General features: G+C 65.5%; 55 protein-coding genes (2 of these 55 running past the window's edge). 14 read left to right on the top strand and 41 right to left on the bottom strand.

Annotated elements, in window-relative coordinates; translation table 11 throughout:
- Together ACO1P8_RS21330 and ACO1P8_RS21325 are read left to right on the top strand one after the other, a co-directional pair.
- Positions 1-345 carry the final stretch of an NAD-dependent epimerase/dehydratase family protein gene (locus ACO1P8_RS21330; RefSeq protein ID WP_486297856.1) on the top strand. 546 nt of this gene lie to the left of the window's left edge, so the window shows 345 of its 891 coding nt (coding positions 547-891); its start codon lies beyond the left edge, outside the window; its stop codon occupies positions 343-345.
- A 187-nt stretch (positions 346-532) separates the two neighbouring features.
- Positions 533-1,426 (top strand): GntR family transcriptional regulator, encoded by an 894-nt coding sequence (locus ACO1P8_RS21325; protein WP_486297855.1) that lies wholly within the window; start codon positions 533-535, stop codon positions 1,424-1,426.
- Positions 1,427-1,452: 26 nt separating this feature from the next.
- On the opposite strand, the gene ltaE is transcribed toward ACO1P8_RS21325, so the two are convergent.
- The 10 genes from ltaE to ACO1P8_RS21275 all read right to left on the bottom strand — a co-directional run bounded on the left by ltaE (position 1,453) and on the right by ACO1P8_RS21275 (position 13,071).
- Positions 1,453-2,469 carry a low-specificity L-threonine aldolase gene (gene ltaE, locus ACO1P8_RS21320; RefSeq protein ID WP_486297854.1) on the bottom strand — a complete coding sequence of 339 codons (1,017 nt, stop codon included), beginning with the start codon at positions 2,467-2,469 and terminating at the stop codon, positions 1,453-1,455.
- Between the two features lie 13 nt (positions 2,470-2,482).
- On the bottom strand, positions 2,483-3,388 hold the full coding sequence (locus ACO1P8_RS21315; protein ID WP_486297853.1) for a DMT family transporter: 906 nt from the start codon (positions 3,386-3,388) through the stop codon (positions 2,483-2,485).
- A 105-nt stretch (positions 3,389-3,493) separates the two neighbouring features.
- Positions 3,494-5,473, bottom strand: a complete 1,980-nt coding sequence (acs, locus tag ACO1P8_RS21310; RefSeq protein ID WP_486297852.1) for an acetate--CoA ligase — start codon at positions 5,471-5,473, stop codon at positions 3,494-3,496.
- A 239-nt stretch (positions 5,474-5,712) separates the two neighbouring features.
- Positions 5,713-6,330, bottom strand: coding sequence for a TPM domain-containing protein (locus tag ACO1P8_RS21305; RefSeq protein WP_486297851.1), 618 nt, complete (start codon positions 6,328-6,330; stop codon positions 5,713-5,715).
- A 93-nt stretch (positions 6,331-6,423) separates the two neighbouring features.
- Positions 6,424-7,494, bottom strand: coding sequence for a TPM domain-containing protein (locus ACO1P8_RS21300; RefSeq protein ID WP_486297850.1), 1,071 nt, complete (start codon positions 7,492-7,494; stop codon positions 6,424-6,426).
- On the bottom strand, positions 7,494-8,105 hold the full coding sequence (locus ACO1P8_RS21295; protein WP_486297848.1) for a LemA family protein: 612 nt from the start codon (positions 8,103-8,105) through the stop codon (positions 7,494-7,496). The genes ACO1P8_RS21300 and ACO1P8_RS21295 overlap by 1 nt, the downstream gene beginning before the upstream one ends.
- 119 nt (positions 8,106-8,224) lie before the next feature.
- Complete coding sequence (locus ACO1P8_RS21290) at positions 8,225-9,235, bottom strand: 4-hydroxyproline epimerase (protein ID WP_486297847.1); 1,011 nt, start codon at positions 9,233-9,235, stop codon at positions 8,225-8,227.
- A 112-nt stretch (positions 9,236-9,347) separates the two neighbouring features.
- Complete coding sequence (locus ACO1P8_RS21285; RefSeq protein WP_486297872.1) at positions 9,348-10,625, bottom strand: MFS transporter; 1,278 nt, start codon at positions 10,623-10,625, stop codon at positions 9,348-9,350.
- 161 nt (positions 10,626-10,786) lie between these two features.
- On the bottom strand, positions 10,787-11,194 hold the full coding sequence (locus tag ACO1P8_RS21280) for a GlcG/HbpS family heme-binding protein (protein WP_486297846.1): 408 nt from the start codon (positions 11,192-11,194) through the stop codon (positions 10,787-10,789).
- Entirely contained in the window at positions 11,191-13,071 is a 1,881-nt protein-coding gene (locus ACO1P8_RS21275; protein ID WP_486297845.1) for a propionate--CoA ligase, read from the bottom strand. The genes ACO1P8_RS21280 and ACO1P8_RS21275 overlap by 4 nt, the downstream gene beginning before the upstream one ends.
- Before the next feature lie 321 nt (positions 13,072-13,392).
- Between ACO1P8_RS21275 and ACO1P8_RS21270 the strand changes: the two genes are divergently transcribed.
- Positions 13,393-14,079 (top strand): C40 family peptidase, encoded by a 687-nt coding sequence (locus tag ACO1P8_RS21270; protein WP_486297844.1) that lies wholly within the window; start codon positions 13,393-13,395, stop codon positions 14,077-14,079.
- A 104-nt stretch (positions 14,080-14,183) separates the two neighbouring features.
- On the opposite strand, the gene ACO1P8_RS21265 is transcribed toward ACO1P8_RS21270, so the two are convergent.
- The 3 genes from ACO1P8_RS21265 to ACO1P8_RS21255 form a co-directional block, all read right to left on the bottom strand.
- Positions 14,184-14,501, bottom strand: coding sequence for a DUF2325 domain-containing protein (locus ACO1P8_RS21265; protein WP_094841112.1), 318 nt, complete (start codon positions 14,499-14,501; stop codon positions 14,184-14,186).
- Between the two features lie 192 nt (positions 14,502-14,693).
- Complete coding sequence (locus tag ACO1P8_RS21260) at positions 14,694-15,638, bottom strand: CysB family HTH-type transcriptional regulator (RefSeq protein WP_486297843.1); 945 nt, start codon at positions 15,636-15,638, stop codon at positions 14,694-14,696.
- A 207-nt stretch (positions 15,639-15,845) separates the two neighbouring features.
- Entirely contained in the window at positions 15,846-16,427 is a 582-nt protein-coding gene (locus ACO1P8_RS21255) for a TetR/AcrR family transcriptional regulator (protein ID WP_486297842.1), read from the bottom strand.
- Between the two features lie 229 nt (positions 16,428-16,656).
- Here ACO1P8_RS21255 and ACO1P8_RS21250 point away from each other — a divergent pair, with 229 nt between their 5' ends.
- Positions 16,657-17,856 (top strand): YbfB/YjiJ family MFS transporter, encoded by a 1,200-nt coding sequence (locus ACO1P8_RS21250; protein ID WP_486297841.1) that lies wholly within the window; start codon positions 16,657-16,659, stop codon positions 17,854-17,856.
- Here ACO1P8_RS21250 and ACO1P8_RS21245 read toward each other — a convergent pair.
- Positions 17,843-19,336 (bottom strand): CoA-acylating methylmalonate-semialdehyde dehydrogenase, encoded by a 1,494-nt coding sequence (locus tag ACO1P8_RS21245; RefSeq protein WP_486297840.1) that lies wholly within the window; start codon positions 19,334-19,336, stop codon positions 17,843-17,845. The two genes, ACO1P8_RS21250 and ACO1P8_RS21245, sit on opposite strands and share 14 nt — an antisense overlap.
- A 229-nt stretch (positions 19,337-19,565) precedes the next feature.
- Positions 19,566-20,705, bottom strand: a complete 1,140-nt coding sequence (gene lptF / locus ACO1P8_RS21240; protein ID WP_486297839.1) for an LPS export ABC transporter permease LptF — start codon at positions 20,703-20,705, stop codon at positions 19,566-19,568.
- Between the two features lie 59 nt (positions 20,706-20,764).
- Here lptF and ACO1P8_RS21235 point away from each other — a divergent pair, with 59 nt between their 5' ends.
- From ACO1P8_RS21235 to ACO1P8_RS21210, 6 genes are all read left to right on the top strand, one after another.
- On the top strand, positions 20,765-22,270 hold the full coding sequence (locus ACO1P8_RS21235; RefSeq protein ID WP_486297871.1) for a leucyl aminopeptidase: 1,506 nt from the start codon (positions 20,765-20,767) through the stop codon (positions 22,268-22,270).
- A gap of 34 nt (positions 22,271-22,304) precedes the next feature.
- On the top strand, positions 22,305-22,760 hold the full coding sequence (locus ACO1P8_RS21230; RefSeq protein WP_486297838.1) for a DNA polymerase III subunit chi: 456 nt from the start codon (positions 22,305-22,307) through the stop codon (positions 22,758-22,760).
- A 69-nt stretch (positions 22,761-22,829) separates the two neighbouring features.
- Positions 22,830-23,096: a hypothetical protein gene (locus tag ACO1P8_RS21225; RefSeq protein ID WP_486297837.1), complete on the top strand. Its 267-nt coding sequence runs from the start codon at positions 22,830-22,832 to the stop codon at positions 23,094-23,096.
- 300 nt (positions 23,097-23,396) lie between these two features.
- Positions 23,397-24,110 carry a Bax inhibitor-1/YccA family protein gene (locus ACO1P8_RS21220; protein ID WP_486297836.1) on the top strand — a complete coding sequence of 238 codons (714 nt, stop codon included), beginning with the start codon at positions 23,397-23,399 and terminating at the stop codon, positions 24,108-24,110.
- Positions 24,111-24,221: 111 nt separating this feature from the next.
- Positions 24,222-25,199 (top strand): aldo/keto reductase, encoded by a 978-nt coding sequence (locus ACO1P8_RS21215; RefSeq protein WP_486297835.1) that lies wholly within the window; start codon positions 24,222-24,224, stop codon positions 25,197-25,199.
- Between the two features lie 7 nt (positions 25,200-25,206).
- Positions 25,207-26,535, top strand: a complete 1,329-nt coding sequence (locus tag ACO1P8_RS21210) for an NTP/NDP exchange transporter (protein ID WP_486297834.1) — start codon at positions 25,207-25,209, stop codon at positions 26,533-26,535.
- Here ACO1P8_RS21210 and recO read toward each other — a convergent pair.
- The 18 genes from recO to ACO1P8_RS21120 all read right to left on the bottom strand — a co-directional run bounded on the left by recO (position 26,496) and on the right by ACO1P8_RS21120 (position 42,335).
- Positions 26,496-27,110, bottom strand: a complete 615-nt coding sequence (gene recO, locus ACO1P8_RS21205) for a DNA repair protein RecO (RefSeq protein WP_486297833.1) — start codon at positions 27,108-27,110, stop codon at positions 26,496-26,498. The two genes, ACO1P8_RS21210 and recO, sit on opposite strands and share 40 nt — an antisense overlap.
- A complete protein-coding gene (gene era, locus ACO1P8_RS21200; protein WP_486297832.1) occupies positions 27,103-27,996 on the bottom strand; it encodes a GTPase Era in 894 nt (297 codons plus the stop codon). Before era ends, recO begins: the two co-directional genes overlap by 8 nt.
- Entirely contained in the window at positions 27,993-28,751 is a 759-nt protein-coding gene (rnc, locus tag ACO1P8_RS21195) for a ribonuclease III (protein ID WP_486297831.1), read from the bottom strand. Before rnc ends, era begins: the two co-directional genes overlap by 4 nt.
- A 1-nt stretch (position 28,752) precedes the next feature.
- Complete coding sequence (gene lepB / locus ACO1P8_RS21190) at positions 28,753-29,637, bottom strand: signal peptidase I (RefSeq protein ID WP_486297830.1); 885 nt, start codon at positions 29,635-29,637, stop codon at positions 28,753-28,755.
- A 23-nt stretch (positions 29,638-29,660) separates the two neighbouring features.
- Complete coding sequence (lepA, locus tag ACO1P8_RS21185) at positions 29,661-31,454, bottom strand: translation elongation factor 4 (protein WP_486297870.1); 1,794 nt, start codon at positions 31,452-31,454, stop codon at positions 29,661-29,663.
- 96 nt (positions 31,455-31,550) lie between these two features.
- A complete protein-coding gene (locus ACO1P8_RS21180) occupies positions 31,551-32,993 on the bottom strand; it encodes a DegQ family serine endoprotease (RefSeq protein WP_486297869.1) in 1,443 nt (480 codons plus the stop codon).
- A 168-nt stretch (positions 32,994-33,161) separates the two neighbouring features.
- Complete coding sequence (locus ACO1P8_RS21175) at positions 33,162-34,262, bottom strand: MucB/RseB C-terminal domain-containing protein (RefSeq protein ID WP_486297829.1); 1,101 nt, start codon at positions 34,260-34,262, stop codon at positions 33,162-33,164.
- Positions 34,262-34,780: a sigma-E factor negative regulatory protein gene (locus tag ACO1P8_RS21170; RefSeq protein ID WP_486297828.1), complete on the bottom strand. Its 519-nt coding sequence runs from the start codon at positions 34,778-34,780 to the stop codon at positions 34,262-34,264. The genes ACO1P8_RS21175 and ACO1P8_RS21170 overlap by 1 nt, the downstream gene beginning before the upstream one ends.
- A 12-nt stretch (positions 34,781-34,792) precedes the next feature.
- On the bottom strand, positions 34,793-35,392 hold the full coding sequence (rpoE, locus tag ACO1P8_RS21165) for an RNA polymerase sigma factor RpoE (protein WP_094844508.1): 600 nt from the start codon (positions 35,390-35,392) through the stop codon (positions 34,793-34,795).
- Positions 35,389-35,796, bottom strand: coding sequence for a hypothetical protein (locus ACO1P8_RS21160; RefSeq protein ID WP_486297827.1), 408 nt, complete (start codon positions 35,794-35,796; stop codon positions 35,389-35,391). The genes rpoE and ACO1P8_RS21160 overlap by 4 nt, the downstream gene beginning before the upstream one ends.
- Positions 35,797-35,878: 82 nt before the next feature.
- Positions 35,879-37,108, bottom strand: a complete 1,230-nt coding sequence (gene fabF / locus ACO1P8_RS21155) for a beta-ketoacyl-ACP synthase II (protein ID WP_486297826.1) — start codon at positions 37,106-37,108, stop codon at positions 35,879-35,881.
- Between the two features lie 178 nt (positions 37,109-37,286).
- Entirely contained in the window at positions 37,287-37,526 is a 240-nt protein-coding gene (acpP, locus tag ACO1P8_RS21150) for an acyl carrier protein (protein ID WP_003813816.1), read from the bottom strand.
- A gap of 127 nt (positions 37,527-37,653) precedes the next feature.
- Positions 37,654-38,385 (bottom strand): 3-oxoacyl-ACP reductase FabG, encoded by a 732-nt coding sequence (fabG, locus tag ACO1P8_RS21145; protein ID WP_486297825.1) that lies wholly within the window; start codon positions 38,383-38,385, stop codon positions 37,654-37,656.
- Positions 38,386-38,400: 15 nt separating this feature from the next.
- A complete protein-coding gene (gene fabD / locus ACO1P8_RS21140; protein WP_486297824.1) occupies positions 38,401-39,336 on the bottom strand; it encodes an ACP S-malonyltransferase in 936 nt (311 codons plus the stop codon).
- Between the two features lie 39 nt (positions 39,337-39,375).
- Positions 39,376-40,368, bottom strand: a complete 993-nt coding sequence (locus ACO1P8_RS21135; protein WP_486297823.1) for a beta-ketoacyl-ACP synthase III — start codon at positions 40,366-40,368, stop codon at positions 39,376-39,378.
- Positions 40,368-41,435 (bottom strand): phosphate acyltransferase PlsX, encoded by a 1,068-nt coding sequence (plsX, locus tag ACO1P8_RS21130; RefSeq protein WP_486297822.1) that lies wholly within the window; start codon positions 41,433-41,435, stop codon positions 40,368-40,370. The genes ACO1P8_RS21135 and plsX overlap by 1 nt, the downstream gene beginning before the upstream one ends.
- 62 nt (positions 41,436-41,497) lie before the next feature.
- On the bottom strand, positions 41,498-41,680 hold the full coding sequence (rpmF, locus tag ACO1P8_RS21125; RefSeq protein ID WP_066346671.1) for a 50S ribosomal protein L32: 183 nt from the start codon (positions 41,678-41,680) through the stop codon (positions 41,498-41,500).
- Positions 41,681-41,732: 52 nt separating this feature from the next.
- Positions 41,733-42,335, bottom strand: a complete 603-nt coding sequence (locus tag ACO1P8_RS21120) for a YceD family protein (protein ID WP_486297821.1) — start codon at positions 42,333-42,335, stop codon at positions 41,733-41,735.
- 182 nt (positions 42,336-42,517) lie between these two features.
- On the opposite strand from ACO1P8_RS21120, the gene ACO1P8_RS21115 reads away from it, so the two are divergent.
- The 3 genes from ACO1P8_RS21115 to ACO1P8_RS21105 all read left to right on the top strand — a co-directional run bounded on the left by ACO1P8_RS21115 (position 42,518) and on the right by ACO1P8_RS21105 (position 44,987).
- Positions 42,518-43,123 (top strand): Maf family nucleotide pyrophosphatase, encoded by a 606-nt coding sequence (locus ACO1P8_RS21115; protein WP_486297820.1) that lies wholly within the window; start codon positions 42,518-42,520, stop codon positions 43,121-43,123.
- A 56-nt stretch (positions 43,124-43,179) separates the two neighbouring features.
- Entirely contained in the window at positions 43,180-43,890 is a 711-nt protein-coding gene (locus tag ACO1P8_RS21110; protein ID WP_486297868.1) for an SAM-dependent methyltransferase, read from the top strand.
- Positions 43,891-44,222: 332 nt separating this feature from the next.
- Positions 44,223-44,987 (top strand): N-acetylmuramoyl-L-alanine amidase, encoded by a 765-nt coding sequence (locus ACO1P8_RS21105; protein WP_486297819.1) that lies wholly within the window; start codon positions 44,223-44,225, stop codon positions 44,985-44,987.
- Here the strand turns inward: ACO1P8_RS21105 and msrQ are convergent.
- The 4 genes from msrQ to ACO1P8_RS21085 all read right to left on the bottom strand — a co-directional run bounded on the left by msrQ (position 44,984) and on the right by ACO1P8_RS21085 (position 48,681).
- Positions 44,984-45,802 carry a protein-methionine-sulfoxide reductase heme-binding subunit MsrQ gene (gene msrQ / locus ACO1P8_RS21100; protein WP_486297818.1) on the bottom strand — a complete coding sequence of 273 codons (819 nt, stop codon included), beginning with the start codon at positions 45,800-45,802 and terminating at the stop codon, positions 44,984-44,986. The genes ACO1P8_RS21105 and msrQ overlap by 4 nt on opposite strands.
- 20 nt (positions 45,803-45,822) lie before the next feature.
- Positions 45,823-46,791, bottom strand: a complete 969-nt coding sequence (gene msrP, locus ACO1P8_RS21095; RefSeq protein ID WP_486297817.1) for a protein-methionine-sulfoxide reductase catalytic subunit MsrP — start codon at positions 46,789-46,791, stop codon at positions 45,823-45,825.
- 118 nt (positions 46,792-46,909) lie between these two features.
- Positions 46,910-47,563, bottom strand: coding sequence for an HAD-IA family hydrolase (locus tag ACO1P8_RS21090; RefSeq protein ID WP_094841084.1), 654 nt, complete (start codon positions 47,561-47,563; stop codon positions 46,910-46,912).
- 104 nt (positions 47,564-47,667) lie between these two features.
- Positions 47,668-48,681, bottom strand: a complete 1,014-nt coding sequence (locus ACO1P8_RS21085; RefSeq protein WP_486297816.1) for an RluA family pseudouridine synthase — start codon at positions 48,679-48,681, stop codon at positions 47,668-47,670.
- Between the two features lie 542 nt (positions 48,682-49,223).
- Here ACO1P8_RS21085 and ACO1P8_RS21080 point away from each other — a divergent pair.
- The gene (locus ACO1P8_RS21080; protein ID WP_486297815.1) at positions 49,224-52,400 is read left to right on the top strand and encodes an Rne/Rng family ribonuclease; all 3,177 of its coding nucleotides are present in this window, start codon (positions 49,224-49,226) and stop codon (positions 52,398-52,400) included.
- A 143-nt stretch (positions 52,401-52,543) separates the two neighbouring features.
- Here the strand turns inward: ACO1P8_RS21080 and ACO1P8_RS21075 are convergent, their stop codons facing one another.
- The 4 genes from ACO1P8_RS21075 to trpB all read right to left on the bottom strand — a co-directional run.
- The gene (locus ACO1P8_RS21075) at positions 52,544-53,095 is read right to left on the bottom strand and encodes an acyloxyacyl hydrolase (RefSeq protein WP_486297814.1); all 552 of its coding nucleotides are present in this window, start codon (positions 53,093-53,095) and stop codon (positions 52,544-52,546) included.
- A 311-nt stretch (positions 53,096-53,406) separates the two neighbouring features.
- A complete protein-coding gene (gene accD, locus ACO1P8_RS21070; protein ID WP_486297813.1) occupies positions 53,407-54,282 on the bottom strand; it encodes an acetyl-CoA carboxylase, carboxyltransferase subunit beta in 876 nt (291 codons plus the stop codon).
- A gap of 32 nt (positions 54,283-54,314) precedes the next feature.
- Positions 54,315-55,172 carry a tryptophan synthase subunit alpha gene (gene trpA, locus ACO1P8_RS21065; RefSeq protein WP_486297812.1) on the bottom strand — a complete coding sequence of 286 codons (858 nt, stop codon included), beginning with the start codon at positions 55,170-55,172 and terminating at the stop codon, positions 54,315-54,317.
- 21 nt (positions 55,173-55,193) lie between these two features.
- A protein-coding gene (trpB, locus tag ACO1P8_RS21060) for a tryptophan synthase subunit beta (protein WP_486297811.1) crosses the window boundary here: on the bottom strand, positions 55,194-56,382 show its 3' portion. The gene runs 14 nt beyond the window's last position; the window shows 1,189 of its 1,203 coding nt (coding positions 15-1,203); its start codon lies off the right edge, out of view — the gene reads right to left on this strand; it ends in the stop codon at positions 55,194-55,196.

Below are 56,382 nucleotides of genomic sequence, written 5' to 3'. Positions count from 1 at the left end.
GATCGCCTGCGCGCCGGCAAGGCGGTGGTCCCCCGGGATATCCCGCATTGGGCCAACCGCATGCACGCCGACGACGCCGCCGGCGCCATCGCGCACCTGCTGATGCTGCCGACGGCCCGGCCGCTCTACATCGGTAGCGACGATACGCCGCTGCCCATCGACGTCCTGTACGACTTTCTCGCCGACCGCCTGGGCTGCGCGCGCCCCGTGGCCGGACCCGCGCCTGCCGGGATAGGCAGCAAAAAGCTGCGCAACGACCGCCTGCGCGCCGACGGCTACGCATTGGCGTGGCCCGATTCCCGCGCGGGCTACGCGGCCCTCATGATGTTGCGAGAATCCCAATAAGCGCGCGCCGAAGTCGCCAATAAGCGCTATTGCGCGTATCCTGCCTGGACATAAGGCTTGTGCCCAGACTCCTGCTTCTGCAACCGTTTTCTCGTTTCCGCGATCGCGTGCGCCACGCCGCGATCCCATAAGAAAAATACCGCGGTAGGCCGTTCGCACGCTGTTGTGATCGATCAGAGGGAGCATCATGCAGGTCCGGAAAGACGCTTCGCAGCCCACCGGGCTGCAGGTCGACCTGGCGAGACGCATTGCCGGCGACATCATTTCTCGCATACACGAGACGGGCACGCACCTGTCGGAAGAATCGCTGGCCAAGCGGTACCAGGTCTCCCGGACGCCCGTCCGGGCCGCCCTGAAGCTGCTGGCCGCCGAAGATTTCATCGAATCGCGCCCGCACAGCGGCTATTACGTCAGGGAAATGGAAGACGGCGCCGGCCCGCCGCTGCTGCGGGCACCCGGCATGACGGCCAACGATCTGTACGCCAGGTTGATCGAAGACCGCGCCGCGCGGCTGATACCGGACAGCTTCACCGATCGTGACCTGCAGCAGCGCTACGGGGTCACCCGTAGCGTGCTTGCCAAAACATTGGTGCGCCTGAGCGCGGAGGCGCTGATTGAAAAGCGCCAGGGCCATGGTTGGCGTTTTACCCATTCGCTACTGGAATCCGACGCCCGCCAGGAAAGCTACCGCTTCCGCGCCGCCGTGGAATGCAGCGCCCTGCTGGAGCCGACATTCAAGGCCGACCAGTCGGCCTTGCGGCGGCTGCGCGCGGCCCACGAGGCGTTGCTGCGCGACAGCGCGGACGGAACGATATCCGTGGATACCTTTTTTGCCCTGAATTCCGACTTTCACGAAACCCTGGGCCGCTTCTGCGGCAATCGCTTCTTCCTGCAAGCCATCCAGCAGCAGAACCAGTTGCGGCGGCTGGAAAACCACAGCTCGTTCCTCAGCAAGGTGCCTCGCTTCCAGGTATCGCTGGAGGAACACCTGGCGATCATCCAGGCGCTGGAGGAAGAGGACCAGGAATGGGCGGCGGCCATCATGCGACGCCACCTGATGCAGGTCATGCGCCAGACCTGACCCGGACGCGGCGGCGGTGCCGGTCGCTAGGCGCGCGCGAAATAGTCTTTTACGGTGGCGACCGCGGTATCAACGTCGGCCCTGGACACGTCCAGGTGCGTCACCAGCCGCGTCGTGCCTCCATAAACGGCGTTCATCAGCACCCCGCGCGTCCCGGCATAGTCGGTCAAGGCCTGGCAATGGCTTGCGGGGACATCCACGAACACCATATTCGTGGACTGCCGCACCACGCTGATCTCCGGTAGTTGGCGCAGCCCGTTGGCGAGCCGTTCGGCGTTGGCGTGATCCTCGGCCAGTCGATCGACGTGATGCGCCATTGCGTATTGGCAGGCGGCCGCCAGGATGCCGGACTGCCGCATGCCTCCGCCCAGCACCTTGCGCCAGCGTGCCGCGGTAGCGATCAGGTCGCGGCTGCCGACCAGCACCGAGCCGACGGGCGCGCCCAATCCCTTGGAAAAGCAGATCGACACGGAATCGAAGGGCCGGCAGATATCTGCCAAGTCGCGGCCGGACGCGACGGCCGCGTTGAAAACGCGCGCGCCGTCCAGGTGCAGGGCCAGCTCATGCTGGCGGGCGAAGGCAGCGGCCTCCTCGATATAGGACTGCGGAATCACCTGTCCATGGAAGGTGTTCTCCAGCGCCAGCAGGCGGGTACGCGCGAAATGCGGATCCCCTTTGGGCTTGACCGCCGCGCGCAGCTTGTCCAGCGGCAGGCTGCCGTCGGCGGCATGCTCGATGGGCTGTGGCTGCACGCTGCCCAGGACGGCGGCGCCGCCGCCCTCGTACTTGTAGGTATGGGCCAACTGGCCGACCAGGTATTCGTCGCCACGGCCGCAATGCGCCATGAGCGCGGCCAGGTTGCTCTGCGTGCCAGAGGGAAAAAACAGGCCGGCTTCCTTGCCTGTCCGCGCCGCCGCATCGGACTGCAGGCGCAACACGGTGGGATCGTCGCCCATCACATCGTCGCCGACCGGCGCGTCGGCCATTACGCCGCGCATGGCTGGCGTGGGGCGCGTCACGGTATCGCTGCGCAAATCGATCATCTTGTCTTTCCTTTCATACCGGTAAGGGACGCGGCGGGGAACGGCCCGCCGCGCGCGCGACCACCACCAGGCCGCACAGAATCAGGGCCATGCCCAGGCCTTCGACAGGCGGCGGGCGTTCGCCGAAAATCGGCCAGGCCAGCAGGGCCGCGATCACGGGCGTGCCCAGGCTGGACATGCCGGCCACCGAGGCCGGCACGCGCCGCACGACGATCAGCCACAACAGCCATCCGGCCGCCGACGCGATGAGGATGATGTACGCCATGCCCAGCACGAGCTGCCCGTTCCACACCGCGTCGATCTGCGGCACGGCCAGCGCCACGGGCACCATGGCGATACCGCCGAAAAGCATCTGCCATCCCGTGAACACGACGATATCCGGTTTGTGGCGATTGAAGCCGCGCTTGGCCAGCACGGTCCCCAGGCCCCAGGACATGCCGCCGGCCACGCCCATCAGCACGCTGGCGTTGTCGCCGATGCGGTTCCAGGGGGCGATGACGCAGACCAGGCCGAGCGCCGCCAGGCCGATGCCCAGCCAGTGGCGGCGCGTCGGCCGTTCGCCCAGCAGGATCCAGCCGAACAGCACCACCCAGAAAGGCATGGTGTAGGCCATCAGCGAGATCTTGGCGACACCGCCGTGCACCAGCGCCATTTGCACCATGCCCTGGAATGCCGCCGTCTGGGTCAGCCCCACCGCGACCGTCAGCCGCCACGACGGCATCGACAGCGAACGCCGCATCGCCAGCGCGACCGCCAGCAGGACGGCGCCGCCGCACACATAGCGGATCACCACGAAATCGAAGGGGCCGATGTACGGGACCACCATTTTCATGGCGATCCAACTGCCCGCCCAGGCCAGGACGGTCACCACCATCAGCACCCATGCAACGCCATCGACGGCGCCCTGTCGCGCTTGCATTTTTCCTCGCTTGCGCCGGCCTGCGGACCGGCGAAAGCGGGCATTCTACTGCGCGCTCACGGCGGCGTCGTGGCGGCGGGACAGCGCCCGTTGCCTGGCGGATCGCTACAGCGACTTGGCCAGCTGCTCCAGTATCTGCGGGTTTTCCAGCGTGGATACGTCCTGGGTGATCTCTTCGCCCTTGGCTACCACGCGCAACAGGCGGCGCATGATCTTGCCGGAACGCGTCTTGGGCAGGTTGTCGCCGAACCGGATGTCCTTGGGCTTGGCGATGGGGCCGATTTCCTTGGCGACCCAGTCGCGCAGCTGCCGCGCGATCTCCGTGGCCTCGGCGCCTTCCGGCCGGGCTCGCTTGAGCACCACGAACGCCACCACGGCCTCGCCCGTGGTCTCGTCGGGACGGCCGACCACCGCCGCCTCCGCCACCAAAGGATGCGCGACCAGGGCGGACTCCACCTCCATGGTGCCCAGCCGGTGGCCGGACACATTGAGCACGTCGTCGATGCGCCCCATGATCCAGAAGTAGCCGTCGCCGTCGCGCTGCGCGCCGTCGCCCGCCAGGTAATACCCGCGCAGTTCGGACGGGAAATAGCTTTTCTTGAAACGCTCCGGGTCGCCCCAGATATTGCGGATCATCGCCGGCCAGGGCTTCTTGATGACCAGGAAGCCGCCGTTGCCGGGTTCGACATCGGCGCCGGTCTCGTCGACGATCGCCGCCGCGACACCCGGCAGGGGCAGCGTGCAGGAACCGGGCTTGGTCGGCGTGGCGCCCGGCAGGGGCGTGATCATATGGCCGCCCGTCTCGGTTTGCCACCAGGTATCCACGATGGGGCAACGTTCGTTGCCGACGTTCTTGTGATACCACATCCAGGCTTCGGGATTGATGGGCTCGCCCACCGTGCCCAGGATGCGCAGGCTGGCCAGGTCGTAGCGGCCGGGATGGGTGTCGGGATTGGCGTCCGCCGCCTTGATCAGCGACCGGATGGCGGTGGGCGCCGTATAGAAGGTGGTGACCTTGTGGCGGGCAATCATGTCCCAGAAACGGCCGGCGTTGGGATAGGTCGGCACGCCTTCGAACATGACCTGCGTCAGGCCCGCGGCCAGCGGTCCATAGGCGATATAGGAATGGCCGGTGATCCAGCCCACGTCGGCGGTGCACCAATAGACATCGTCGGGCCGCGCGTCGAACGTCCATTTCACCGTCAGCAGCGCCCACAGCAGGTAGCCCGCCGACGAATGCTGCACGCCCTTGGGCTTGCCGGTCGAACCGGACGTATACAGGATGAAGAGGGGGTGCTCGGCCTCTACCGGGACCGGCTCGCAGGTATCCGGCTGGTTGGCCTGGACTTCGTGCATCCACAGGTCGCGACCGGCGTTCCACGCCACCTGCCCGCCCGTGCGTCGATATACGACGACCTGGCGCACGGCCTCGCAGCCGCCCATGCCGAAGGCTTCCTCGACAGCGGGCTTGAGCGGGATCACCTTGCCGCCGCGGACCTGCTCGTCGGCCGTAATGACCAGCGTGGCGCCGACGTCGACGATGCGTTCCTGCAGGCTCTTGGCCGAAAAGCCGCCGAAGACCACCGAATGGATGACGCCCAGCCGCACGCAGGCCTGCATCGCCACCACGGCCTCCACGGACATCGGCATATAGATGATGGCGCGGTCGCCCTTCTTGTAGCCCAGCGATTTCAGGCCGTTGGCGAAACGGCAGACCCGCGCCAGCAGGTCGGCGTAGGTGACCTTGTCCACCTTGCCGTCGTCGCTTTCGAAAATGATGGCGACCTTGCCGGCGTTGCCGTTCTGGACCTGCCTGTCCAGGCAGTTGAACGATACGTTCAGCTCGCCATCGGCGAACCATCGGTAGAACGGCGCATTGCTATCGTCCAGGACCTGGGTGAAGGGCTTGGTCCAGGCAAGATTTTCGCGCCCCATGCGGGCCCAGAAATTCGAACTGTCCTGGTCGGCCTCCCGATACAGCTTTTCGTAGGCGCCCATGCTGGGAACGCTGGCTCCCTGCGATGCGCGCTGGGGCGGTGGGAATACCCGGTTTTCGACCAGCACGGATTGGATGGCGTTGGACATGGCGGTCTCCTGATGACGATATGCGTGGTTCTGTTGTTCTTTGCTGCCTGGCCGGCGCGCCTGGGCGGGCGGCGAAAGGCCCGCGCGGCACGCGCGTTGTGGGGCGTCCTGGCGAGCCCGCAACCCTGTCGGAACGGGCCCCGCCGACAAGAGAGAAGAATAGCAGCAGTGCCGGATATCCGCCGCCGTCAGGGCTGGGAAAAACCCTAGGCGCGTCGAACGATGCGCGCGGCGACGTGCTATGGCAGCACGATAAGCCGGTTCGGCAATTCGTCGCGCTGCGACGTGCTGGGAAGATGCTGCGCGAGCAGTGCCCCGCAGCGTTCGATGCAGCCCACGAAGCCCTGCACGGTTTCGCCCTTGCGCACCTGTTCGGTGAATGCGGCGATGATGGGCTCCCATGTCGCATCCGGCAGCCGGGCGCTAATGCCGCGGTCCACCAGGATCTCGACGTAGCGTTCGGCTTCCGACACGAAAATCAGCATCCCGGTTTCGCCTTGGGTATGGTGCAGGTTCTGCTCCAGGAACTGCCGGCGCGCCAGATTGGCCGCGCGCCAGCGGCGCACATGCCGCGGGATCAGGCGCGTCGTGATCGATGGAATCTGGAACAGCAAAGCCAGCACGATGAAAACCGCCCATTGCGTCACCAGCAGCTCGTGGGGTCCGAACACGACGACACCGTAGTTGAGCAGGCCCGGCACCACCAGCGCGATCACGCTGGCCCACAGCAGAGGGATGTAGGCATAGTCGTCGGCCCGCGCGGCCAGTACGGTGACGATCTCGGCGTCGGTATCGCGCTCGATCCGGGCGATGGTCTGCGCCACCTGCCGCAGTTCTGTTTCATTCAGCAGAGTCATATCGTCCCATCATTGCTGGCCGGCCGTTATCCGGCCAGGTTTCGCCTATCGCCTTGCGCCCGGCATCGCGGCCCCGGATGCCGGCGCGTACCGCTACCAATTGCCGGAGGCACCGCCGCCGCCGAAACCGCCGCCGCCGCCCGTAAACCCGCCGCCGCCGCCGAACCCGCCCCCGCCGCCGAATCCGCCGGACGACCCGTACCGGCCTCGGCTGCCGGCGATGCCGCCGAGTATGGCGCCAGGCAGCACGCCGCCCCTGCGGCCACCTATCCCACCGCCACGCATGCGCGAAATCACGACGATGACGATGAACAGCAGGATGATGAAGACAGGAATGGATGTGGGACCGTCCCGTTCGGCCGCCACCTGGCGTTGCGGAACCGCGTCCGGATCGCCGCTCAACACCTTCAGCATGGTCGTGGTGCCGTCGACGATGCCCTTGTTGAAGTCGCCCTGCCTGAAGGCGGGAATGATGACCTGGTTGATGATGGCTGACGAGATCGCATCCGTCAGTGTCCCTTCCAGGCCATAGCCGACCTCGATGCGCACCTTCCGATCGTCTCGGGCAACGATCAGCAGGGCGCCGTTGTCCTTGCCTTTCTGGCCGATGCCCCAGCGACGCCCCAACTGGTAGCCGAAATCCTCGATCGGTACACCGCGCAAGCTCGGCACGGTAACCACCACCACCTGCTGGCCCGTGGCCTTTTCATGCGCGGCCAGCATTTCGGCCAACCGCGAGCTGCTGGCCGGATCGAGCAAACCGGCGTCGTCGACGACACGGCCCACCAGGGCCGGCGTGGGAGCGCCCGCCGTGGCGGAAGCGGACGCCGCATCGCCGGCCGCGCCAGGCGCGGGGGCCGGCACACCGGGTGCGGCCGGACCGGCCCCGCCCGACGTGGGAGCGGGTGCATTCGACCCTGGCGCACTGGCCCCTGGCGTGTTGGCCTTCGACGTATCGGGCTCTGACGTACCGGCGGGAGGCGCGCCGGCCCCGGATACGGAGGGCGTCGGCGCACCCGCCGGCGCACCCGCCGAAAACGGCCCGGAAATCGTCGAGCGCGAAGGCTGGCCGCCCTCTTTTTGCGTGGGCACCTGCGCCGCCGCCGCCAGCGCATAGGCCGACAGCAGGACGGCCGCCACCCGCCGGATCGCCGTTCGCATCATCAGAACTTGACCTTGGGCGCCTGGTCCGCCTGCGGCGCGCTCGCCTTGAATGTCTCGCGCAGCGGCAGGTCGCGGTACAGCACCATATGCCACAGACGGCCCGGGAAAGTGCGGATTTCCGTGTTGTAGCGTTCGACGGCCTGGATGTAATCCCGCCGCGCAACGGAGATGCGGTTTTCCGTTCCTTCCAGCTGCGATTGCAGCGCCAGGAAGTTCTGGTTGGACTTCAGGTCCGGATAGCGTTCGGACACCACCATCAGTCGGCCGAGCGCACCGCTCAGTTGCTGCTGCGCCTGATCGAACTGCTGCAGCTTCTGCGGATCGTCAATGGTGCTGGCGTCCACCTTGATGGAGGTTGCCTTGGCGCGCGCTTCCACGACGGCCGTCAAGGTGTCCTGTTCCTGCTTCGCATAACCCTTGACCGTCTCCACCAGATTGGGGATCAGGTCGGCGCGGCGCTGGTATTGGTTTTCCACCTGCGCCCAGGCCGCCTTGTCCTGCTCGTCCAGCGTCGGGATGGTGTTCATGCCGCAGCCGGACAGCAGCGACACCAGCAGCGTCATCGCCAGAAGGCGCCAGTACGAAACTAAAAAATGTTGCCTGGTTTCCATCGGGACCTCGCCTGTAAAAAGTATGCCTGCGGAAATCCCCGCCGGATATCGTTATTCCGTCGCCGTGCGGGGCCACGCCGGATGTGTGCGTCGTCGGCCGCCGCGCATCCCGCCGGACCTTAAATCGTGTCCTTCAATTGGAACCCATGCTTCAGGGGATCGCGGTCGTCGATGAAGATGGTGTTGTACCCGGTCATGCGCGCCCAGCCTTCGATGGACGGCACGATGGCGTCCAGCTCCCCGACCCGCGTGCGGGCTTCCACGCGCCCGCGGAACAGCGTGCCGATGATGCTCTCGTGCACGAAATCGCTGCCGACATCCAGCTTGCCCTGCGCCGCCCACTGGGCCATGCGCGCCGAGGTCCCCGTACCGCATGGCGACCGGTCGATGGCCTTGTCGCCATAGAACACGGCGTTGCGGGCATGGGCTTCCGGATGCTGCGGCGTGCCCGTCCACAGGACGTGGGACAGGCCGTTGATGGCAGGGTTTTCCGGATGGACGAATTGATATTTGCTGCCGAAGGCCTGCCGCAGCCGGGGGCTCCAGCGCAGCAGGTCGGAAGGCTGCACGTGTTCCAGCCCAGCGAAGGCCTGCTGCGGCGAAACGATCGCGTAGAAGTTGCCGCCATAGGCCACGTCGGCCTTGACCAGGCCCAGGCCTTCCACCTCGGCTTCCAGGCCCGTCGCATACAGGAAAGACGGCACGTTGGTGATGCGCACGCTGTTCACATACGGCCCGTCCTGCTCGTAGCGGGCCTCCACCAGGCCGGCGGGCGTATCGATGCGCAGCACGCCCGGTTCGCGCGGCGTCACCAGTCCGCGTTCGAGGGCCATGGTCACCGTGCCGATGGTGCCGTGCCCGCACATCGGCAGGCATCCGGACGTCTCGATGAAGAGAAAGGCGATGTCGCAATCCGGCCGCGTCGGCGGATACAGGATGGTACCCGACATCATGTCGTGGCCGCGCGGCTCGAACATCAGGCCGGTGCGTATCCAGTCGTACTCGCGCAGGAAATGCGCGCGTTTCTCGACCATATTGGCACCCTGCAGCGCCGGGGCACCGCCCGCGACCATGCGCACGGGGTTGCCGCAAGTGTGGCCGTCCACGCAGAAAAAAGTATGGGAGGTCATGGAAGTCAGGATCAGGCAGTGGGAACGATAGGGCGCGAGGCGACGAAACACGAAGGCGCCAGGGCGACGGGGCCGGGCGCGGCCCGGCGTCGCCTACCGTCCGATGATAGCGTCAAACCGGCGACCCGGGCGACGCCGGCGCCGAGTCGGCACCGGGGAGATCGGAGGCGGCCTGGCGTTCCGCCATGCCGCGCGCCAGGTCCACCCGCTGCAACAACGCCAGGCCACCGACGAAAAACACGCCCGTCACCAGGATGGCCAGGCGATGATTACCGTGTGTCAGCCAGGTTACCAGGCCATAGGTCAAGGGACCGACGACGGCCGCCAGCTGCACGGAAAAGGTCCACAGCGCGAAGAACTCCGCCAGCCTTTTCTTGGGCGCCAGCGCGCCGACCATGGCACGCCCCGCGCTCTGGCTGGTACCCATGCACAGTCCCGCGAGCGTGGCGGCGACCCAGAACACTCTGACGGTCACGGCCGCATAGGCGATCAGTACCATGGCGATCCAGCCGCACAAGGTGATGGCCAGCGCGCGCTTGTGGCCGATGCTGTCCTGCAGATAGCCGAACAGGAAGGCGCCTGCCGCCGCCGCGATGTTGACCAGAAAGACCAGCATCATGATCTGCGCCATCTTGAAGCCCATGGCCTGTTCGGCATAGACCGAGGCCAGCGTGATGACCACGGCGATGCCGGCCTGGTAGCAGGCCACGCACATCAGCAGGCGGCGGAACTGCAAATGATGGCGCCCCGTATCGCGCCACGCGCGCAGCAGCTGGCCCAGCATGTCGGGTGTGGCCTGCGCGCCCGCGCGCGGCCGCGCACGTTCGCGCAGCCACAGAAAGGACGGCAGCGCCGACAGCGCGAATACCAGGCAGGTCAGCGTCACGACCCACGGCACGAATTGCGGCGCGCTTTCGCCGCGCGCCTGCGCCAGCGACACCACGACCAAGGACAGGCCCAGACTGAGCATGCCTCCGCAATAGCCGAAGCTCCAGCCCCACCCGGACACCCGGCCCAGTGCCTGCGGCCGCGCCAGTTCGGGCAGGAAAGAAGCCACCGCGGATTCGCCAATGCAGTAGAAATAGTTGGAGACGGCGATGCCGATCAGCGCCGGCCATACGTCGCCCGGCCCGGCCTGGGTCAGCGTCAGGGTGGCGAGAATGCACCCCACCGTACTGCCGAACAGCAGCTTGCGCTTGGCGCCGCCCGCGTCGGCCCGCGCGCCCAGCGTCGGCATGGTCAGCATGATGGCCAGATAGGAAACCGACAGCGCGCCCGTCCACGCCAGCGTTGCCCAATGGGCACCGCCCCCCACCACGCCGACGAAGTAGGCGCTGAACACCGTCGTCAGGATGACGGTCGTATACCCGGAATTGGCGAAGTCGTACATTGCCCAGGACCAGACCTCGCGCCGCGACACGCCCGGGTTCAGGCTGCCCTCGACCGTGGCGGGATTCCCTGGCGGCACGCCGGCGGCCGCCAGGCCGGCGGCATCCTCGGCCGCCGGCGTGCCGGCCCGGGATGGCTCCGGGGCCGACGACGGCGACCGCGTCACAGGCCCAGCGCCGCGATGCCCGCCTTGGCGGTCTCCGCGTCTTCCGGCGCCTTCACGCCGGACACGCCCACCGCGCCCACGGTATGTCCATCCACCACGATGGGCACGCCGCCTTCCAGCATGCCGTTGATCGCCGGGACGGAAAGGAAAGCGTAGCGGCCGTTGTTGATGCTTTCTTCATAGACCCGCGATTCGCGCCGGCCCATGGCCGCGGTCTGCGCCTTGGCGGGCGCGATATGTGCGCTGACCGGCGCGGCACCGTCCAGGCGCAGCATGCCCAGCAGGTGCCCGCCATCGTCCGTCACCGCGATCGTGACGGGCCATTGGTTCTTCAGGGCATGCGCTTCGGCGGCGGCGAGGATTTTCTTGACGTCGTCCGAGGTAAGGGCTGGCTTGGTGATCATATGAGGGATTCCTTGAGCTTTTGCAGGGCATTCGGATCTTCGATGGTCGGCAGATCGCCGGGATCCCGCCCTTCGCAAACCGCGACGATCGCGCGTCGCAGCACTTTGCCCGAACGGGTTTTCGGCAAGGCGCTGACGAAGCGGATACGCGCGGGCCGCGCGACCGCGCCCAACTGTTCTTCGACCACGCGCATCATATCGCCTTCCAGCGCCGCGACGGCGGAGCGGTCCGCGGGTTCTTCCTTCAGCACCACGAAGGCGTGGGCGACTTGTCCCTTCAGATCGTCCGCCACCCCGACCACCGCGCACTCGGCCACATTGGGATGGCTGCTTATCGATTCCTCGATTTCCCGCGTGCCCAAACGATGGCCCGCCACGTTGATGACATCGTCGGTACGTCCCAGGATGTACCAGTAGCCCTCGTCGTCCACCATGCCCCAATCGAACGTCGAATACACCTGGCGTCCCGGGATGGACTCGAAATACGTGCGCACGAAGCGCTCGTCATCGCCCCATATCGTCGTCATCGCGCCCGGCGGCAAAGGCGGGACGATCACGACCACGCCCTTCTGGCCCGGTCCCAGGTCCTCGCCGGTACTCTCGCTGACCACCCTCGCGTCGAAACCGTAGCAAGGAAACGAAGGGCTGCCGAATTTCGTCGGCACCCGTTCCACGCCAGGTTGCCCCGACAGGATCGGCCAGCCGCTTTCGGTCTGCCAATAGTTATCGATGATGGGCTTGCCCAGCCCTTCGCCGATCCAGCGCGCGGTCGGCTCGTCCAGCGGTTCGCCGGCCAGGTAGACCGCACGCAGCGAGGACAGGTCATGACGCCGCAGCAGCGCCGGGTCCTGGCGTTTGAGCACGCGTACCGCCGTCGGCGCGGAAAACAGGGTGTTGACCTTGAAGCGCTCGATCAGCTTCCACAGAATGGCGCCGTCGGGCCGTACCGGCGTGCCGTCGTAGAGCAGCGTGGCCTGCCCGCCGATGAGCGGCCCATAAATGATGTAGGAATGGCCCACCACCCAGCCGATATCGCTGGTGCAGAAGAACGTCTCGCCCGGCTTGCCGTCGAAGATGTATTCCATCGATGCGGCCAGGGCAACCGCGTAGCCGCCGGTGTCGCGCTGCACGCCCTTGGGCTTGCCCGTCGTCCCGGAGGTATAGAGGATATAGCTGGGCGCGTCCGACTCCATCCAGGCCACCGGGACGCGCGCGCCTTCGTGGCGGGCGCGCAGCTCGGCGTAGTCGTGGTCGCGCGGGCCACGAGGCACGGGCGCCAGGCCGCGGTCGACCAGGATCACCGCGTCCGGCTGCGCCTGGCTCATGCCCAGCGCCTTGTCCAACAGCGGCTTGTAGGGCACCACCTTGCCGGCGCGCGAGCCGGCATCGGCCGACACGATGACCTTGGGCCGCGCATCGTCGATGCGCTGGGCCAGGTTGTGCGAGGCAAAGCCGCCGAAGACGACGGAATGAATGGCGCCCAGCCGGGCGCAGGCCAGGATCGCGAAGACCGCCTCGGGAACCATGGGCATATAAATAAGAACCCGGTCGCCTGGCCCGACGCCCTGCTCCCGCAACATGGCCGCCACCGCGTTGACCTCATCGAAGAGCTGCGCGCGCGTATATATTTTTTCCTGATCGACTTCGGTGGATACCCAGATCAGCGCTTGTCTATCCGCCTGTTGGGGGAGCCAGCGATCCACCGCGTTGAAACACAGATTGGTGCGGCCGCCGACAAACCAACGGGCAAAAGGCGGCCGGCTGAAGTCGAGAACGGTCTCCGGCGGCACATCCCAATGAATACGCCCGGCCTCACGGTGCCAAAATGTTTCAGGGTGATGGACCGAGGAGTAGTGGAAAACCCGGGTTTTTTGCATGGCGGTCTCCTGTTATCTTCCGTCTGTTGCAGATTCTGACGTTCCTTACGAGTTGTCCGAGTCTGCGCGGCGGGACACAGCGAAGCGGTCACCTGGTTCGCACGCGCGCCCGTCGCGGCAGTTCTGCTCTTTCGGCATTTTTATCCGCCGATTCTATCCATCTTATGCAGTGCGCCAGCTTCGGCGCTGGGTGAGAGAAGGCGTATACGCGGTTCCCCGGGAGCCTATACGCAGGTCTGATAGAATCGCCCCGCAGAATTTTCCTACACGGCGGTCGTCCGTCGTCTTCCAGGCGTGCTCATCCGCGCCTTCAAGCGAACAATGCAACGATACGACTACCGGACGCTATCTTTTTATCGATTCCTAACCCATCAGGCCCGCGTCCTGCGCCTTGCCGCCATCATGGCCGGCATGGCTGTTCTGGCGGGCTGCGCCAACACCGCGACCAGCCGCGATACCGCCTATAGCGGCTTCGAGCAGGATGCCTACGACGCCACCTGGACCACCGCCGACAGCGACGACCCCATCGGCATGCTGCTGGCGCAGAAGATGCGCCGCTCCGGCCGTACCGCGGCCAGCTACCCCGGCGCCGGCGGCACGACCGACAATACCTTACTGGCGGGCGAAGCACTGAACTATCTGGGTATTCGCTATCGTACCGGTGGCGAATCGCCCAGTACGGGTTTCGATTGCAGCGGCCTGGTCAACTACGTCGCCGAACAATCCCTCGGATTGAAGCTGCCGCGCACCGCCGCGGAAATGTACCGGGTAGGCGTGCCGGTGGCGCGCAACGACCTGCAAGTGGGCGATCTGGTGTTCTTCAACACCATGGGCCGCCGCTATTCGCATGTGGGCATCTATGTGGGCGATGACCGCTTCGTGCATTCGCCCAGCCGCGGCGGCGTCGTGCGCATCGAACGCCTGGACATGGCTTACTGGAACAAGCGCTACAACGGCGCCCGGCGCATCGATACCACGCTGGTGGCCTCGGCGCGCGCGCAGAACTGATCCCTGCCCGACCCATCGCGGGTGACGGGATAATCCCGGCCCAAGAAAGAAGGCCGGTCGCTATTGCAGCGACCGGCCTTTTTCCATCCTGCCTGACCCGGGCCCTACCCGGCAGCCCGGGCACACAGCCCACACTGCGTCAGCGCCTGCTGCATGCTGCATACCGAGCGCCGGCAGGCGACGACACGGATACCCGAACGCTGGGCCGACTGCCGAAACGTCTTCATGACGTTATGACCGAGAAAATCGGTCAGCAGAATCACCAGTTGCGTGCCCGAAGGCAGCTGCAGCCCGCGTTTCTGATGGGAGGGATCGCGTCCGCTGATGTGATGCGTGATCGCGATATTGTGCCCTTTCAGCAGATCCGGGATATTGCCCAACCGGTCCGCGCCCACCACCACTGCGCTAAGTGCCGTCGACATGACAGACCTCGTTGCGTCGTTGATCGTGGACCAATGATAATGATTCTTGTTTGTACAGGCAAGTAAATGAGATGGATTCTCATTTAATTTCACTATGAGGGGGCATGGGCATATAGCCCCCCTGGGCGGAAGGCGCTTCGCGCCCCGCGTGCGGTGGGCGTCATCGATGCCGGCGCCGAACCGGCGTTTTTCTTATTCCTGCACGCCCTGAAGCGCGTCCAGAACCGCCTGGCGGGTCAGTGCCGGGGTAAGCATCTCGATAAAGGTGTAGACGTAATCACGCAGGAATACGCCGGCCTTGATCCCTATCCGGGTCGTATGCGTGCCGAACAAATGCCCCACGGGCAATCCCACCAGGTTGCTGTCGCGCCGCGGATCGTAAGCCACACCCGCGATGATGCCGATGCCCAGACCCACGTCGACATAGGTCTTGATCACATCCGCGTCGATGGCTTCCAGCACAATATCCGGATGCACGCCCTGCGCCGCGAAGACCTCGTCGATGGTCGTACGGCCGGTGAAGGCACGATCGTAGGTGACCAGCGGATAGGCTGCCAGCTGCGCCAGCGTCAGGCGCTTCGCCTCGCTGGAAGTGAGCTCGGCCAGTGGATGATCGGGCCGCACCACCACGGTGTGTTCCCAGGTATAGCAAGGCAGCGTAGCCAAGCCCGGCGTCAGCGCCAGGGATTCGGTGGCGATGGCCAGGTCGGCCTGTTCATGCAGCACCATCTCGGCCAATTGCCCCGGACTACCCTCCGCCAGCGACAGGTGCACCTTGGGAAACTGCCGGCGGAATGCCGGGATGACGCGCGGCAGGAGATACCGCGCCTGGGTATGCGTGCAGGCGATGACCAATCCCCCCTCGTCCCGGCGCGCAAACTCGTCGCTGACCTTCTTCAGGTTGTCGACTTCCCGCATGATGCGGTCGATCACCTGGGAAACGGCCAACCCCGGCTTGGTCAATCCCTTGATGCGCTTGCCGTGTCGCTCGAAGATCTTGACGCCCAGTTCATCCTCGAACTCGATGATGGCCTTGGAGACGCCAGGCTGGGACGTGTACAGCATGCGCGCCGCTTCCGTCAGATTGAAATCCCGGCGGATGGTTTCGCGGACGAAACGGAACTGTTGCAGGTTCATGAAGCGGATTCCTAGGAGGGAATCCAATTATAAGTAATAAGGGGATATTTCTAAATTACTTTGCGGTCTATGCTTCTGCCCATCGGTGGAAAGGAAGTTTTTCCTTGTCCTCTCACGCCATTTGATGTTTCCTGATGGTCTATGGCTCATGGCCGTTCACGGCCCTGTCGCCGCCACTGGACGCAGCGATACCGCGCAGGCTCTGCTTCATTCCGGTTTCAACAATTGGCCGATCAGCAGATCCGCCATCCTGCGCAAGCGCTTGTCGTCCTGGTAGACGCGCTCGATCACCACCAGACCCCGCGTCATGGTCACGATCATGCGCGCGGCGTCCCGCGCGTCCATGGTCAGCCGCCCTTGCGCGTCCGCGCGGGTCAACCTGTCGTATAACGCCGCTTCGATTTCATCGAGCAGGCCCCGGATGACGGCGCGCATGGGCTCGTCGAGTTCTTCCGTACCGACCGCCGTCTTGGTGCTCAGGCAGCCGCGCGACGGCGTGCCGGTCGTCATCATGCTTATCGCGAACGCGAAGAATCGCCGCAAGGCTTCCCGGGGATCGGCATGGTCCAGGGCTTTGCGCATCTGCTCGACATAGCTTTCCCTGTACACGTCGAACACGCGCAGAAACAAGGTCTCCTTGTCGCCATAAGCGTTGTACAGGGATCCGCGCTGCACGCCCGTCGCGGCGGCCAGCTCCTGCATCGTCGTATTGGAATAGCCCTGCTTCCAGAACAGGGCCAAGGCCTTCTCCAGGGCCTCGCGCTCATCAAATTGGCGGACTCCAGCCATCTTGTACTCCGGTCGGTTGCGTCGCGGTCCAGGTAATGGCCGCCGCGCCCTTTACAAATATTGGAGCACATTCTTGACATAAGCGTCAATGTTGACTAGATTGCCAAACTTGACACTAATGTCAAACAATCAAACGACCAGGCGCGGCAAACCGTGCCCTTCACTTCGGCTGATCAAAATGTCGCCCCTTTCTTCCGCATCTCGCTTATCGCCCCGAGCCATCGACCGGATGCTCGTCTGGCGATACATATTCGCCGGGCTGTGTGCCAGCCTGGACAGCATCGGGCTCGCCCGCTTCGCCTTCACGCCGCTGATACCGGAACTGATACACGCGCAGTGGTTCGCGCCCTCCGTGGTGGTCTACCTGGGTTCCGCCAACCTGGCCGGCTATGTGGTGGGCGCGTTGATGGGCCGGCCCCTGGCCGCGCGCCTGGCCAACGAACACGTATTGCGGCTGATGATGCTGTTGATTTCCGCCGCCTTCTTCGCCTGTGCGCTGCCCTTGTCGTTCTGGTGGTATTTCGGCTGGCGCTTCGCGTCGGGCATTGCCGGCGGCGTCGTCATGGTGCTTGTCGCGGGGACGATATTTCCCCATGTCCCTCCGGCCCGCAAGGGTGCCGCGGGAGGCGCCATCTTCCTGGGATTGGGGCTGGGCATCGCGGGATCCGGCACCGTCATTCCGCTGTTGCTGGAGTTGGGCCTGGCGCAAACCTGGATCGGCCTGGGCGTGATTTCCGCCCTTTTGACGGCGGTCAGCTGGTTCGCCTGGCCGTCCAGCAAGCTTGCTTCCGCCCCGTCACCATCGGCGCCACATTCCACGCGGCCCGCGCGCTTCGGGCGGGATGTGGGATGGCTCTATCTTCAATACGGGTTGATGGCCGGCGCCGCTGTGCCGACGATGATCTTCCTGGTCGATTTCATTGCCCGCGGTCTTGGACGCGGCACGCACCTGGGGTCGGTGTTCTGGGCGATCTATGGCGTGGGCGCGATCGCGGGCCCGCCGCTGTATGGCTATCTGGCCGACCGCCTGGGAGCGAAGTCGACGGTCAGCATCGTCTCGGTCGTGATGGCAGCCGTATTCCTGGGGCTTTACGCCAGCAGCAATCTGCTGGTGCTGGGTCTTCTGACCGTCATCACCGGGACTTTCGCGCCAGGCATGGTTCCCCTTGCCCTGGCCCGGGTGCATGAAGTGGTCGAGCACAGTGCGACGCGACAGAACATCGCCTGGTCCCGGGCCAGCGTCACATCGGCCATCAGCCTGGCCATCGCCGCCTATGGCTTTTCCGCGCAGTTCAACGCAACGGGGGGCAACCACCGCCTGCTGTTGCTGGACGCGGCCGCCATGCTGGTCATCGTGCTGCTGATCGGGCTGGTCGCCGGCGGCGGCCAGCCCTCGGGCACGGCTGACGCGCGCGTCAACGCATCGTGATGGTCGTATTGACCGTGCGTCCATGGGCAGCCCAGCGCGCGGTGACGGTCTTGGTCTGAGTCCAGAACTGCACCGCCTGCTTACCGTTCGGCCCCAGGTCACCCAGCTTGGAGCCGCGCGATCCCGTGAAGCTGAACCAGGCCACCGGCACGGGGATGGGGATATTGATGCCCACCTGCCCGACGTCGATGTTGTTCTGGAAATAGCGCGCCGCGCCGCCATCCTGCGTGAACAGGGCCACGCCGTTGCCGTTGGGATTGGCGTTGATGAATTCGACGGCCTCTTCCAGCGTCTCGACGCCCACCACGCACAGGACGGGTCCGAAGATTTCTTCGGTATAAACCTTCATGCCGCCGCGCACGCCGCCGAATACGGTGGGGCCGACGAAATTGCCCTGTTCGAACCCGGCAACCCGAATGCCGCGGCCATCCAGCAAAAGTTCGGCACCCTCGTCCACGCCGTGCTGGATCAGGCTTTCCACGCGCGCCTTGGCGGCCTGCGATACCAGCGGCCCCAGGTCGGCGTTGCGGTCCGTGCCGGCATTGACCTTGAGCTGCCTGGCGCGGGCGACGAATTCCGGCAGCCAATCGCGCGAGGCTCCCACGAAGACCGCCACCGAGGCCGCCATGCAGCGCTGGCCCGCGGCCCCGAAGGCCGCGCCCAGCAGCTGATTCAAGGCGACTTCCGGGTCGGCGTCCGGCAGGATCACGCAGTGATTCTTGGCGCCCATCATGGCCTGGCATCGCTTGCCCGCATCGGAAGCGCGGCGATAGATTTCCGTGCCCACGCGGGTCGAGCCGATGAAGGAAACCGCCTTGATATCGGGGTGCTCGCACAGCGCGATGGCGGTATCGGCGCCGCCATGGACGACATTCAGCACGCCGGGCGGCAGGCCCGCCTCGAGCGCCAGCTCGGCCAGGAACAGGGACGATGAAGGATCCTGCTCGGAGGGCTTCAGCACGAAGGTATTGCCGCAGGCCACCGCGATGGGGAACATGAAGCAAGGCAGCATGACCGGGAAATTGAAGGCCGTGATGCCCGCGCATACGCCCAGCGGCTGGATCAGCGTATAGACATCGATGCCGGATGCCGCGTTTTCCGCGTACTCGCCCAGTTGCAGGCTGGCGATGGCGCAGGCATGTTCGACGACCTCCAGCCCCCGTCCGACCTCTCCCTCGGCATCCGGCAGGGTCTTGCCGTGTTCCCGGGTGATCAGTTCGGCGAGCTTGCCGGTGTTTTCGCGCATCAACTGCTGCAGCTTCAGCATGACGCGCATGCGCGTGCCCTGGCCGCTGTTGCGCCAGGTCTTGAAAGCTTCCTTGGCATTCGCAACCGCCCGGTCCAGTTCTTCCGGGGTGGCATAAGGCACTTGCGCCACGACTTCCTGCGTCGCGGGATTGATAACGTCACGCCATTGGCCGGCGCGGGATTGGATGCGTTCGCCGCCGATCAGCAACGGTATGCGCGGGATTTCCTTCATGGTCTCCTCCTGGTTCCTTGTGGGAATCGTCGTCCGGTAGCCCGTCATGGTTGCGGCGGGCCCTGGCCTTATGCGGCCAGTGTAGAGGAAACCCCCGCCATGAAAAACACCCTGGACACGGGCGGAAGCCAACGTTCAGGGTGTAACGCAAGAGGGAATTAGGGATGGCACGGGACCAGGCTGCCGCGCGCGGGCGAGATGGCGCCAGGCAAGCGCCCGGCGCGCCCGCCTAGTCTGTCGCGGCTCCGGCCGATGGCGGGTTGCGGTCGCCCTTGTCCTTCGGTGCCTTGACCCGCAACCGGCGCATGAACAGATACATCGCGAAGGCCATGAGCGCGGCGTGTACCGGCCACCAGCCCAGACCGAAGGGTATGCGGCCATCGGCGATCCAGGCGCGGAACAGATTGATCAGATTCATGTAAAGCAAGGCTACGAGCCCCGCGATCAGCAGGTCGCCGGAGCGCCCCAGCCGCGGATTCACGGCCCCCAGCGGTATCGCCATGATGGCCAGGACCAGCGCCGCCACGGGCATGGAAATACGCCACATCACCTGCGACCAGGCATTGAGGGTATTGTCCTCGATCAGTTGAAAGGTACTGCGCGCCTTGCTGGAGCGTTCGGCCGCGGCGCGGGCCTCGGCGGCGGGATCGGCGGTGGACTTGCTTTCCAGCCGCACGCCATACTGGCCGAAATTGACCATGCGGAATTCCGCCGAGCCCGGCTTGAGGTCATACCGGTGTCCTGCGCTCAGGACCAGGAAACGATCGCCGTTGGGCATCGTTTCCGTGCGCGCGCTGGCCGCGGTCAATACGCTGAGCCACTCCGGATCGATCGCGCGCACGAAGACGTGACCCAGTTCGTCGCCCTTTTTGGTGGGTTCTTCGGCAAAGAAAACCCGTGCGCCATCCTGGGATTCGCCGAACTGCCCCGCCGTTACCTTGGACAGGTCCGAGCGCTGCTCGAACCGCTGGCGGTACTCGCCGATCTGCCGATAAGCCCAGGGCGACGCCACCAGTGTCAGAACCGCCACCATGACGCCCACCGGCACCGCCACGCGCATGACAGGGCGCAGCCAATCGGCCAGCGACAGGCCGCTGGCGAACCAGACGACCATTTCCGATTCGCGGTAGTTGCGCGTGACCGTGGTCAGCACGGCGATGAACAGCGCCACGGAAAGAATGGTGGGCAGCGCGGTGATGGTGGAAAACGCCGCCAAGCCGAACACGACGTCCGGACCGATGGTGCCGCCCGCGGCTTCGCCCAGCAGGCGCACCAGCAACACACTGAGCCAGACCACCACGAGCGTAGAGAAGACAACGCCAGCGTGGCTGGTGATCTCGCTGACGACCGATCGTTTGAATAGAGACATGGGAGAATATGCGAGATAATCGCCAATTATCGACGCATACGGGAACGCCTTCAATGTCATTGGAATTTAGCACACACAGCACCGCCTCCCTGCACCAGGTTAAGACCGCCGCGCTCGCAGTGGGTGTCTTCGCCGAAGGCGTCCTGACTGCCGCGGCCGACCTGATCGATCGCGCCAGCAACGGTGCGCTGCGTACGGTAGTGAAATCCGAATTCCGCGCCCGCCAGGGCACCACGCTACTGCTGCGCTCGCTGCCCGGCGTGTCGGCGCAGCGCGTCGTGCTGGTGGGCCTGGGCAAGCAGGAGGAATACTCCGCCCGGGCGCATGCCGCCGCGGAACAGGCGTTCGCCGCCTATTGCGTCAGTGCCCAGTTGACCGAAGGCGCCTCCACGCTGGTCTCGGTCCCGATCGAGGACACCCCGATACGCGCCCGTGCGCGCCAGGCGGCCGTCGCCGCGGGCAGCGCCACTTATCACTACGACGAAAGCTTCGGCAAGCCCGACCGCGAGGCCCGCCCCAAGCTGCGCAAGATCGTCCACTGCATCGAACGCGGCGATGCCACCCACGTACAGGCCGGCCTGCGCGAAGGCGGCGCCATCGCCAACGGCATGGAACTCGCGCGCACGCTGGGCAATCTGCCGGGCAACCTGTGCACGCCGACCTACCTGGGCGAAACCGCCCGCAAGCTGGAACGCGCGTACAAATCGGTAAAGGTCCAGGTCATGGACCGCAAGCAGATCGAAGCCCTGGGCATGGGAGCCTTCCTCTCCGTGGCGCGGGGATCGGACGAACCGCCGCGCTTCATCGTCCTGCGGCATGCGGGCAAGCCCGCCCGCAAGACGACCAAGGACGGAGCCGGCCCCATCGTGCTGGTGGGCAAGGGCATCACCTTCGATTCGGGCGGCATTTCCATCAAGCCCGCCGCCACCATGGATGAAATGAAGTTCGACATGTGCGGCGCCGCCAGCGTGCTGGGTGCCTTCCGCGCGTTGGCCGAACTGCAACTGCCCCTGGACGTCGTGGGCCTGATCCCGACCTGCGAAAACATGCCCAGCGGCAAGGCCAACAAGCCCGGCGACGTGGTCACCAGCATGTCGGGCCAGACCATCGAAATCCTCAATACCGACGCCGAAGGCCGCCTGATCCTGTGCGATGCGCTGACCTACGCGGAACGCTTCAAGCCGTCGGCGGTCATCGACATCGCCACGCTGACCGGGGCCTGCGTGGTGGCGCTGGGCAACGTCAACAGCGGCCTGTTCTCCAAGAACGACGCCCTGGCGGACGCCCTGCTGCGCGCCGGACGGGAATCCCTGGACACGGCCTGGCGCATGCCCCTGGACGATGCCTACCAGGAACAACTGAAGTCCAATTTCGCCGACATGGCCAATATCGGCGGCCCGCCGGCCGGCGCCGTGACGGCGGCCTGCTTCCTGTCCCGCTTTGCCAAGGCGTATCCGTGGGCCCATCTGGATATCGCCGGCACGGCCTGGCGCGGCGGCAAGGAAAAGGGCTCGACGGCGCGCCCGGTCCCGCTGCTGATGCAATACCTGCTGAACCAGCTCTGAAGCCCGGACGCGCATCACGGGAACCGCAACGGCCATGGCTCGCATCGACTTCGCCTTCGGCGCGCCGGACAGGCTGCGCACGGCCTGCCAGGTGGCGCGCAAGCAATACCTGGCGGGCCAGCCGCTGGTGGTGTACTGCGCCGACCCCCTGCGGCTGAATGCCTTCGACCGCATGCTGTGGGCATTCGACGACATTGCCTTCGTGCCGCACGTCCTGGTGACAGACCCTCTGGCGGCTGAAACGCCGGTCGTCCTGACGGCGGCCGATCCGGCCGCGGCGGTCCTGCCCGCCACGGCCGACCGCCCCGCGCCCTGGTTGCTCAACCTGGACGATCATTGCCCGCCCCATTACGACGCATTCCCGCGCATACTGGAGATCGTGTCCGCGGACGGCGAAGACCGCCCGGCCGCACGCCAGCGTTGGCGCGACTACCAGGCGCGTGGCGAATCGCCGCACAGCCACGCCATCGGCGGCAAGGCCACGAACTGACCGCTCCGGCGGCGCATATCGCCCGGGCTCGCGGTACGCCGCGTGCGGAGACGGCCCTCTGGAGGAATCATGGACTATCGCGATACCGATCCCGCCATCCCGACGTTGACGCAAAAGGTCGACAGCATCAACGACCCGCCCATCCTGACCGACGTCGTCGCCCGGCCGGGAATGGCGCCGCCGCCGGATCCGGTCCTGCGCGCGGCGCTGCAGGCGGAACTGGAACATACGGTCCAGCGGGCGCTGGACGAGGCCATGGACCATGTCCGGCAATCGCTGGAGGCAGAGTTGCCCGAGCTGGTGGACCGGGTGATCCGGCGGCTTCGGCCCGGCTGAAATTATCCGGGTACGGAACGGACGCCACCGGGAGCGGTCCAATGGAATAAGCTTGTACCGTACGCGCGGCGCCAAAGGGGATGGGATGGGAGGTGGCGTGCCGGGCGCCCGGGCCGGGTCCTCCGGCCCCCCTCGTACGCGCCTTGCCGGGCCGGCCCGGTCCGCCGGCACACTATCGGTCTTCGGCGGTCTGAGTTAATCTTTGGTCACTAGCCTTTATAATTCAGGGAACTGTCAGACTTTGGTTGCGTCAAAGCATCGTAGCCATCGCTGAATGGCCCCCTACCAGGAGCTCGTCACATGAACGATTATCGTCCTTCCCCCTTCAACCGCGCGGGCGCCTACGCCGGCGCACCGGGCGAGGTGGTTCGCAACCGCGTCCTGCGCAATACCTACTGGCTGCTGGCGCTGTCCATGATCCCCACGGTATTGGGGGCGGCGGTGGGTCTGTATACCGGGCTGAACCGTGTCATGGGCGCCAGCCCGGGCATGTCGGCCATTGTCTTCCTGCTGGGCGCTTTCGGGCTGATGTTCGCCATCGAGAAGAACAAGAACTCCGGCCTGGGCGTGGCGTTGCTGCTCGCCTTCACATTCTTCATGGGCGTCATGCTGTCGCGCCTGCTGGGCTTCGTTCTGGGCCTGAACAACGGCTCGCAGCTGATCATGACGGCCTTCGGCGGTACCGCCGTGGTGTTCGGCGCCATGGCGACGATGGCGACGACCATCAAGCGCGACCTCTCCAACTTGCAGAAATGGCTGTTCACCGGCGCAATCATCATCCTCGTCGCCGCGCTGGCCAACATCTTCCTGCAGTTGCCCGCGCTGATGCTGACCATCTCGGTCCTGGCCATCGTGATCTTCTCCGCCTTCATGCTGGTGGATCTGCAGCGAGTGGTCAACGGGGGAGAAACCAACTATGTGTCCGCCACGCTGGCCATCTACCTGGATGTCTACAACGTCTTCTCGAACCTGCTGATGCTGCTCAGCGTGTTCAGCGGCGGCAACCGAAACTGATCGCCTACTGGCGGCACAACGCAAACTGCGGTACAGCGGGGGGACATCCCCCCGCCGATGGTCGAAGGGCTCGCAATTCGTGAGCCCCTTTTCTTTTCGGAGTACACGACAATGCCAAGCCGCCGACGCTTCCTGCTTGACGCCCCGATCGCCGCGCTGGCCTCGAACTGGCTGGCACATGCCGCAAACGCCAGCGATGCCGCCAATGCGCCTGGGGCCGCGGGCGCGGCCGGCGCCTCGAAAGCGGCAAGCACGCCGGTCATGCTCCGCCGCGCCATCCCGTCCACCGGGGAACGGCTGCCTGTCATCGGCCTGGGTACGGCGGATACCTTCGACGTATCCCCGAAAGACAAAGAAGGGCTGGTCCCGTTGCAGGGCGTGGTGCAGCGCCTCCTGGCATCGGCGCGCCGGAACGCCGTCATCGATACCGCGCCCAGCTACGGCGACGCCGAAGCCGTCACGGGCGAGCTGCTGACCCGGCTGGGCGCGCGCGGCGATGTATTCCTGGCAACCAAGATAGGCGCCAGCGGCCGTGACGCCGGCATGCGCCAGGTACGGAACTCCGAAGCCGCCCTACGCACCCGCAAACTGGATCTGATCCAGGTGCACAACCTGGTGGATACCGCCACGCAACTGGCGCTGCTCCGCGAGCTCAAGCAACAGGGCGTGACGCGCTACCTGGGCATTACGCACTACACCGAATCGGCGCAGGAAGAACTGACACGCCTGGTGGAACGCGAAAAGCCGGATTTCGTGCAGATCAATCTGTCGGTCACAGCGCGCGGCGCGGAAAGGCGGCTGCTGCCGGCCTGCCAGGCACATGGGGTGGCGGTACTGATCAACCGCCCCTTCCAGGACGGCGCCCTGTTCCGCCAGGTGCGGGGCAAAGCGCTGCCGGAATGGGCCGCCGACATCGATTGCACATCCTGGGCACAGATTTTCCTCAAATTCATCGTCGGCCATCCCGCGGTGACCGCCGTGATTCCGGCGACATCCAAGCCGGCGAATATGCAGGACAACCTGTTGGCCGGCATGGGCAGGCAGCCCGACGCAGCCACGCGCGAACGCATCGCCGCCCTGTTCGCCTGACGGCGTCATGGGTGACGCCCCCGCCGTGCCTCACGCATCGCCGGCCGGCCGCCTGCAACGGGCGCTGAACATCCGTCCGGGCGAAGGCATGGCCGCGACGTGCGGCTTCGCGTTTTTCTTCTGCCTGTTCACCGGTTATTTCATGCTGCGCCCCATCCGCGAAACGCTGGGGGTCGCCGCCGGGGTCGACAAGCTGCAATGGCTGTTCACCGCGACCTTCGTCGTCATGCTGGTAGCCGTACCCTGCTTCGGTTGGCTGGCCCGCCGCGTGCCGCGCGCGGACTTCGTTACCTGGACCTACGCCTTTTTCGCGCTTACGCTGGTCGGTTTCGCGGGCTGGCTGTACCGGCAACCCGGCAATCTGTGGCCGGCACGGGCGTTCTACGTCTGGCTATCGGTGTTCAATCTCTTCGTCGTGTCGGTGGCCTGGAGCCTGATGGCGGATGTGTTTCGCACGGCCCAGGCCAAGCGCCTGTTCGCCTTCATCGCCGCCGGCGCCAGCACCGGCGGCCTGGCCGGTCCCGCCCTGGGGGCCGCGCTGGCCGGCGTACTCGGTGCCCCAGGATTGATCCTGCTATCGGCCGGCCTGCTGTCGCTGACGCTGCCCATGAAATCCTGGCTGATGCGCTGGCGGGGCACGGCGGGCGCCGGGGCGGATGAAGCCGGCACAGGCTTGGAAACGAGCCCGGGCGATGCGGCTTCGCCAGGCCGCCCGATCGGGGGCGGCATACTGGCCGGCGCGACGCGCACGTTCACTTCGCCGCTGCTACTGGGGCTGGCCGCTTTCGTCATCCTGCTCGCCACGGCCAGCACCTTTCTGTACATGGAACAAGCCAGGCTGGTCGCCGATGCCTTTACCTCGTCGGCGGAACGCATCCGTGTGTTCAGCGCGCTGGATTTCGCGGTGCAGGCCCTTGCCATGCTGACCCAGCTCTTCCTGACCGGACGCCTGGCCCAGCGCCTGGGTGTCGCCTTCCTGCTGACCGCGGTGCCGCTGGTCGTGTGCGTGGGTTTCGCGGTGTTGGCAGTCGCACCGGTGTTCGCCGTACTGGCCGTCGTCATGGTGCTGCGCCGCGTCGGCGAGTACGCATTGGTGCGCCCGGGACGCGAGATGGTCTTCACGACGGTCGACGCCGAAGCCAAGTACAAGGCCAAGAACTTCATCGATACCGTGGTCTACCGTGCCGGCGATGCCGCCAGCGCATGGGTGAAGACGGGCGTGGACGCACTGGGCCATGGCGCTACGCTGGTCGCCGTGGTGGGCGCCGCCTGCGCGGCGATATGGGCCGTTTGCGGCTATCTGCTGGGCAAGCGCGTGGACAGCCGGCGGGTCTGAAGATCGAGCAGCACGCGCCGCGTCGACAACGGCCGGCCCGCCAGGATTTCCGCCAGCCGTTCCCGCAGGTCGTGCCGCAGCCGCGGCTCGATGGCCGGGTCGTCGAAGTCCGGCATGGCTTCGTCCACGCCATAGCCGGTTTCCCGGAGCAGGGTCCATTCGAAACGCCGCAAGGCGCCCGCGGCACGGGTACCGCCAGCCAATTGCGTCAGCGCGGTATCGTAGGCGTCGAACAGCACGGGGTGCGCGTCCTCGCGCGGCAACAAGCGCAGCAGCAGTTCGTTCATGTACCACGCCGACATCAGGGACGGCCCCGCCAGCGGCCGGATGCCGGCCACCTCCGCGCGCGTCAAGGTCTTGACTTCCCCCCCGCCGGACCACGAAAGCGCCAGCGGCTGGAAGGCGGACAAGACCGGACGCAGGCTGGAGTACGGGCGCTTGGCGCCCTTGGCGACCAGCGCCACACAGCCGTGATCGCGGGAGAATGTCTGCACGATCAGCGAGGTTTCACGCCACGGGGTGGCATGGAGCATGTAGCCGGAAGTATCCTGGACGCGTGTGCCGCGTTTACTCATATCCCAGGTCGCGCAGCGCCTCTTCGCGGTCGGACCAACCCTTGCGCACCTTGATATAGATTTCCAGGTGCACGGGCTTGTCCAGCATTTTGGCGATTTCCAGGCGCGCCTCCGTGGCGATGCGCTTCATATGTTGGCCGCCAGCCCCCAGCAGGATGGGCTTGTGGCTTTCGCGTTCGACGACGATGCATGCCGCCACGCGGGCGCCCTTCTCCGTTTCTTCCCATTGCTCGATGACGACGGTACAGCCGTAGGGCAATTCGTCGCCGACCAGGCGGAAAATCTTTTCGCGCACCAGTTCTGCGGCGATGAAACGCATGGGCCGGTCCGTCAGCGTGTCCGGCTCGAACATGTGCTCCCCTTCGGGCAGACGCTTGGCGATTTCATTGAGCAGATCGTCCAGCTGCCGATTTCGCGCGGCGCTGACCGGCACCACCGCTCCGTAGGGATGCAGCGCGCTAACCTTCGCCACGAAGGGATACAGGCTATTCCGGTCCTTCAGCGCGTCGACCTTGTTCACCGCGAGAATGGTACGGTCGCCGGCGGGCAGCATGGGCAGCAGTTTGGCGTCCCCTTCCGACCATTTCCCGGCCTCCACGACGTGCACGACGACGTCGACATCGGCCAGCGCCTGGGTCACCACGCGGTTCATCATGCGATTCATGGTCCCGCCGTGCCGTGTCTGGAAGCCCGGGGTATCGACGAAAACGAACTGGTCGTGGTCGCGCGTGAGCACACCGTGTATGCGATGCCGCGTGGTCTGCGCCTTGCGCGACACGATCGATATCTTGCTGCCGATCAGCGCGTTGTTCAGCGTGGACTTGCCCACATTGGGGCGGCCCACGATGGCGACGAAGCCGCATCGGGTAGGTTGTTCCTGGGTCATTTGATTTCTTGGGCGACGGCGACCGGCAGCGACAGCTGCGCGGTTTTGCGTGCACGCGGCGCCCGGCGTCCGGCCTTGGGCGGGCTGGCCGCGAGCGCGGCATCCAGCGCCAGCTTGGCGGCGGATTGCTCCGCGGCTCGCCGGCTGGCTCCGGGTGCCGTTACCTTGATGTCCAGGGGCGCGATGGCGCACTCGACTTCAAACTGCTGGCTGTGCGCCGCGCCATGCGTGGCGATCACCGTATAAACAGGCAGGGCCATTTTGCGGCCTTGCAGGAATTCCTGCAGCAAGGTCTTGGCGTCCTTGCCCAGGGTCTTTGGGTCCACGGTGGCCAGCACGGGTTGGTATTGCTTGGCGATGACGCGACGCGCGGCGTCGAAGCCGCCATCCAGGAAAACGGCGCCGAAGATGGCCTCCAGTGTGTCGGCCAGGATGGAAGGCCGGCGAAAGCCGCCACTTTTGAGTTCGCCCTCGCCCAGGCGCAGGTCCTGCGAAAGATCGAGCTTTTGCGCGATGTCGGCCAGCGACGCCTGCTTGACAAGGTTGGCGCGCAGGCGTGAAAGATCGCCTTCATCGATTTTTTGGAAGCGTTCGAACAACATCGACGCGACGACGAAATTCAGGACGGCATCGCCCAGGAATTCCAGTCGTTCGTTATGGCGCGCGCCATGACTGCGATGAGTCAGCGCCTGTTCCAACAGGGCCGCATCGCCGAAACGGTGGTCCAGACGGGTTTGAAGCGCGTCAAGCGACATGTCAATTGAATCGTCCGATCCGGCTTAGATCGGAGAAATTCATCCAGATGAAGAAGGCCTTGCCCACGATATTACCGTCCGGAACGAATCCCCAGTAGCGGCTGTCCGCGCTGTTGTCGCGGTTATCCCCCATGGCGAAGTACTCGCCGGCCGGGACCTTGCAGCGCACGCCATTGCGGCTGTACTGGCAGTTGTCCAGGTGCGGGAATTGCCAAATGGGGCCGTACTCCTGGTATTTATCATCATCAAGCAGGATATCATGCGTAACGTCGCCTAACTTTTCCTTATATCGATTGATATAGGCGACGCGGTCGGGTTCGAAATAATTGCCGTCGCGGATGTGTTTCACTTCCTGGCCGTTTACATATAGTTTCTTGTCCAGGTAGGCGATTTCGTCACCCGGCAGGCCGACGACCCGCTTGATGTAGTCCACATCGGGGTCGACGGGGTAGCGGAAGACGATGACGTCGCCACGCTGCAGGGCGCCGGTATCCAGGATTTTCTTGTCGATGATCGGCAACCGTATGCCGCGGCTGAACTTGTTGACCAGGATCAGGTCGCCCGACTCCAAGGTCGGCAACATGGAGCCCGACGGGATGCGGAAGGGTTCCACCACGAAGGATCGCAGCACGAACACGAAAAGGATGACGGGGAAGAAGCTGACGGCGTATTCGACCCACCATGGCACGCGCGAGGCCGCTTCCGCCGCTTCGCGCCGCAGCCGCTCGGCCTCTCCTGCATCGCCGATCACAGCAGGATCGAAGCGGGCCGCCGCCTCTTCTCCCTTGCGCCGCCGCGCCTTGCGCAAAACGGTGATGTCCAACAACCAGATGATGCCGGTGACCACCAGCAGGACGAACAGAATCAGCGCAAAGTTCCAGCTCATATGTGATGCCTTCTCGCTCTTATTTATTTGTCTTCAACCTGCAGGATGGCCAGGAAGGCCTCCTGGGGTATTTCAACGCTGCCGACCTGCTTCATCCGCTTCTTGCCGGCCTTCTGCTTTTCCAGCAGCTTCTTCTTGCGCGTAATGTCCCCGCCATAGCACTTGGCGAGCACGTTCTTACGCAGCGCCTTGACGTTTTCCCGGGCGATCACTTCGGCGCCGATGGCGGCCTGGATAGCGACGTCGAACATCTGGCGCGGGATCAGACCCCGCATGCGCGAGACCACATCACGCGCGCGATAGCGCGCGTTGCTGCGGTGGACGATCATGGAGAGCGCGTCGACCTTGTCGCCATTGATCAGGAGGTCCACCCGGACCACGTCGGCCGAGCGGTACTCCAGGAACTCGTAGTCCATCGACGCATAGCCGCGCGATACGGACTTCAGCTTGTCGAAGAAATCCAGCACGATCTCGGCCAGGGGGATCTCGTACACCAGGTGAACCTGGCGGCCGTGATAGCTCATGTTGACCTGCGTGCCGCGCTTGTTGTTGCACAGCGTCATCACGGGGCCGACATACTCTTGCGGCATGAACAAGGTGACCTTGACGACGGGCTCGCGGATCTCGGCGATCTTGCCGACCTCGGGCAGGCGCGAGGGACTTTCGATGGTGATGACCTCGCCATCGCGCAGCTCGACTTCATACACCACCGACGGCGCGGTGGTGATGATGTCCATGTCGAATTCGCGTTCGAGCCGCTCCTGCACGATTTCCATGTGCAATAGCCCGAGGAACCCGCAGCGAAAGCCGAAGCCCAGCGCCTGCGAGACTTCCGGTTCGAACATGAGCGCGGCGTCGTTCAGCTTGAGCTTTTCCAGGGAATCGCGCAACTGGTCGTATTCGCTGCTTTCCACGGGGTACAGGCCGGCGAACACCTGCGGCTTGACCTCCTTGAACCCCGGCAGCGGCCCCGCCGCGGGCTGGCCGGCCAGCGTCACGGTATCGCCCACCTTGGCATGCGCCAATTCCTTGATGCCGGCGATGACGAAACCCACTTCGCCGGCGCTAAGCGCCTGGCGCGACACGGATTTGGGCGTGAACACGCCGACCTGTTCGCACAAGTGCGTGGCACCGGCGGCCATCAGCAGAATCTTGTCCTTCGGGCGCAGCACGCCGTTGACGATGCGCACCAGCATGACCACGCCGACGTAGTTATCGAACCACGAGTCGATAATCAGCGCCTGCAGGGGCTCCGTCGGGCTGCCCTTGGGCGGCGGGACGTCGCGCACGATGGCTTCCAGGATATCGTCGATGCCCATACCCGTCTTGGCGCTGGCGGGGATGGCGCGCGACGCGTCGATGCCGATCACGTCCTCGATTTCCTGGCGGGCGCCGTCCGGGTCCGCTTGCGGCAGATCCATCTTGTTCAGTACCGGCAGCACTTCCACGCCCAGTTCGATGGCGGTGTAGCAGTTCGCCACCGTCTGCGCCTCTACCCCTTGCGAGGCGTCGACGACCAGCAGCGCGCCTTCGCATGCCGAGAGCGACCGGCTGACCTCGTAGGAAAAGTCCACGTGGCCCGGGGTGTCGATGAGGTTCAGGTTATAGACCTGGCCGTCGGCGGCCTTGTATTCCAGCGCCGCCGTTTGCGCCTTGATGCTGATGCCGCGCTCGCGCTCGATGTCCATGGAATCGAGAACCTGTGCCGACATCTCGCGATCCGCCAATCCGCCGCAGCGATGGATCAGGCGGTCGGCCAGGGTCGACTTGCCATGATCGATGTGGGCGATGATCGAAAAGTTACGGATATGACGCATAGGGGTGGGGAAAAGAAAGGAACAGGTGCGCCAATAAGGAGGGGGCGCCATGCGCCCCCTCTTTGCGGCAACCAGCGATTTTAGCCGGTCTTGGGCCTACTTGCCGGGCTGGATCACCACCCACTGCGTCTGGTCGGCCCGGCGGATCAGCAGCGGCACCGGCTTGGCCTTATCGACCTTACCCGCCACCTGCACGAACTGCTCGGGCGAGGTGATATCGGTATCACCCACCGCCAGGACGATATCGCCCTCCTGGATACCCGCCTGGTCGGCCTGCCCGGCGGCACCCCGCACCATCACGCCGCCCTTGATCTTCATCTTGCCCTGGGTGGCCGTCGGCACCGGCACCACCGTCAGGCCCAGGGCGCTCGAGGCGGCCGGCTCCTTGTCCGGCTCGGCCTTCTTGGCCACCGGCGTCTTGGTTTGTGGGATTTCCGCCACTTTCACGCTGAGCGTAACGTTCTTACCCTTGCGCCAGACCTGCAGGGGCGCCACCGTGCCGGGTTTGGTTTCGCCGACCATCCGGGGCAGATCCGACCAGCGCGCGATCGGCTTGTTGTTGAAGCGCAGGATGACGTCACCCGGCTGCACGCCGGCGGCATCGGCCGGGCTGTCGCCTTCGACGCTGCTGACCAGTGCGCCTTCCGCGCGGGCCAGCCCCAGGGCAATGGCAACGTCATTGGTGACTTCGCCGATCTGCACACCGATGCGGCCGCGTGTGACCTTGCCCGTCGCGCGCAGTTCGTCGACCACGCGCATGACCTCGTCGATCGGGATGGCCAGGGAAATACCCATAAAACCGCCGCTGCGCGAGATGATCTGCGAATTGATGCCGATGACCTCACCCTGCAGATTCAACAGCGGACCGCCCGAGTTGCCCGGATTCACCGCGACATCGGTCTGGATGAAGGGCAGATACTCGCCAGTGTCGCGGTTGATCGCGCTGACGATACCGGCGGTCACCGTGGAGTCCAGGCCGAAGGGCGAGCCGATGGCCAGTACCCATTGGCCCTTCTTGATCTTGCTGTCGTCGCCGATCGGCAGGAACGGCATGCCCTTGGCATCGATCTTCAGCAACGCCACATCGGTTCGTTCGTCAGTGCCGATCACCTTGGCCTTGAACTCGCGGCCATCGGTCAAGGTGACGAAAATGTCGGTGGCGTCGCTGACCACATGGTTGTTCGTCAGGACGTAGCCGTCCGCAGAAATGAAGAATCCCGAGCCGACACCGCGCGGCACGGTGCGCTCCTGCGGCTGCTGTTGCGGCTGCTTGGGCTGCTGCTGGCGGTCGCGCGGACGCTGGCCCGGCATTTCAGGCATGCCCGGAGGCTGGAAATCGGGGCCGAAGAAGAAACGGAACAGATCGTACGGATCCTGCGGACCGCTACGCACCGGTATGGTGGCGGTAGTGCGGATGTTCACGACCGCGGGATCGGCCTTTTCGACGATGGACGTGAAATCGGGCAGCATCATCGCCGGCCCGGTCGTGGCCGTCTGGGCGGCGCTGGCGGGCGCGCTCAAGCCGGCGCCGCCGAGCATGGCCGCGGCCAGCAGTACCGCCAGGCACCGCCGGGCGGACTCACGGCCGACAAAACGCGCGACGTCCTGCGACAGTCCAGCAGGAAAAAACCGCCGGACGGGTACTTTCGACACGGTGGACAGAATCATTCAATGTGCTCCGGGCGAGCCCCTGGGGGCATCTGCTGTTTACTTGGGCGCCACTGGGGGCGGCACGTATTCGGTAGCCTTGGCGAGCTTCTCGAGCGTGGGCGCAGGAACCTCGCCGAGGACCGTGACCCAGAAATCCGCGATCCGCATGCCGTAGACGTTGATCGGCCCGCGCCGATACAGGCCGTGCGGCTGGTGACGATTGCGCTTCTTATCATAAGGCTCGATGAAGACCGAGATCGCGGCCAATCCATCGGACAATACCAGTTGGCTGACCGCATCGCCATGGGCCATGACGCGCGCCACCTGTGAAACGGGCATGAATCCGGCCGGGTAGGGAATACGCCAGCCTTGCGCGACCAGATCCACCGGGTTCATATTGCCCTGCTGGATCTTCCAGTCCTTGGTGTTCCAGCGCGATTGCAATTGACCAGGATCGACCGTGGCGCCCAGCCGCAGGGCGGTGAAAGCGACCTGCTCCACCACGGTAGAGGCGTTGGATAGCGTCTGGGCCTTCAGCAACAGGTCGTTTTCCGTATCCGCGCACAGGCGGTAGCCGTACCGGTCCTTGTCCAGGGGTTCGATGGTGATGATGCGGCATTCGCGGCCCGCTACCCGATGTGGCACGGGCTGCATGAGCACGCGATAGTACTTGGTCAGCGCGGTCGGCGACCCCAGCAGCAGGCCGGGAAACTGCTCGGCGCGCTTGTGCTGCACGAGCACCGTTTTGTGCTCGGGCACCAGGCATTGGATTTCGTCGTTATGCCGCAGGTACTCGCGCGGCTGCCCATCCAGCACTTCGATGCGTTCGCGTTCTCCGCTGCCATCCACCACGTGCACGACCCGGGACGACTGGATGGTTTCACCCTGCTGATAGGTGAAGATACCGGAATAATCGAGCTTGGACGCCGCATCCTGGATACGCGCAAGCAAGGCCTGGGCTTCCGGCTCCGGCATGGCGACACTGGGCGATACCGGGGCGGCCTGGGCATGCGCCAGACCGGCACTGATCGCGAACAGGGCCGCCGCCACCGCCGCGGATACCGAGGCCAGTCCGCGTCCAACCCGCGTCGACACCTCGGCCGCGCGCAAGGTCGGCCGCGACAGGAACGATGGGACACCCACCGCCGCAACGGTCATCAGCGCCCCGCTCCGACATCGAAAGAGACTTGCCGGATGGCCGTGGGGCCCGCGAGCTGCCGGTGCGCTTCCAGATAGTCGCTCAGGCTGGGATCGTCGGCGGACACCGTGCTGGCATCGGCCAGCACCCGGGTTTCGGCCGTGGGCGCGTCGCTGCTTCCGGACAGGTACGGTTGCGCAACCCAGGCGACGGACGCCACCGCGGCAGCCATCGCAAAGCCGGAAAGGCCGAAGCGCCAGGCGGGCCGCATCGTGCGGCGCCGGCGGGGCGCGACGATGGGAAGTTCATTGGCCAGGGCGGCCGACAAACGGGCCTGGAACGCCGGCGAGGGGACAATGGACAGTTCGGGGTTGCGGAGCACGTCGCCTATCAAGTGATACGTATCCCAGGTTTCCCGGCCTTCGGCCACTTCCAGGCCGTCCAGCCATTCCTCGGCGCCTTCGCCGTCCATCCATGCCGACACCGAATCTTCCCAGCTGGTGTCCTCGGCGCCGACGGAAACAGATGATCTTTGCATGACTCCAGCTCCTTACCAACGACGATCGGCATCGTTCCCAAGCAGGGGCCGCAACCGCGCGGCCACCGCTTCCCGGGCTCGGAATATGCGCGACCGGACTGTACCGATCGGACAACCCATGCTCTGGGCGATGTCTTCGTAACTCATACCTTCAATTTCCCGCAGGACGATAGCCGTACGCAATTCTTCGGGCAAGCCCTGTATGGCCGCGTTCACGGTTTCCGCGATTTCGCGGCTGGCGACCATTGCTTCCGGGGTGCTGATATCGCTTAGGTTGTCGGTTTCGTTAAAAGTTTCACCGTCCTCATTTTCGAGGGCGTTGGGCGTGCTGGGCCGTCGTCCATTGGACGCAAGCCAGTTGCGCGCCGTATTGATGGCGATCCGGTACAACCAGGTGTAAAAAGCGCTGTCCCCCCGGAACTGGGGCAAGGCGCGGTAGGCCTTGATGAAGGCTTCCTGCGCCACGTCCTCGATTTCCGACTGGTCGCGAATCATGCGGGAAAGCAGGCGCATGATCTTGCGCTGGTACTTCAGGACCAGCAGATCGAAGGCTTTCTTGTCGCCGCGCTGGACCCGGGCGACCAGTTCGGCGTCGATGTCCCGTTCGCTCATGGCGTCCTCGCCGCACGGCGGGCGGGCGCGCGGCACAGGCGCCGGCTTGCCAGCAAGCAGGTACGGCGCCAGGCGGAGGCGTGCAGCCCATCTTGCCACACGGTAAAGGTGACGCAACCGCCAGGCAGGGCGGCGCTGTTACAAACCGGTCGAGGCAGGCGCGCCCGCAGGGTCAGCCAGCGCGGCCCGCGCCAGGCAGCGACCCATTCGGCGGGATACCAGCCGTCACGCATGCGCAGATGAAAGGCCCCGTCGCGATCCATGCGGATTGCCCGGACTGCCGGACGGCAGCGCCTGATCGCCAGGACGCCGGCAATGGCGGCGGCACCGGCGGCCAGCAAGGCCGGCACAGGGAGCGCCCGCCCATACAGGGCCAGCGACGGCGCGGCCAGCGCGGCCGCCATTACGGCGCCGTCCAACCATGCGGCCAGCCGAGGCCGCAGGATAGGTACGCGCAACGTCCAATCCGGGTGCACGCAGGCTCCCTCAAACCCGACGCACGGCCATCGACCCGTTGGTGCCGCCGAACCCGAAGGAGTTGGACAGCGCCACGTTGATCATCATCTCCCGCGCCTCGTTCGCGCAGTAGTCCAGGTCGCACTCGGGATCCTGGTTGAACAGGTTGATGGTCGGCGGGGAGATCTGGTGATAGACCGCCAGCGTGGTAAAGACCGCTTCGATGCCGCCTGCCGCGCCGAGCAGGTGGCCGGTCATCGACTTGGTGGAATTGATGACCAGCTTGCGCGCATGGTCGCCGAAGGCCAGCTTCAACGCATCCGATTCATTCTTGTCGCCCAGGGGCGTGGACGTACCGTGCGCATTGACGTACTGCACGTCCTCCGGATTCAGGCCGCCGTTGCGCAGCGCATTGATGACGCCGCGGCGCGGACCGTCCTGGTTCGGCGCGGTGATGTGATGCGCGTCGGAACTCATGCCGTAGCCGACGAATTCACCGTAGATGCGCGCGCCTCGTTTTTTGGCGTGCTCGTATTCTTCGAGCACCACCACGCCGGCGCCCTCGCCCAGCACGAAACCGTCACGATCGCGGTCCCAGGGACGCGAGGCGGTCGTGGGGTCGTCATTGCGCGTGGACAGGGCCCGCATCGCGGCAAAGCCGCCAATGCCCAGGGGCGATACGGTGGATTCCGCACCGCCGGCGATCATCACGTCAGCGTCGCCGTATTCGATAAGGCGAGCCGAATCGCCGATGCTGTGCAGGCCGGTGGTGCATGCCGAGACCACCGCATAGCTCGGCCCCTTGAATCCATACATGATGGACAGCTGACCGGAGATCAGGTTGATCAGCGCGCCGGGTACGAAAAAGGGCGAAATACGACGCGGACCGCGCGCCAGCAGATCGGTCTGCGTTTCCTCGATGCGCGGCAATCCGCCGATGCCCGAACCGATGATGACACCGATGCGCTCCGCATTGGCATCGGTGATCTCCAGGCCGCTGTCGCGCCAGGCCTGGACGCCCGCCGCAAGGCCGTAGTGGATGAACGTATCCATCTGACGGGCTTCTTTGGCGGGGATATAGTGCGTGACATCGAAATCGCGAACTTCGCCCGCGATATGGGTGGTCAGCGCCGAAGGATCGAAACGGGTAATACGGCCGATGCCGGAACGTCCGTTGACGATATTGTCCCAGGCGCTGGACACGTCATTGCCCACGGGGGACACGATGCCGAGTCCGGTGATGACGACGCGTCGTTTCACGGATGACTCCTAAACAGACAAAAGAAAGGCGGCCTGGAATACGCCGCTTGCGCGGAAAACAGCATTACGGGGCAGCCGACTGGCGCCCCGCGCAGCATCCGCGCGGCATAACCCAAAAACCGCCCTGGTTCCCCGCACGGCGATACCGCCATGGCGCAAGGAAAGACAGGCTGATTGCTTATTGCTTGCCGTGCGAATTGATGTAGTCGATCGCTTGTTGCACGGTCGTGATTTTCTCGGCCTCTTCGTCGGGGATCTCGGTCTCGAATTCATCTTCGAGAGCCATCACCAGCTCAACCATGTCGAGCGAATCGGCACCGAGGTCGTCAAGGAAGGAAGATTCGTTCTTGATCTCGGCTTCATTGACGCCAAGTTGTTCAGCGACGATCTTCTTGACGCGCTGTTCGATGCTTTCCATGCAGATCTCCAATTGGGAAAAATCCCGCGAATTATAGCCAAGCGCAGCGTAATGCCAACGCCGGGCTGTGACAAAAATGGATTCCCGAAAAATACGCCGTTCGGCGGGCTATTCGGGACCCGCTAATTTACATATACATGCCGCCGTTGACGTGCAGCGTGGTCCCGGTAATGTAACCGGCCTGGGGGCCGGCCAGGAATGCGACCGCATGGGCGATGTCGGCGGGCGAACCCAGCCGTCCCACGGGTATTTGCTGCAGCAGCGCGGCGGTCTGGGTTTCCCCCAGTACGCGCGTCATGTCGGTATCGATGAAGCCGGGCGCCACGCAATTGACCGTAATATTGCGGCTGCCGAGCTCCCGGGCAAGCGCACGGGACATGCCCGCCACCCCCGCCTTGGCCGCCGCATAGTTGGCCTGTCCCGCGTTGCCGCTGGAACCGACCACGGAAGTGACATTGATGATGCGGCCCCAGCGCGCCTTCATCATGCCGCGCATGACGGCGCGCGACAGGCGAAAGACGGCAGCCAGGTTGGTATCGATTACCGCGTTCCAGTCATCGTCCTTCATGCGCATGGCCAGCGTATCGCGCGTGATGCCCGCATTGTTCACCAGGATGTGCGGACCTCCTTCCTTGGCAAGCGCTTCCACCAGCGCCTCGCAGGCCTGGGAGTCCGTCACGTCCAGCACGACGCCCCGGCCGTTGAACGGCGCCAGGGCCTCGCTTATCGTTTCGGCGCCGGCGGCCGACGTAGCGGTACCGACGACGGTCGCACCACGGGTGGCGAGCTCATGGGCGATCGCCTTGCCGATGCCCCGGGTGGCGCCGGTAACCAGCGCGATCTTTCCTTGCAGTTCCATGGTACGACTTCCTTGTCAGTTCGACCCGAGCGTGGCCAGCACGCTATCCAGCGAGGCGGGATCGGTAATCGCCAGGCCGGTCAGCTCGCCGTCGATACGCTTGACCAGGCCACTCAGCACCTTGCCAGGACCGCATTCGATGACATGGGTGATGCCCTGCTCCTTCATGGCGCGCAGGGTTTCCACCCAACGGACGGGATGCCAGGCCTGCCGCACCAGTGCATCCCGTATCGCAGCGGGATCGGTGGGCATCGCCACGTCAACGTTGTTTACCACGGGGATTGCGGGGGCGGACACGGCGACTTCGTCCAGCGCCCTGGAAAGCACGGCCGCGGCCGGCTCCAACAGGCTGGAATGGAACGGTGCCGACACCGGCAGCAGCAGCGCGCGCTTGGCACCCGCCGCCTTGGCCGCTTCGCATGCGCGTTCCACCGCTGCCTTGTGCCCGGCAATCACGACCTGGGCGGGCGCATTGAAATTGACGGCCTCGACCACCTCGCCCTGAGCGGCCTGGGCGCAGGCAGCCTTCACCGCGTCGTCGTCCAGGCCAAGCACGGCAGCCATGGCTCCGGCACCCACGGGCACCGCGGCCTGCATGGCGTCGGCACGGATGCGCACCAGGCGCACCGCGTCTTCGAGGGCCAGCGCCTTCGCGGCCGTCAGCGCGGCGTATTCGCCCAGGCTGTGTCCGGCGACCACGTCCGGTTGGCGCCCACCTGCAGCCAGCCAGGCCTGGTAAACGGCGACCCCGGCCGTCAACATCGCGGGTTGGGTATTGGTGGTCAGGTTGAGCTGTTCGGCCGGCCCCTGGGCGATCAAGGCCGCCAGGTCCTGCGACAGGGCCGCCGACGCCCGCGCCACCGTATCGGCGACGGCCGCGTTGCCTTGCCAGGCATCCAGCATACCGACGGATTGCGAGCCCTGGCCGGGAAATACGAAAGCGATTTTCATCGATTGACGGTCAGATCAGGTTGTCGTTGTACAGGGTGCTCAGGCGGTCAGCCGCGCCAGCACCGAACCCCAGGTGAACCCGCCGCCGACGCCCTGCATCAGGATGAGCTGGCCGGGCTTGGCGAGGCCTTCGCGGCGCGCGACATCCAACGCGAGCGGTACGCTGGCGGCGGAGGTATTGGCATGGCGGTCGACCGTGACCACCAGTTTGTCCGCGGGCAGATTCAATTTACGGGCGAGGAAATTCAGGATGCGGACGTTGGCCTGATGGGGGATAAGCAGGTCCACGGCTCCCAGCGGCACGCCGGCCTCCTCGCAGACGTCGCGCGCGGAGCGTTCCAGCACGTTCACCGCCTGCTTGAATACGGCCTGCCCGTCCATGCGCAGGAAAGGATCGCCGGTCACTTCGCCGTAGGCCACATTGCCCGCCGCGCAGAGGATTTTGGTCTGGCTGCCATCGGCGTGCAGTTGCGCCGCCAGAATCCCGGGCTCGTCGGACGCGGACAGGACGACCGCGCCGGCACCGTCGCCGAACAGCACGCACGTGGCGCGGTCGTTCCAATCCAGAATACGGGAGAATACTTCGGCGCCGATGACCAGGGCATGGCGGGCGCGCCGCGCGCGCACGAAGCTGTCGGCGGTGGTCAGCGCATAAACGAAACCGCTGCATACGGCCTGGACGTCGAAGGCCGCGCCGCCCTTGATGCCGAGCTTGCTCTGCACCAGGCACGCCGTGCTGGGAAACACGTAGTCCGGCGTGGAGGTGGCCACGATGATGAGATCGATGTCTTCCGGCGTCAGGCGGGCGTCCGCGATGGCGCGCCGCGCGGCCTCGGTCGCCAGATCGCTGGTGGTGACGCCGCGCTCGGCGATATACCGCTGGCGGATTCCGGTGCGTTCGACAATCCAGGCGTCCGAGGTCTGGATGTCGCGTGTGGCCAGTTCCGTGGCCAGGTCGTCGTTGGAGACGACACGTGGCGGCAGATAGCTGCCGGAACCGGCGATCACCGAGTACTGCGGAGTGACGTTCATCAGGCGGAGTCCCTGGCCGCGCGCGGCATGGGAACCGCCGCTGGATTGATGGGTATGCCCTGCTGCCTGATCTGGGCCATGCTCTGGTTGGTGCGTTCCAGCAGCTTGCTGGCCACCGCTTCCCGCGCGCGCTGCAGCGCGAAGCCGAAGGCATAGCTATCGGCCGAACCATGGCTTTTGATGACGACGCCGCGCAGGCCGAGCAAGGCTGCACCGTTGTGGCGCCGGTTGTCGACCCGCTTGCGCAGGCGGTTCAGGACCGGCGACGCAATGGCGCCAGCCAGCAGGGTAATCGGATTACGCTTGAACTCCTCGCGGATGATGCTGGACAGCATCCGCGCGAGGCCTTCAATGGACTTGAGCACGACGTTGCCGACGAAACCGTCGCAGACCACGACGTCGACCGTGCCCTTGAAAATATCGTTGCCTTCCACATTGCCGTGAAAGTTCAAGGGACTGGCGCGCAGCAGCTCGGCGGCTTCCTTGACGACCTCGTTACCCTTGATGACTTCCTCGCCAATGTTCAGCAGGCCGACACTGGGACGCTCGCAATGGTCGAGCGCCTGCGCCAGCGCCGCGCCCATGATGGCGAATTGCAGCAGGTGTTCGGCGGTGCAGTCGACGTTGGCGCCGAGATCCAGCACGGTGGTCGACTTGCCCTTTTGATTCGGAATCGACGTCGCGATGGCGGGACGGTCGATGCCATCCAGGGTCTTGAGCACGTAGCGGGAGATGGCCATCCACGCGCCTGTGTTGCCGGCGGAAACGCAGGCATCCGCGCGCCCGTCCTTGACGGACTGGGCGGCGATGCGCATGGAGGAATCCTTTTTGCGGCGCAAGGCGACTTCGACGGAATCATCCATCGAGACGACTTCGGAGGCCGGCACGATTTCCAGCCGGTCCCGCGGCACGTCCCGCGCGCCTTCGAGCGCCTGTTCAATGGCGTCCGGCAGCCCGACCAGGAGCAGGCGCACGTCCGGAAACCGGCGGGCGAACTCGATCGACGCGGGTATGGTCACGGGCAGGCCGACGTCGCCGCCCATGCAGTCAATAGCGATGCGTATCACGGGTGCCAGGTATCAGCGCCAGCCGTAACAATGCGGTCCGGTTCACGCGGTGCGGAACGAACTTATTCGTCGCTCTTGGTCTTGATGACTTTGCGGCCGCGATAGAAGCCGTTCGGGCTGATATGGTGACGCAGATGCGTTTCGCCCGTGTTCGGTTCGATCGCCGTGGACGGCGCGGTCAGAAAGTCGTGCGAGCGGTGCATGCCACGCTTGGACGGGGACTTCTTGTTTTGTTGAACAGCCATGATGACTCCTAGAAACGGGGCGCATTGTACGCGATGCGGCCCGGTGTTGACCTCAATGTTTTTGCTTCAATTTTTCCAGCACCGCGAACGGCGATGGACGCTTTCCCACGTCGGCACCATCCGGCGGCTGGCCGGCGCTGGTCTTCTGCGGCGTGTCCGGACATACATCATGCCTGGGCACGTACGGAATATTCAGGATCAGCTCGTCTTCGACCTGCTCCAGCAGATCGAAATGCCGGGAACCGATCACCTTTTCCGGCCCGCTCTCGATATCGTCGGCGTCGTCATCCGCATCTTGGGCGACTTCGTCGAGGCCGTCATCGAGCTCGGCTTCCGATTTCACCAGGTGCAGACTCACGTGTGCATCGATGGGATAGGCGAAAAGCTCCATGCAACGCTGGCAGACCAGCACCGGCGCTGCCTGCACGTGCAGATGCAACAGCGGCTCACCGAGCCTGCCGGTTTCGCCGCGCACAGCCCAGCGCACCTCGCCCGTTTCGTCGCGCGGCTGCAACGGCAGCCCTTTCATCGCGCGCCCGAACCGGGCCAGCGGCAGACTGCCGGAAGCTTCCTTGCCGGACCGCGCAAAATCGAACGCGTCGATGACACCCACCCGCGCCACCCTGGTTTGCCCCACCACGGTTTCCTTCACCACGGCATGCCTCCCACGGTTTGCTCACCCACTACTTCCGCACCCTACTTTCCGCACCCTACTTCCGCATCCGCCCGAAATGTCCGGGAACATCCGGGAGACGCCCGCCCGAAAAATCCAGGCGACGAAATTTCCGCGAAAACGTTAGATAATACCGTGACTTACGTCTGACCGTCAAACCTTGCATGCCCTTACCCAAGCCACGCCTCATCCTCGCATCCACCTCGCCCTATCGGCGCGAACTCCTTACCCGCCTGCGCCTGCCCTTCGAAACCATCGCCCCGGGGGTCGACGAAACGCCCCGGGCGGGCGAACAGCCGGCCGACCTTGCCCTGCGGCTGGCCATCGCCAAGGCCCACGCCGTGTCGACGTCCCATCCCGGCGCGATTGTCATCGGCTCGGACCAGGTTGCCACCGTGGACGGCACGGCCATCGGCAAGCCGGGGGATTTTCTCCGCGCGCAGGCGCAATTGCGCACGCTGTCCGGGCGCGAAGTCGCCTTTCATAGCGCGCTGGCCGTGACGGACGGGCAGCGCACCACACAGGCCGACATCGTCACCCATTGCCGCTTCCGCCCCCTGTCGGACGCGTCCATCGACGCCTACCTGCGTGCCGAAACGCCATTCGATACGGCCGGCAGCGCGAAAGCGGAAAGCCTGGGCATCGCGCTGATGGAAAGCATGCGCAGCGACGACCCGACGGCGATCATCGGACTGCCGCTGATCGCACTGACGGGCATGCTGGCGCAATTCGGCCTGGACCCGCTGGCCCACGCAGAGGCTAAGCCTTGAACGGCGCCACGCACCCCGCCCCTGCCGAAGGGAGAGCGCCAGGCGGCCCGGGCTCCGTGCCGGGCCAACTGCACCTGATTCCGGTCGGACTGGGCGATGCGCCGGTCGACCGTTGGCTACCGCCCGAAGTGCGGTCGCTGGCCGCACGCCTGGACACCTACATCGCCGAAAACGCCAAGACCGCGCGCGCCTTTCTGAAGGCGGTGGGTGCGATCCGCCCGTTGCAGGACATCACCATACACACCTTGGCGGAAAAAACCGACGAGGCTCAGATCCAAAGCTGGCTGCGCCCCTTGAAGCAAGGCGGCGAGATCGGGCTGGTGTCGGAAGCCGGGTGCCCCGCGGTGGCAGACCCTGGCGCACGGGTTGCCGACATCGCACACCGGCTTGGCTTGACGGTACGCCCGTGGGTCGGACCATCCTCGATTCTGCTGGCCCTGATGGCCAGCGGCCTGGATGGCCAGCGCTTCGCCTTCCACGGGTATGCGCCCGTCGAACCGGCCGAACGCGCGCGCCAGCTACGCACCTGGGAACAGCAGTCCAGCCGCGGCAACCAGACCCAGTTGCTGATCGAAACCCCCTATCGCAACGCCGCCATGTTTTCCACCCTGGTGGAGACACTGCGGGGCGACACACGCCTGTGCGTGGCGCGCTCGCTCACCACCGCCAGCGAATGGATCCGCACCCGCACCATCGCCGACTGGAAAACCGGCCCAGCCCCCGACCTGGACAAGAAACCCACTCTGTTCCTGTACCTCGCGCGATGAGCAGGTTCGCACGGCCGCCCGAAGGACCTGCTCCCCTCCCTCGGGGAGGCGTCGCGAAGCGACAGGAGGGCCGTTTCATGAGCAGGTTCGCACGGCCGCCCGAAGGACCTGCTCCCCTCCCTCGGGGAGGCGTCGCGAAGCGACAGGAGGGCCGTTCCATGCCCACGTCCGCACGGCCGACCGGAGGCAAAGGCCAAGGCCTTTTGGCTTCGGCCGTCCGTTTGACGATTGCGGCCTTGGCGGCCACCCTGGTTTTGGGCGGCTGTGCGGCGCGGTATCCGGCCGGGCTAACGGTAGACCGGTCGATACAGTCGGCCAGCCAGGATAGCCGGGTGCGCTTCATCGTCCTGCATTACACGGTCGGCAACGATAGGGCGTCGCTGCTGACGCTATCCCACGGCGACGTCAGCGCGCACTATCTGGTCAGCGACACCCATCCGGTCCACGTCTACCAGTTGGTGCCGGAAGATCGCAATGCCTGGCATGCAGGAGAAAGCAGTTGGTACGGCCGCACTTATATCAACAACGCCTCTATAGGGATAGAAATCGTCAACCGAGGCGGCAGGCGTGCGCCGGATGGCGCATGGCAATGGGAGCCTTATCACGATGACCAGATACAGGCAGTGATGTTGCTGGTGAAAGATATTGCCCGCCGGCACGGCATCCTGCCCAAGAACATCGTCGGCCATAGCGATATCGCGCCGCAGCGCAAAGTCGATCCCGGCCCCCTGTTTCCGTGGCGCCGCCTGGCGGCGGCAGGCCTGGGCCGCTGGTACGACGAAGGTACCGTCCCGGGACTGCAGGCGTTCTTCGAAAAAAACGGCCTGCCGGATGCAAGCTGGTTCCAGGAACGGCTGCAACGCCTCGGCTATGAAGTGCCCCAGACCGGCGTCTTCGATATCGAAACCACCCGCGTGCTTGCCGCTTTCCAGATGCACTACCGGGCCACCAGCTACGATGGCGTCGCCGATGCGCAAACCGCTGCCATCCTGCTGGCCTTTCCCGCACCCCCGGTAAAGCCAACCGGCGTGCACGAAGCCAGCGCCATGCGGGAGGGCGCACCCCGCCGGGTTCTCGCTACGGGACCGATGCGCTAGCCGGCCAGCGCCGAATCGGTCTTGGCACCCGCCTTGGCTCCGGCCTTGCGGCGCGCGGCGGCCCAGGCGTAGACCCGCCACAACAGCAGCACCGCCAGCACGCTCCCATAGGCGATGGGTTGCTGGAAATCGTGCTTGCCGCTTTTGTCCCACAGCAAATGCAACGCCGCCAGTATGCCGATCGCATACACCGCCCGGTGCAATTGCTGCCAGCGCTTGCCCATGCGGCGCATGGCGCCCTGGGTAGACGTTGCCGCCAACGCGCTCATCAACACGAAGGCCGCGAAACCGACGGTGATGAAGGGCCTTTGGCCGACGTCCTGCAACATCGACACGGGATCGAAGCCGCGGTCCCACGCGACCCAGGACATGAAGTGCAGAAAACCGTAGAAGAAGGCGAAAAGGCCGCACATACGGCGCAGGCGCACCAATGCCGGCTGCCCGGCCAGGCGCCGCAGGGGCGTGATACCCAGCGTGACAAGGAGACAGACAAACGTCCATGTGCCGGCCGAGCGGGTCAGGAACTCTACCGGGTTCGCCGTCAGGCCGTTGTTCATCCCCAGCCATATCCAGCGGGCCAGCGGAAACAGGCCCAACAGAAAGAGTACGGGCTTGAAGCGGCCGACGGCTGCCGCCGAAAGCTGCTTGCGCGGCGCCGGCCTGGCGCTCGCCTCCTGCAACGCCGCGGCAGCCTGGCGCGACGACGGCGGCTGCGCGGACCCACCCGCCCGGCCGGGCGTGGATGCCTCATGCGGGCCGCGGGCCTGCCGCGCCTGGGACGCGGGCCGGGGCCGCGCGGAATCGGGAGCAGTCATGGAAGCCATCCCGCCCCCGCTCAGTAGTTGGCCCGCAAGTCCATCCCCGTGTACAGGGAAGCGACCTGATCGTAGCCGTTGAACATCAGCGTCTTGCGCTTGGGGCTGAACAAGCCGTCTTCGCCGATACGCCGCTCCGTGGCCTGGCTCCAACGCGGATGCGGCACATTCGGATTCACGTTGGCGTAGAAACCGTACTCGTTGGACGCGGCTTTCATCCAGGCACTGACCGGCATCTTGTCCACGAGCCGGATGGATACCAGCGACTTGGCCGACTTGAATCCGTATTTCCAGGGAACGACCACCCGCAACGGGGCGCCGTTCTGGTTCGGCAGGACCTTGCCGTACAGGCCGAACGTAAGCAGCGTCAGCGGATGCATGGCCTCGTCCAGCCGCAGGCCCTCGACATAGGGCCAGTCGATGACCGGATAGCGCAGTCCGGGCATGGTGTCGCGCTGCGCCACGCTGATGAATTGCACGAACTTGGCATTGGCGGTGGGCTCGACCTGGCTGAGCAGCGCGGACAGCGAATACCCGACCCAGGGTATGACCATGGACCAGCCTTCGACGCAGCGCATCCGGTAGGTACGGTCTTCCTGCGGCGCCAGCTTCAGCAGCGCATCGATATCGAAAGTACGCGGCTTCTGGACCTCGCCTTCGACGGTGACGGTCCATGGCCGGGTGCGCAGCGCCTTGGCGTAGCGCGCGGGATCGCCCTTGTCGACGCCGAATTCGTAGAAGTTGTTGTATGAAGTGATGTCGTCGTAGGACGTCGGCTTGTCCATGATGGCGAATTGCTTGTCCGGCGTACCGGGCAAGGGAGCCAATCCGCTATCGGCGGCAGCCAGGGCCGCGCGGCCCCCGGAGCCGGCCATGCCGACCGCCGCCGCCCCGGCCGCCGCCCGCGTCATCCAGGCGCGCCGGGATTGCCAGACCGGCTCGGGAGTGATCTCCGAGGCAAGGACATCGGAAGGTTTGCGTATCAGCATGGCGATCTCCGGCTGGCATCTGGGCACCCCGCTTCGTCATGGGGCGGGTCATGACAGAATTGTGCCCCACCGCCGGGCGGCAGGGTTCAATTTTCCGTTATAGACCGCGGCGGCGCAGTCAGCGGACGCGCGCGAGCAGCCATTCCCGCAGGGCGGAAACGGACTCGATGACCGCCTGTGGGGCCTGGCCTTCCAGCTCGTCGCGCAGATGTGCGCCATAGGTCACCCCGACGCCATGGACGCGGGCATTGGTGGCCATCTGCAGATCGTGGGAGGTATCCCCGATCATTACGGCGTGTTCCGCTTCCACGCCCAGCTCGTCCATGATCTCGAAGAGCATGGTGGGATTGGGCTTGCTGAAGGTTTCGTCCGCGCAGCGGGTGGCGTCGAAGGCCTCGACCAGGCCGCTGGCCGCCAGGGCGCGGTTCAAGCCGACCCGGCTCTTGCCCGTGGCCACCGCCATGCGCACATCGCGCGCGGCCAGCTCGGCCAGCATCTCGCGCACGCCGTCGAACAGTTTGAGCTCCGGATCGCGCAGGAGGTAATGCACGCGGTAGCGTTCAAGGAAACGAGGCAGCATCGCCTGCGTCAGGCTGGGCACGGCGCGCCGCAGCGCGCTTTCCAGCGACAGGCCGATGACCCAGCTGGCCTGGGAGGCGGACGGGACGGGCAGCTCCAGATCGCGGCAGGCCGCCTGGATGGCCGCCACGATACTGTGCGTGGAGTCCATCAGCGTCCCGTCCCAATCGAACACCACCAAGGAATAAGGCATCTCAGTTATCCATTTATGCGACGCACCGCCCGCGGTGCATTAAACCGGCATTGCAAAGTCGGGGACGCCGCGCATGACGTGCGTGGCGCTCCGAGGGTCGGCCTTCAGGCCGGCTCCAGTGTTTTGAGAATGTCCAGGCAAGGCTGGGGCAACGGCGCCTCCAGCGAGAGGGCCTCGCCAGTAAGGGGATGGAGCAGGTCCAGATGATGGGCGTGCAGGAACATGCGAGCGAATCCCTTGCGGGCGAAGGACAGGCGGACCGCATCGTCCCCGTATTTATCGTCTCCGACGATGGGAAACCCGACGGAGGCCAGATGTACGCGGATCTGGTGGGTGCGCCCGGTGCGCAGCTCCGCCTCGACCAGGCTGAATTTACCGTAGCGCTGTTTCAATGTGACGATGGTATGGGCGGCCTGCCCATCGCGATCGACCCGCACGCGCCGCTCGCCTGAGGCCGTGGTCCACTTGGTGAGCGGCAGTTTGATGTGCTGCCTATCGTTCACCCAATCGCCGCCGACCAGAGCGAAATACCTTTTGCTCCCCTGCCCTTCGCGCAGCATGCGATGCAGGGCCAGCAGGGCGCTGCGTTTCTTGGCCACCATGAGCAGGCCGGAAGTCTCGCGATCCAGCCGATGGACCAGTTCCAGCATCGGTGCCTGGGGCCGGGCAGCCCGCAGGCGTTCTATCACGCCGAACGCCACCCCGCTGCCGCCATGGACGGCGATGCCGGCCGGCTTGTCGATGACCAGCAAGGCATCGTCCTCGTAAACGACGGGAAATTCCGCAGGCGGCACCGGCCGGCTTTCCCCCGGCTGGGGCAGGCGCAAGGGCGGCACGCGGACGAGATCGCCGATTTCCAGCCGATGATCCACGGCGATACGGCCCTTGTTGACCCGCACCTGGCCGTCGCGTATCGCCTTGTAGATATGGCTTTTGGGCACGCCCTTGCAGACACGGAACAGGAAGTTGTCCAGCCGCTGGCCGCTTTGGGCCTCGCCGATCTCGATCATGCGAACGGCGGGAGGGGGATTTATCGTTTTCCCGCCCCCGGTGGGGGCGCCGGTTGACGTGGGGGGCAGGCGTGAAGTGTCTTCTTTGCGCATTGCGAAAAGCGGCATATAATCGGGACAGCCTTAAGGGGCTGAATTATGGGGCTGAATGGCCGCCTGGCGTAGAGATGCACGTTCAGATGCACTTTCCTGAGCAACTCCGTCGGGTGACGATTCCGTCCGGTGCGCAGGCCGTTATTGTACCGTCTGCCAGATTCAGCGCCGGGGTCATCCGGTCGCCGGCGCAACCGCGCCCTGACGAGTACGCGAAGGCGAAGTCCCTGACGCGTTCTCAGCCAGGTCCGTTGCATGCCGCGCGCGGTTCTGAAGCAAACAAGCAATACCGTCGTATTAATGCACCAGGCGCGTGCCGTACCCCTTCGCCGCGCCTGACGTTCACAGCAATTATTCGTCAACCACAATTCGTGAACCTGACTCCCCTGCTGACCGAACCGCGTGCCACTTGGCACGAAGTGCCTGCCTGACCGGCGCGGATAGGCCTGGGCGGTGCTCAGGCCAGGTCCGCACGCTTGCTCTGCCGCAGTCCGCAGCCCGGGTGACCCGAGGTCACGCGCCGATATCGGCGTGTCATGACTACGGAGAACCCTCTCATGAAGCGCATGTTGTTCAATGCAACGCACCCTGAAGAGTTGCGCGTTGCCATTGTCGATGGGCAGAAACTCATCGATCTGGACATCGAAACCGCCGGCCGCGAACAGCGTAAAGGCAACATCTACAAAGGCATCATCACCCGCATCGAACCCGGCCTTGAAGCCTGCTTCGTCAACTACGGCGAAGACCGCCACGGCTTCCTGCCGTTCAAGGAAATCGCCCGCAGCTATTTCAAGGAAGGCGTCGACGTACGCACCGCCCGCATCCAGGACGCCCTGCGCGAAGGCCAGGAACTGATCGTCCAGGTCGAAAAGGAAGAACGGGGCAACAAGGGCGCTGCCCTGACCACGTTCATCTCGCTGGCCGGCCGCTATCTGGTCCTGATGCCCAACAACCCGCGCGGCGGCGGCGTCTCGCGCCGTGTCGAAGGCGAGGACCGCCAGGAACTGCGCGACACCATGGAGCAGCTCCAGGTGCCGCAGGGCATGAGCATCATCGCCCGCACCGCCGGCATCGGGCGCAATGTCGAAGAACTGCAGTGGGACCTGTCCTATCTGCTCCAACTGTGGACCGCCATAGACGGGGCCGCGCGCGACAACTCCGCGCCGATCCTGATCTACCTGGAATCCAGCCTGGTCATCCGTGCGATTCGCGATTACTTCTCGCCGGAAATCGGCGAAATCCTGTTCGATACCGACGAGATCGCCGATCAAGCCACCGCGTTCATGAGCGTGGTGATGCCGGACAACGTCCAGCGCGTGAAGCGCTATCGGGACGACGTGCCGCTGTTTTCGCGCTTCCAGATCGAACACCAGATCGAAACCGCGTATTCGCGTACCGTGACGCTGCCGTCGGGCGGCGCCGTCGTCATTGACCATACCGAAGCCCTGGTGGCCGTCGACGTGAACTCCGCGCGGTCCACGCGCGGCGCGGACATCGAGGAAACCGCCCTGCGCACCAACCAGGAAGCGGCCGATGAAGTCGCCCGCCAGCTGCGCCTGCGCGACCTCGGTGGCCTGATCGTCATCGACTTCATCGATATGGAGGACAGCAAGAACCAGCGCGCCGTCGAACAGCGCCTGCGCGATGCCCTGCATTTCGACCGCGCCCGCGTGCAGATGGGCAAGATCTCGCGCTTCGGGCTGATGGAACTGTCGCGCCAACGCCTGCGCCCGGCACTGAACGAAGGCTCGCACATTACCTGCCCGCGCTGTAACGGTACCGGCGTGATCCGCGATGCGGAATCCAGCGCGCTGCACGTCCTGCGCCTGCTGCAGGAAGAAGCCATGAAGGAAAACACCGCGGCGGTGCATGCCCAGGTGCCGGTCGACGTGGCGACCTTCCTGCTCAACGAGAAGCGCGCCGACATCGCGAAGATGGAAGCCCGCCTGAAGGTCAACCTGGTGCTGATTCCCAACAAGCACCTGGAAACGCCGCATCACCACATCGAGCGCCTGCGCCACGACGATCCGCGCCTGGAAGAAATGAAGACCAGCTTCGAGCTGGCCGACGCCCCGGCCACGGAAGTCGCCTGGGCGCCGCGCGAACAGGAAATCAAGGCCCGCCCCGAAGCCCTGGTCAAGGGCATCACACCGGCCCAGCCAGCGCCCGTATCGGCCCCCACCCCGGTGGCCGCCCCCGTGCCGGCGCCCGCAGCGCCCGGCCTGGGCGGCTTGTTCAAGCGACTGGTCGGATGGTTTACCGGCGGCGACACGACACCCGCGGCCGCCCCTGCTCCGCAGGCGGATGCCAAGCGCGCCCCCGCGCGGCCCAAGTCGCGCACGCACGACGGCCAGGAACGCCGCGGCGAACGCCACGGCTCGGACCGCAACCGTAACCGCCGCCACGAGGCCCGTCCGGAAGCCACCGAAGGCGAAGGCCTGCGCCACCACGTGCGGGGCGGCCGCCGCAACGACGGCGAGCGCAACGAACGCAACGAACGCAGCGATCGCGGCGAACGTCCGGCACGCGCCGAAGCCCAGCAGCGCGCCGAGCGCGATGCCGTCGCCCAGGCTCAGGCCCATCCCGAACGCGCCCTGGCCCCCGAAGGCCAGGACGAAGCCGCACCGGCCCGCAATGGCCGGGGACGCCGCGGTCGCGGACGCGGACGCCGCGAAGACCAGGCCGACGCACCGATGAGCGAGCAGGAAAGCATGGTCGCCGCCCTGGCTGAAACGGTGGCCGCGGCACTGCCGCCCGACGCCGCGGACGACCGCGCCGACGCTGCGGCCGAAGCCGCGGACCTGGACGAGCAAGGCCTGACGGCGGAAGCCGGTGCCGATCCGGAGCGCAAACGCCGTCGTCGCCGCAGCCGCCGCGGCCGCCGCGCGTCGGAAGACGGCACGGTCCTGGCTGGCGAAGGCACGCAGGAATCGCCGGAAGGCGAGGAATCCCTGGCTGCCGAAGCGCAAGCCGCCTTGTCGGAAGTTGCCACGCCGGTGGAACAGGCAAAGCCGCCCTTTACGGAAGACACGCCGGAAACGCAGATGCCTGCCGCCCAGCCCGCACCGGTCCACGCGACGCCCGCCGAATCGGCGACGCCGCAACCCATGGCGGCTGCGCGGGCTGCCCCGGCCATCGCGCCGGCCGCGCCGGTCCACGCCGTGCCGGATCATGCTGCCACGGCCCCGGCGCCAGCCGAAACCGTGCAAAGCCGCGCAGCCGAGCCGGCGCCGGTTGCATCGCAGCCCGCCGCCGAGCCGATAACGGCTGCACGTCAAACGGCCGAATCGGAAACGGTATCGCCCGAGCCCATAGCGGCCGCCGAGCCTGCGCCCGCGCCGGAGGCGCCCGCCCACCAGGCCCCCATCGAGGCCGCGCCCGCCTACACGGCCCCCGTGACGCCCGTGGCGCAACCGGTACCGGCCGCGCCTGTCACGACGGCTCCCGCCGCGCCCACGCCGGAAGTGCCGGCGGCGCAGGCGTCCGCGCCATCGCACGCCGCGCCGCAAGCGGCGACCGCTCCGGCGGTTGCCCAGCAGCCTGCCCCCGCGCAGAGCCTGCAGGCCGTGGTCAACGCCGCCGGCCTGACGTGGGTGGAAACGGACCCCGCCCGCCACGCCCAGACGCAACAGCGCATGGCCGCCAGCCATACGCCCGTACGCCTGGGACGTGAACGCAAGCCGGTTCCGCCGGTGTCGTCCGCGCCGTTGCAGCAAGTGGAGACGCGCCACTAGGCCGTACCCAGGCCGCGTCCGCGAGGGCGCGGCCAGAATGCAAAAAAGGGCTGCTCCGAGAGGAACAGCCCTTTTTTGCATGGCGCCCGGCTTGCGCCAAGGGCCCGAGGACGGGAAGCGGCGCCGATCAAGCGCCGCCAGGGTCAGAACAGGTAGGTATAGCTCAGCTGCGTGACATCCAGGCCGGGGTTCGGGGTCTTGATGCTGGCATTCGAGAAGTGCGAATAGCGCAGGCTGATGCGGCTGGATTCGGTAAGCTGGAATCCCAGGCCGATATGGTCGCCGAACTGGAACGCCGTGCTGATCGTCTTATCCGCGAAGCGGGTTTTGTTGAAGACCGTGGGGCCGACGCCGGCCTCGACGAAGAAGCGGTCGCCCAGCCACCAGCGAAACATCGGGATCGCGTTCAGCTGCCAGGCGCTGCTGGGATGCGCGCCCTGGTGCGCCCACCAATAGGCAACACCCAGTTCACCCGTCAGATCCAGCCGGCCCCAATTTCCGCCGAAATCGTAGTTCCACAACGGCGCGGTTTCGTAGTTCACGGTGGTTCGGTTGTATTTTTCACCGACGCCCATCTGCACACTGACGCCGCCATTGGAGCGGCTTTGCTGCGCATGGGCCATGGGGACCGCGCACGTCATAGCCAATGCGGTCAACGCGCCGGCGACGATTTTGTTTTTATGACCACGATTCATTGGGGAAACTCCAGCAATGAGGAAAACAAAAAGATTGTGTAACTTATCAGAAAACCCGGAGGCCGACCAAGCAGCGTTGTCATAAAACGCCACACTGTGCCAGGAAACACTATTCCGTCAGGACGACCAATAGCGCCAAGGGCTCGGGCGGAGCAAAGGCATGACGTGCACGGAAGGCAAGGCGCCGAGGCCGGCCGCACAAGCAATCGGCATGCCGGCAGGATCGGCCGATGCGACGCGATGCGCGCCGTGGCGGAGGACCGGCACGGCGCGGCGATGCGATACCGCGCGAGGCGGCGCGAGGCGGCGATTCAGGCCGCGACGACGTCGACGGATTGGCGCGTCAACAGCGCGAGCAAACGGGCGATTTCCTCGCGCAACTGGCGCCGGTCCACCACCATGTCCACAGCGCCCTTCTGCAGCAGGAATTCCGCGCGCTGGAAGCCTTCAGGCAGTTTCTCCCGCACCGTCTGCTCGATGACCCGCGGCCCCGCGAAGCCGATGAGCGCCTTGGGTTCGGCAATGACCACGTCGCCCATGAAGGCGAAGCTGGCCGACACGCCCCCCATGGTGGGATCGGTCAACACGCTGATGAAGGGCAGCCCGGCAGCCGCCAGCCTCGTCAGCATGGCATTGGTCTTGGCCATCTGCATCAGCGACAACAGGCTTTCCTGCATCCGCGCGCCGCCGGACGCGGCCACGCAGACGAAGCCCGTCTTTTGGTCCAGCGCCGCCTGGGCGCCGCGCGCGAAGCGTTCGCCCACCACCGAGCCCATGGATCCTCCCATGAACTCGAATTCAAAGCAGGCCACCACGGCCGGAACGCTGCGTATGGAACCGCTGACGACGACCAGCGCATCGGTCTCTCCCGTCTGCTTGACGGCTTCCTGGATGCGTTCAGGATACTTGCGGCTGTCCTTGAACTTCAGCGTATCGACCGAGCGTATGCTCTGCCCGATTTCGACCCGCCCCTCCAGGTCCAGCAGCGAATCGATCCGGGCGCGTGCCCCGATGCGCATATGGTGATCGCACTTGGGGCAAACGTGCAGGTTCGCCGCAAGGTCTTCGTTGTAAAGCACCGATTCGCAGGCCGGGCACTTGACCCACAAGCCTTCGGGCACGCGCCGCGCGCTGGGCTCCGTCGTCTTGTTGATGCGAGGCGGCAGGAGTTTCTCGATCCAGCTCATTGTTTATTTATTGTCCTGATAGGAAGACGATGTCAGGCAGCGGCGGCGCCGCGCCCGGCCTGGGCCAATGCCGAGCGGATACCGCCCAGCCACTGACGCGCGGCCGCAATGGCGGCTTCGTCGCGCCGGTCGGCGGCAGCACCGGCGACCGCCTGTTCCATGGTTTCGATCAGCTTGCTGCCGATCACCACCGCGTCCGCCACTTGCGCGACCCGTTGGGCGCTGGCGGCATCGCGGATGCCGAAGCCGACGCCGATCGGAATGTGCACATGGCGGCGGATATCGGCCAGCCGGCGGGCCACGTCATCCGTGTCCAGATGGCCCGCGCCGGTCACGCCCCTGAGCGACACGTAATAGGCGTAGCCGCGCGCCACCTTGCCCACCGCCTGGATGCGCGCATCCGTAGTCGTCGGGGCGATGAGGAAAATCGGCGCGATGCCCCTGGCCCCGAGCAGATCGGCGAAAGCCTGCACTTCTTCGGGCGGATAATCCACCACGAGCACGCCATCCACGCCGGCATCCAGGGCGGCATCGGCGAAGGCGGCCTGCCCCATGCGTTCGATGGGGTTGGCATAGCCCATGAGCACGACCGGGGTGCGGTCGTCCTGGGCCCGAAAGCGTTTCACCGCGTCCAGTACGGCGCGCAGGCTCATGCCCTGCGCGATCGCGCGCTCCGTGGCGCGCTGGATCACCGGACCGTCGGCCATGGGATCCGAGAACGGCACACCCAGTTCGATAACGTCCGCGCCCGCCTCGACCAGCGCGTGCATCAACGGCACGCAGGACGCAGGCGAAGGATCGCCGGCGGCGACGTAGGGAATCAGCGCGGCGCGATTGTCGTCGCGGGCACGGGAGAAGGCGGCGGCGATACGGTCTTGTCGTGAGGTCATGCTATCTATCACCACTGTCGGTTACAGCGTCAGGCCGGCGCGCTCGGCCACGGTATGCATGTCCTTGTCGCCGCGTCCGGACAGGCAGACCAGGATATTCGTGTCCGCCGGCAGGGTCGGCGCGAGGCGAACGGCATGGGCAATCGCGTGCGAGGATTCCAGCGCCGGCATGATCCCTTCGATGCGGCAGCAGTCGTGGAAGGCCCTGAGCGCTTCGTCGTCGGTCACGCCGACATAAGTGGCACGGCCGCTGTCCTGCAGCCAGGCATGCTCGGGGCCCACGCCGGGGTAGTCCAGGCCGGCCGACACCGAATGCGTCTCTTGCACCTGGCCGTTGACGTCCTGCATGACATACGTGCGATTGCCGTGCAGCACGCCCACTTGCCCGGCAGCGATGGAAGCGGCGTGACGACCGGAATCCATGCCTTCCCCCGCCGCTTCGACGCCGATCAGCTGGACGTCTTCGTACGGGATGTAGGGGTGGAAGATGCCCATTGCATTCGATCCGCCCCCGACGGCGGCGATGACGATATCGGGCTGGCGGCCCGCTTCCTCGGGCATCTGCCACAGGCATTCCTTGCCGATGACGGTCTGGAAGTCCCGCACCATGCGGGGATAGGGGTCGGGTCCCGCCACCGTACCGATGATGTAGAAAGTATTGCCGATGTTGGTGACCCAGTCGCGCATGGCCTCGTTCAGGGCGTCCTTGAGGGTACGCGAGCCGGATTCCACCGGCACCACGGTCGCCCCCAGGAGCTTCATGCGGTACATATTGGATGCCTGGCGGCGGATGTCCTCGCTGCCCATGTACACCACGCACTCCATGCCGTAGCGGGCCGCCACGGTCGCGGTGGCCACGCCGTGCTGGCCGGCACCGGTTTCCGCGATGACGCGCGGCTTGCCCATGCGGCGGGCCAGCAGTGCCTGCCCGATACAGTTGTTGATCTTGTGCGCGCCGGTGTGGTTCAGGTCTTCCCGCTTGAACCAGATCTGCGCGCCGCCGAGTTCCTGCGACCAGCGCCGGGCGTGATAAACGGGGCTGGGCCGGCCGACGAAATGCTTGAGTTCGTAGTTGAACTCTTCGATGAATGCCGGGTCCGCGCGATAGCGATCGTAGGCCGCGCGCAGTTCGTCGAGCGCGTGCATGAGCGTTTCCGCCACGAACACGCCACCATAGGGACCGAAATGGCCCTGGGCGTCAGGAAAATCG

This window comes from Bordetella sp. (genome assembly GCF_057362025.1).
This window is presented reverse-complemented; position numbering and strand designations above follow the sequence as displayed.

What these genes read in the sequence shown, in the direction of transcription:
- ACO1P8_RS21325 (WP_486297855.1), top strand. Translation starts at nt 533, where the DNA reads ATGCAGGTCCGGAAAGACGCTTCGCAGCCCACCGGGCTGCAGGTCGAC.
- ltaE (WP_486297854.1), bottom strand. Translation starts at nt 2,469, where the DNA reads ATGATCGATTTGCGCAGCGATACCGTGACGCGCCCCACGCCAGCCATG.
- ACO1P8_RS21315 (WP_486297853.1), bottom strand. Translation starts at nt 3,388, where the DNA reads ATGCAAGCGCGACAGGGCGCCGTCGATGGCGTTGCATGGGTGCTGATG.
- acs (WP_486297852.1), bottom strand. Translation starts at nt 5,473, where the DNA reads ATGTCCAACGCCATCCAATCCGTGCTGGTCGAAAACCGGGTATTCCCA.
- ACO1P8_RS21305 (WP_486297851.1), bottom strand. Translation starts at nt 6,330, where the DNA reads ATGACTCTGCTGAATGAAACAGAACTGCGGCAGGTGGCGCAGACCATC.
- ACO1P8_RS21300 (WP_486297850.1), bottom strand. Translation starts at nt 7,494, where the DNA reads ATGATGCGAACGGCGATCCGGCGGGTGGCGGCCGTCCTGCTGTCGGCC.
- ACO1P8_RS21295 (WP_486297848.1), bottom strand. Translation starts at nt 8,105, where the DNA reads ATGGAAACCAGGCAACATTTTTTAGTTTCGTACTGGCGCCTTCTGGCG.
- ACO1P8_RS21290 (WP_486297847.1), bottom strand. Translation starts at nt 9,235, where the DNA reads ATGACCTCCCATACTTTTTTCTGCGTGGACGGCCACACTTGCGGCAAC.
- ACO1P8_RS21285 (WP_486297872.1), bottom strand. Translation starts at nt 10,625, where the DNA reads ATGTACGACTTCGCCAATTCCGGGTATACGACCGTCATCCTGACGACG.
- ACO1P8_RS21280 (WP_486297846.1), bottom strand. Translation starts at nt 11,194, where the DNA reads ATGATCACCAAGCCAGCCCTTACCTCGGACGACGTCAAGAAAATCCTC.
- ACO1P8_RS21275 (WP_486297845.1), bottom strand. Translation starts at nt 13,071, where the DNA reads ATGCAAAAAACCCGGGTTTTCCACTACTCCTCGGTCCATCACCCTGAA.
- ACO1P8_RS21270 (WP_486297844.1), top strand. Translation starts at nt 13,393, where the DNA reads ATGCAACGATACGACTACCGGACGCTATCTTTTTATCGATTCCTAACC.
- ACO1P8_RS21265 (WP_094841112.1), bottom strand. Translation starts at nt 14,501, where the DNA reads ATGTCGACGGCACTTAGCGCAGTGGTGGTGGGCGCGGACCGGTTGGGC.
- ACO1P8_RS21260 (WP_486297843.1), bottom strand. Translation starts at nt 15,638, where the DNA reads ATGAACCTGCAACAGTTCCGTTTCGTCCGCGAAACCATCCGCCGGGAT.
- ACO1P8_RS21255 (WP_486297842.1), bottom strand. Translation starts at nt 16,427, where the DNA reads ATGGCTGGAGTCCGCCAATTTGATGAGCGCGAGGCCCTGGAGAAGGCC.
- ACO1P8_RS21250 (WP_486297841.1), top strand. Translation starts at nt 16,657, where the DNA reads ATGCTCGTCTGGCGATACATATTCGCCGGGCTGTGTGCCAGCCTGGAC.
- ACO1P8_RS21245 (WP_486297840.1), bottom strand. Translation starts at nt 19,336, where the DNA reads ATGAAGGAAATCCCGCGCATACCGTTGCTGATCGGCGGCGAACGCATC.
- lptF (WP_486297839.1), bottom strand. Translation starts at nt 20,705, where the DNA reads ATGTCTCTATTCAAACGATCGGTCGTCAGCGAGATCACCAGCCACGCT.
- ACO1P8_RS21230 (WP_486297838.1), top strand. Translation starts at nt 22,305, where the DNA reads ATGGCTCGCATCGACTTCGCCTTCGGCGCGCCGGACAGGCTGCGCACG.
- ACO1P8_RS21225 (WP_486297837.1), top strand. Translation starts at nt 22,830, where the DNA reads ATGGACTATCGCGATACCGATCCCGCCATCCCGACGTTGACGCAAAAG.
- ACO1P8_RS21220 (WP_486297836.1), top strand. Translation starts at nt 23,397, where the DNA reads ATGAACGATTATCGTCCTTCCCCCTTCAACCGCGCGGGCGCCTACGCC.
- ACO1P8_RS21215 (WP_486297835.1), top strand. Translation starts at nt 24,222, where the DNA reads ATGCCAAGCCGCCGACGCTTCCTGCTTGACGCCCCGATCGCCGCGCTG.
- ACO1P8_RS21210 (WP_486297834.1), top strand. Translation starts at nt 25,207, where the DNA reads ATGGGTGACGCCCCCGCCGTGCCTCACGCATCGCCGGCCGGCCGCCTG.
- recO (WP_486297833.1), bottom strand. Translation starts at nt 27,110, where the DNA reads ATGAGTAAACGCGGCACACGCGTCCAGGATACTTCCGGCTACATGCTC.
- era (WP_486297832.1), bottom strand. Translation starts at nt 27,996, where the DNA reads ATGACCCAGGAACAACCTACCCGATGCGGCTTCGTCGCCATCGTGGGC.
- rnc (WP_486297831.1), bottom strand. Translation starts at nt 28,751, where the DNA reads ATGTCGCTTGACGCGCTTCAAACCCGTCTGGACCACCGTTTCGGCGAT.
- lepB (WP_486297830.1), bottom strand. Translation starts at nt 29,637, where the DNA reads ATGAGCTGGAACTTTGCGCTGATTCTGTTCGTCCTGCTGGTGGTCACC.
- lepA (WP_486297870.1), bottom strand. Translation starts at nt 31,454, where the DNA reads ATGCGTCATATCCGTAACTTTTCGATCATCGCCCACATCGATCATGGC.
- ACO1P8_RS21180 (WP_486297869.1), bottom strand. Translation starts at nt 32,993, where the DNA reads ATGCTCGGCGGCGCCGGCTTGAGCGCGCCCGCCAGCGCCGCCCAGACG.
- ACO1P8_RS21175 (WP_486297829.1), bottom strand. Translation starts at nt 34,262, where the DNA reads ATGACCGTTGCGGCGGTGGGTGTCCCATCGTTCCTGTCGCGGCCGACC.
- ACO1P8_RS21170 (WP_486297828.1), bottom strand. Translation starts at nt 34,780, where the DNA reads ATGCAAAGATCATCTGTTTCCGTCGGCGCCGAGGACACCAGCTGGGAA.
- rpoE (WP_094844508.1), bottom strand. Translation starts at nt 35,392, where the DNA reads ATGAGCGAACGGGACATCGACGCCGAACTGGTCGCCCGGGTCCAGCGC.
- ACO1P8_RS21160 (WP_486297827.1), bottom strand. Translation starts at nt 35,796, where the DNA reads ATGGCGGCCGCGCTGGCCGCGCCGTCGCTGGCCCTGTATGGGCGGGCG.
- acpP (WP_003813816.1), bottom strand. Translation starts at nt 37,526, where the DNA reads ATGGAAAGCATCGAACAGCGCGTCAAGAAGATCGTCGCTGAACAACTT.
- fabG (WP_486297825.1), bottom strand. Translation starts at nt 38,385, where the DNA reads ATGGAACTGCAAGGAAAGATCGCGCTGGTTACCGGCGCCACCCGGGGC.
- fabD (WP_486297824.1), bottom strand. Translation starts at nt 39,336, where the DNA reads ATGAAAATCGCTTTCGTATTTCCCGGCCAGGGCTCGCAATCCGTCGGT.
- ACO1P8_RS21135 (WP_486297823.1), bottom strand. Translation starts at nt 40,368, where the DNA reads ATGAACGTCACTCCGCAGTACTCGGTGATCGCCGGTTCCGGCAGCTAT.
- rpmF (WP_066346671.1), bottom strand. Translation starts at nt 41,680, where the DNA reads ATGGCTGTTCAACAAAACAAGAAGTCCCCGTCCAAGCGTGGCATGCAC.
- ACO1P8_RS21115 (WP_486297820.1), top strand. Translation starts at nt 42,518, where the DNA reads ATGCCCTTACCCAAGCCACGCCTCATCCTCGCATCCACCTCGCCCTAT.
- msrQ (WP_486297818.1), bottom strand. Translation starts at nt 45,802, where the DNA reads ATGACTGCTCCCGATTCCGCGCGGCCCCGGCCCGCGTCCCAGGCGCGG.
- msrP (WP_486297817.1), bottom strand. Translation starts at nt 46,791, where the DNA reads ATGCTGATACGCAAACCTTCCGATGTCCTTGCCTCGGAGATCACTCCC.
- ACO1P8_RS21090 (WP_094841084.1), bottom strand. Translation starts at nt 47,563, where the DNA reads ATGCCTTATTCCTTGGTGGTGTTCGATTGGGACGGGACGCTGATGGAC.
- ACO1P8_RS21085 (WP_486297816.1), bottom strand. Translation starts at nt 48,681, where the DNA reads ATGCCGCTTTTCGCAATGCGCAAAGAAGACACTTCACGCCTGCCCCCC.
- ACO1P8_RS21080 (WP_486297815.1), top strand. Translation starts at nt 49,224, where the DNA reads ATGAAGCGCATGTTGTTCAATGCAACGCACCCTGAAGAGTTGCGCGTT.
- ACO1P8_RS21075 (WP_486297814.1), bottom strand. Translation starts at nt 53,095, where the DNA reads ATGAATCGTGGTCATAAAAACAAAATCGTCGCCGGCGCGTTGACCGCA.
- accD (WP_486297813.1), bottom strand. Translation starts at nt 54,282, where the DNA reads ATGAGCTGGATCGAGAAACTCCTGCCGCCTCGCATCAACAAGACGACG.
- trpA (WP_486297812.1), bottom strand. Translation starts at nt 55,172, where the DNA reads ATGACCTCACGACAAGACCGTATCGCCGCCGCCTTCTCCCGTGCCCGC.